This window comes from Bacillus sp. FSL R9-9492, from assembly GCF_038007365.1.
Taxonomy (GTDB): Bacteria; Bacillota; Bacilli; order Bacillales; family Bacillaceae_G; genus Bacillus_A; species Bacillus_A mycoides.
In genome coordinates this window covers 4,625,892-4,683,562 of record NZ_JBBOXC010000001.1, presented here as the reverse complement: position 1 = coordinate 4,683,562, position 57,671 = coordinate 4,625,892, and the positions used below count along the sequence as shown (strand labels likewise).

General features: G+C 36.6%; 59 protein-coding genes and 2 other annotated features (2 of these 61 cut by a window edge). Of the genes, 48 read left to right on the top strand and 11 right to left on the bottom strand.

Annotated features, from left to right (window positions below; all coding sequences use genetic code 11):
- On the top strand, positions 1–504 hold the 3' portion of the coding sequence (locus MKY70_RS24020; protein WP_341025870.1) for a hypothetical protein. Its footprint begins 234 nt before the window's first position; only the last 504 of its 738 coding nucleotides appear in the window; its start codon lies beyond the left edge, outside the window; the stop codon is at positions 502–504.
- Between the two features lie 41 nt (positions 505–545).
- Here the strand turns inward: MKY70_RS24020 and MKY70_RS24015 are convergent, their stop codons facing one another.
- Positions 546–1,004: a universal stress protein gene (locus MKY70_RS24015; protein ID WP_002164984.1), complete on the bottom strand. Its 459-nt coding sequence runs from the start codon at positions 1,002–1,004 to the stop codon at positions 546–548.
- Between the two features lie 471 nt (positions 1,005–1,475).
- Here MKY70_RS24015 and MKY70_RS24010 point away from each other — a divergent pair, with 471 nt between their 5' ends.
- From MKY70_RS24010 to ltrA, 4 genes are all read left to right on the top strand, one after another.
- Positions 1,476–2,633, top strand: coding sequence for an RNA-guided endonuclease InsQ/TnpB family protein (locus MKY70_RS24010; protein WP_341025868.1), 1,158 nt, complete (start codon positions 1,476–1,478; stop codon positions 2,631–2,633).
- 151 nt (positions 2,634–2,784) lie between these two features.
- Complete coding sequence (locus MKY70_RS24005; RefSeq protein WP_445662078.1) at positions 2,785–3,549, top strand: SDR family oxidoreductase; 765 nt, start codon at positions 2,785–2,787, stop codon at positions 3,547–3,549.
- Positions 3,550–3,762: 213 nt separating this feature from the next.
- Positions 3,763–4,896, top strand: coding sequence for an alanine dehydrogenase (gene ald, locus MKY70_RS24000; protein WP_341025863.1), 1,134 nt, complete (start codon positions 3,763–3,765; stop codon positions 4,894–4,896).
- 568 nt (positions 4,897–5,464) lie between these two features.
- Positions 5,465–6,763 (top strand): group II intron reverse transcriptase/maturase, encoded by a 1,299-nt coding sequence (gene ltrA / locus MKY70_RS23995; RefSeq protein ID WP_088031616.1) that lies wholly within the window; start codon positions 5,465–5,467, stop codon positions 6,761–6,763.
- Positions 6,764–6,915: 152 nt separating this feature from the next.
- Here ltrA and MKY70_RS23990 read toward each other — a convergent pair whose 3' ends face one another.
- Positions 6,916–7,341: a hypothetical protein gene (locus MKY70_RS23990; protein WP_012261815.1), complete on the bottom strand. Its 426-nt coding sequence runs from the start codon at positions 7,339–7,341 to the stop codon at positions 6,916–6,918.
- Positions 7,338–7,601, bottom strand: coding sequence for a helix-turn-helix transcriptional regulator (locus MKY70_RS23985; RefSeq protein WP_002003636.1), 264 nt, complete (start codon positions 7,599–7,601; stop codon positions 7,338–7,340). The genes MKY70_RS23990 and MKY70_RS23985 overlap by 4 nt, the downstream gene beginning before the upstream one ends.
- Before the next feature lie 110 nt (positions 7,602–7,711).
- On the opposite strand from MKY70_RS23985, the gene MKY70_RS23980 reads away from it, so the two are divergent.
- The 7 genes from MKY70_RS23980 (at position 7,712) to MKY70_RS23950 (ending at position 11,548) form a co-directional block, all read left to right on the top strand.
- Positions 7,712–8,140 (top strand): hypothetical protein, encoded by a 429-nt coding sequence (locus MKY70_RS23980; RefSeq protein ID WP_137076057.1) that lies wholly within the window; start codon positions 7,712–7,714, stop codon positions 8,138–8,140.
- 44 nt (positions 8,141–8,184) lie between these two features.
- The gene (locus MKY70_RS23975) at positions 8,185–8,517 is read left to right on the top strand and encodes a cupin domain-containing protein (protein ID WP_002129379.1); all 333 of its coding nucleotides are present in this window, start codon (positions 8,185–8,187) and stop codon (positions 8,515–8,517) included.
- The gene (locus MKY70_RS23970; protein ID WP_341025859.1) at positions 8,514–9,308 is read left to right on the top strand and encodes a GNAT family N-acetyltransferase; all 795 of its coding nucleotides are present in this window, start codon (positions 8,514–8,516) and stop codon (positions 9,306–9,308) included. Before MKY70_RS23975 ends, MKY70_RS23970 begins: the two co-directional genes overlap by 4 nt.
- A gap of 3 nt (positions 9,309–9,311) precedes the next feature.
- Complete coding sequence (locus tag MKY70_RS23965; protein WP_002067488.1) at positions 9,312–9,656, top strand: DUF6176 family protein; 345 nt, start codon at positions 9,312–9,314, stop codon at positions 9,654–9,656.
- A 124-nt stretch (positions 9,657–9,780) separates the two neighbouring features.
- Positions 9,781–10,290, top strand: a complete 510-nt coding sequence (locus tag MKY70_RS23960) for an RNA polymerase sigma factor (RefSeq protein ID WP_341025857.1) — start codon at positions 9,781–9,783, stop codon at positions 10,288–10,290.
- The gene (locus MKY70_RS23955) at positions 10,271–11,278 is read left to right on the top strand and encodes an anti sigma factor C-terminal domain-containing protein (protein ID WP_341025855.1); all 1,008 of its coding nucleotides are present in this window, start codon (positions 10,271–10,273) and stop codon (positions 11,276–11,278) included. The genes MKY70_RS23960 and MKY70_RS23955 overlap by 20 nt, the downstream gene beginning before the upstream one ends.
- A 63-nt stretch (positions 11,279–11,341) precedes the next feature.
- Entirely contained in the window at positions 11,342–11,548 is a 207-nt protein-coding gene (locus MKY70_RS23950) for a hypothetical protein (RefSeq protein WP_002088956.1), read from the top strand.
- 45 nt (positions 11,549–11,593) lie between these two features.
- On the opposite strand, the gene pepQ is transcribed toward MKY70_RS23950, so the two are convergent.
- Positions 11,594–12,691: a Xaa-Pro dipeptidase gene (gene pepQ / locus MKY70_RS23945; RefSeq protein ID WP_002088955.1), complete on the bottom strand. Its 1,098-nt coding sequence runs from the start codon at positions 12,689–12,691 to the stop codon at positions 11,594–11,596.
- A 149-nt stretch (positions 12,692–12,840) separates the two neighbouring features.
- On the opposite strand from pepQ, the gene MKY70_RS23940 reads away from it, so the two are divergent.
- Complete coding sequence (locus MKY70_RS23940; protein ID WP_289405171.1) at positions 12,841–13,524, top strand: metal-dependent hydrolase; 684 nt, start codon at positions 12,841–12,843, stop codon at positions 13,522–13,524.
- A 40-nt stretch (positions 13,525–13,564) separates the two neighbouring features.
- Here MKY70_RS23940 and MKY70_RS23935 read toward each other — a convergent pair whose 3' ends face one another.
- Positions 13,565–13,726 (bottom strand): hypothetical protein, encoded by a 162-nt coding sequence (locus tag MKY70_RS23935; RefSeq protein ID WP_289404732.1) that lies wholly within the window; start codon positions 13,724–13,726, stop codon positions 13,565–13,567.
- Positions 13,727–13,970: 244 nt separating this feature from the next.
- Here MKY70_RS23935 and MKY70_RS23930 point away from each other — a divergent pair, with 244 nt between their 5' ends.
- Both MKY70_RS23930 and MKY70_RS23925 read left to right on the top strand, forming a co-directional pair.
- The gene (locus MKY70_RS23930; protein WP_002034295.1) at positions 13,971–15,284 is read left to right on the top strand and encodes a DRTGG domain-containing protein; all 1,314 of its coding nucleotides are present in this window, start codon (positions 13,971–13,973) and stop codon (positions 15,282–15,284) included.
- Between the two features lie 366 nt (positions 15,285–15,650).
- Complete coding sequence (locus tag MKY70_RS23925) at positions 15,651–15,914, top strand: DUF3949 domain-containing protein (RefSeq protein WP_002015513.1); 264 nt, start codon at positions 15,651–15,653, stop codon at positions 15,912–15,914.
- A gap of 7 nt (positions 15,915–15,921) precedes the next feature.
- On the opposite strand, the gene MKY70_RS23920 is transcribed toward MKY70_RS23925, so the two are convergent.
- Positions 15,922–16,227: a YtpI family protein gene (locus MKY70_RS23920; protein ID WP_002088950.1), complete on the bottom strand. Its 306-nt coding sequence runs from the start codon at positions 16,225–16,227 to the stop codon at positions 15,922–15,924.
- Positions 16,228–16,542: 315 nt separating this feature from the next.
- Here MKY70_RS23920 and MKY70_RS23915 point away from each other — a divergent pair, with 315 nt between their 5' ends.
- On the top strand, positions 16,543–17,475 hold the full coding sequence (locus MKY70_RS23915; RefSeq protein WP_341025852.1) for a DHH family phosphoesterase: 933 nt from the start codon (positions 16,543–16,545) through the stop codon (positions 17,473–17,475).
- 52 nt (positions 17,476–17,527) lie between these two features.
- On the opposite strand, the gene ytrI is transcribed toward MKY70_RS23915, so the two are convergent.
- Both ytrI and MKY70_RS23905 read right to left on the bottom strand, forming a co-directional pair.
- Positions 17,528–18,031 (bottom strand): sporulation membrane protein YtrI, encoded by a 504-nt coding sequence (ytrI, locus tag MKY70_RS23910; RefSeq protein WP_002088948.1) that lies wholly within the window; start codon positions 18,029–18,031, stop codon positions 17,528–17,530.
- Positions 18,028–18,441: a YtrH family sporulation protein gene (locus MKY70_RS23905; protein ID WP_002034291.1), complete on the bottom strand. Its 414-nt coding sequence runs from the start codon at positions 18,439–18,441 to the stop codon at positions 18,028–18,030. The genes ytrI and MKY70_RS23905 overlap by 4 nt, the downstream gene beginning before the upstream one ends.
- A gap of 42 nt (positions 18,442–18,483) precedes the next feature.
- Between MKY70_RS23905 and dnaE the strand changes: the two genes are divergently transcribed.
- The 8 genes from dnaE to MKY70_RS23865 all read left to right on the top strand — a co-directional run bounded on the left by dnaE (position 18,484) and on the right by MKY70_RS23865 (position 29,353).
- On the top strand, positions 18,484–21,816 hold the full coding sequence (gene dnaE / locus MKY70_RS23900; RefSeq protein WP_088034047.1) for a DNA polymerase III subunit alpha: 3,333 nt from the start codon (positions 18,484–18,486) through the stop codon (positions 21,814–21,816).
- A 133-nt stretch (positions 21,817–21,949) separates the two neighbouring features.
- Positions 21,950–23,158, top strand: coding sequence for an NAD(P)-dependent malic enzyme (locus MKY70_RS23895; RefSeq protein WP_161793975.1), 1,209 nt, complete (start codon positions 21,950–21,952; stop codon positions 23,156–23,158).
- Positions 23,159–23,172: 14 nt separating this feature from the next.
- Positions 23,173–23,817 (top strand): FadR/GntR family transcriptional regulator, encoded by a 645-nt coding sequence (locus MKY70_RS23890; RefSeq protein WP_002143351.1) that lies wholly within the window; start codon positions 23,173–23,175, stop codon positions 23,815–23,817.
- A gap of 185 nt (positions 23,818–24,002) precedes the next feature.
- Positions 24,003–24,872: an acetyl-CoA carboxylase, carboxyltransferase subunit beta gene (gene accD / locus MKY70_RS23885; protein ID WP_002015500.1), complete on the top strand. Its 870-nt coding sequence runs from the start codon at positions 24,003–24,005 to the stop codon at positions 24,870–24,872.
- Positions 24,860–25,834 carry an acetyl-CoA carboxylase carboxyl transferase subunit alpha gene (accA, locus tag MKY70_RS23880; protein ID WP_000818787.1) on the top strand — a complete coding sequence of 325 codons (975 nt, stop codon included), beginning with the start codon at positions 24,860–24,862 and terminating at the stop codon, positions 25,832–25,834. Before accD ends, accA begins: the two co-directional genes overlap by 13 nt.
- Before the next feature lie 128 nt (positions 25,835–25,962).
- Positions 25,963–26,922 carry a 6-phosphofructokinase gene (pfkA, locus tag MKY70_RS23875; protein ID WP_002034288.1) on the top strand — a complete coding sequence of 320 codons (960 nt, stop codon included), beginning with the start codon at positions 25,963–25,965 and terminating at the stop codon, positions 26,920–26,922.
- A 53-nt stretch (positions 26,923–26,975) separates the two neighbouring features.
- Complete coding sequence (gene pyk / locus MKY70_RS23870; protein WP_002015497.1) at positions 26,976–28,733, top strand: pyruvate kinase; 1,758 nt, start codon at positions 26,976–26,978, stop codon at positions 28,731–28,733.
- 230 nt (positions 28,734–28,963) lie between these two features.
- Positions 28,964–29,353, top strand: coding sequence for an FxsA family protein (locus tag MKY70_RS23865; protein ID WP_002088939.1), 390 nt, complete (start codon positions 28,964–28,966; stop codon positions 29,351–29,353).
- Positions 29,354–29,827: 474 nt separating this feature from the next.
- Here the strand turns inward: MKY70_RS23865 and ytvI are convergent, their stop codons facing one another.
- Positions 29,828–30,946: a sporulation integral membrane protein YtvI gene (gene ytvI, locus MKY70_RS23860; RefSeq protein ID WP_002143350.1), complete on the bottom strand. Its 1,119-nt coding sequence runs from the start codon at positions 30,944–30,946 to the stop codon at positions 29,828–29,830.
- 562 nt (positions 30,947–31,508) lie between these two features.
- Between ytvI and MKY70_RS23855 the strand changes: the two genes are divergently transcribed.
- The 5 genes from MKY70_RS23855 to MKY70_RS23835 all read left to right on the top strand — a co-directional run bounded on the left by MKY70_RS23855 (position 31,509) and on the right by MKY70_RS23835 (position 36,606).
- Positions 31,509–31,970 (top strand): DUF441 domain-containing protein, encoded by a 462-nt coding sequence (locus MKY70_RS23855; RefSeq protein ID WP_000625507.1) that lies wholly within the window; start codon positions 31,509–31,511, stop codon positions 31,968–31,970.
- 386 nt (positions 31,971–32,356) lie between these two features.
- Complete coding sequence (citZ, locus tag MKY70_RS23850; protein WP_002015492.1) at positions 32,357–33,505, top strand: citrate synthase; 1,149 nt, start codon at positions 32,357–32,359, stop codon at positions 33,503–33,505.
- Positions 33,506–33,665: 160 nt separating this feature from the next.
- The gene (gene icd, locus MKY70_RS23845) at positions 33,666–34,958 is read left to right on the top strand and encodes an NADP-dependent isocitrate dehydrogenase (RefSeq protein ID WP_002088934.1); all 1,293 of its coding nucleotides are present in this window, start codon (positions 33,666–33,668) and stop codon (positions 34,956–34,958) included.
- A 19-nt stretch (positions 34,959–34,977) separates the two neighbouring features.
- Positions 34,978–35,916 carry a malate dehydrogenase gene (gene mdh / locus MKY70_RS23840; RefSeq protein WP_002034284.1) on the top strand — a complete coding sequence of 313 codons (939 nt, stop codon included), beginning with the start codon at positions 34,978–34,980 and terminating at the stop codon, positions 35,914–35,916.
- 216 nt (positions 35,917–36,132) lie between these two features.
- Complete coding sequence (locus MKY70_RS23835; protein WP_002143344.1) at positions 36,133–36,606, top strand: MaoC family dehydratase; 474 nt, start codon at positions 36,133–36,135, stop codon at positions 36,604–36,606.
- A gap of 54 nt (positions 36,607–36,660) precedes the next feature.
- Here MKY70_RS23835 and MKY70_RS23830 read toward each other — a convergent pair whose 3' ends face one another.
- Complete coding sequence (locus MKY70_RS23830; protein WP_002015487.1) at positions 36,661–36,792, bottom strand: hypothetical protein; 132 nt, start codon at positions 36,790–36,792, stop codon at positions 36,661–36,663.
- Between the two features lie 91 nt (positions 36,793–36,883).
- Here MKY70_RS23830 and MKY70_RS23825 point away from each other — a divergent pair, with 91 nt between their 5' ends.
- From MKY70_RS23825 to MKY70_RS23735, 19 genes are all read left to right on the top strand, one after another.
- Complete coding sequence (locus MKY70_RS23825) at positions 36,884–37,120, top strand: hypothetical protein (protein WP_061673942.1); 237 nt, start codon at positions 36,884–36,886, stop codon at positions 37,118–37,120.
- A 164-nt stretch (positions 37,121–37,284) separates the two neighbouring features.
- Positions 37,285–38,004 (top strand): two-component system response regulator PhoP, encoded by a 720-nt coding sequence (phoP, locus tag MKY70_RS23820; protein WP_002015484.1) that lies wholly within the window; start codon positions 37,285–37,287, stop codon positions 38,002–38,004.
- Complete coding sequence (gene phoR / locus MKY70_RS23815) at positions 37,997–39,760, top strand: sensory box histidine kinase PhoR (protein ID WP_088034056.1); 1,764 nt, start codon at positions 37,997–37,999, stop codon at positions 39,758–39,760. Before phoP ends, phoR begins: the two co-directional genes overlap by 8 nt.
- Positions 39,761–40,044: 284 nt before the next feature.
- Positions 40,045–42,678, top strand: a complete 2,634-nt coding sequence (polA, locus tag MKY70_RS23810) for a DNA polymerase I (RefSeq protein ID WP_341025845.1) — start codon at positions 40,045–40,047, stop codon at positions 42,676–42,678.
- A gap of 12 nt (positions 42,679–42,690) precedes the next feature.
- Complete coding sequence (gene mutM, locus MKY70_RS23805) at positions 42,691–43,521, top strand: DNA-formamidopyrimidine glycosylase (protein WP_002034280.1); 831 nt, start codon at positions 42,691–42,693, stop codon at positions 43,519–43,521.
- A 72-nt stretch (positions 43,522–43,593) separates the two neighbouring features.
- Positions 43,594–44,226, top strand: a complete 633-nt coding sequence (gene ytaF, locus MKY70_RS23800; RefSeq protein WP_002034279.1) for a sporulation membrane protein YtaF — start codon at positions 43,594–43,596, stop codon at positions 44,224–44,226.
- Positions 44,227–44,279: 53 nt separating this feature from the next.
- A complete protein-coding gene (coaE, locus tag MKY70_RS23795) occupies positions 44,280–44,882 on the top strand; it encodes a dephospho-CoA kinase (RefSeq protein ID WP_341025844.1) in 603 nt (200 codons plus the stop codon).
- Between the two features lie 109 nt (positions 44,883–44,991).
- Complete coding sequence (locus tag MKY70_RS23790; RefSeq protein ID WP_002129350.1) at positions 44,992–46,020, top strand: glyceraldehyde-3-phosphate dehydrogenase; 1,029 nt, start codon at positions 44,992–44,994, stop codon at positions 46,018–46,020.
- Positions 46,021–46,405: 385 nt separating this feature from the next.
- Positions 46,406–46,789 (top strand): adenosylmethionine decarboxylase, encoded by a 384-nt coding sequence (gene speD, locus MKY70_RS23785; protein WP_002003660.1) that lies wholly within the window; start codon positions 46,406–46,408, stop codon positions 46,787–46,789.
- A 196-nt stretch (positions 46,790–46,985) separates the two neighbouring features.
- A complete protein-coding gene (gene nrdR, locus MKY70_RS23780) occupies positions 46,986–47,447 on the top strand; it encodes a transcriptional regulator NrdR (protein ID WP_001203686.1) in 462 nt (153 codons plus the stop codon).
- A 145-nt stretch (positions 47,448–47,592) separates the two neighbouring features.
- Positions 47,593–48,999: a replication initiation and membrane attachment family protein gene (locus tag MKY70_RS23775; RefSeq protein WP_341025842.1), complete on the top strand. Its 1,407-nt coding sequence runs from the start codon at positions 47,593–47,595 to the stop codon at positions 48,997–48,999.
- Positions 49,000–49,032: 33 nt separating this feature from the next.
- Positions 49,033–49,971 carry a primosomal protein DnaI gene (dnaI, locus tag MKY70_RS23770; protein WP_002015473.1) on the top strand — a complete coding sequence of 313 codons (939 nt, stop codon included), beginning with the start codon at positions 49,033–49,035 and terminating at the stop codon, positions 49,969–49,971.
- Between the two features lie 389 nt (positions 49,972–50,360).
- Positions 50,361–51,242, top strand: a complete 882-nt coding sequence (gene ytxC / locus MKY70_RS23765) for a putative sporulation protein YtxC (protein ID WP_002088921.1) — start codon at positions 50,361–50,363, stop codon at positions 51,240–51,242.
- A 31-nt stretch (positions 51,243–51,273) separates the two neighbouring features.
- Positions 51,274–51,501, top strand: a binding site (T-box leader).
- A 48-nt stretch (positions 51,502–51,549) separates the two neighbouring features.
- Positions 51,550–53,487 carry a threonine--tRNA ligase gene (thrS, locus tag MKY70_RS23760; RefSeq protein ID WP_002190845.1) on the top strand — a complete coding sequence of 646 codons (1,938 nt, stop codon included), beginning with the start codon at positions 51,550–51,552 and terminating at the stop codon, positions 53,485–53,487.
- Between the two features lie 206 nt (positions 53,488–53,693).
- Positions 53,694–53,814: a sequence feature (ribosomal protein L20 leader region), on the top strand.
- 63 nt (positions 53,815–53,877) lie between these two features.
- Complete coding sequence (gene infC, locus MKY70_RS23755; protein ID WP_002015470.1) at positions 53,878–54,381, top strand: translation initiation factor IF-3; 504 nt, start codon at positions 53,878–53,880, stop codon at positions 54,379–54,381.
- A gap of 21 nt (positions 54,382–54,402) precedes the next feature.
- The gene (gene rpmI / locus MKY70_RS23750) at positions 54,403–54,603 is read left to right on the top strand and encodes a 50S ribosomal protein L35 (protein WP_001125945.1); all 201 of its coding nucleotides are present in this window, start codon (positions 54,403–54,405) and stop codon (positions 54,601–54,603) included.
- Between the two features lie 38 nt (positions 54,604–54,641).
- Complete coding sequence (gene rplT, locus MKY70_RS23745) at positions 54,642–54,998, top strand: 50S ribosomal protein L20 (RefSeq protein ID WP_001138364.1); 357 nt, start codon at positions 54,642–54,644, stop codon at positions 54,996–54,998.
- 516 nt (positions 54,999–55,514) lie between these two features.
- Positions 55,515–56,006: a dUTP diphosphatase gene (locus MKY70_RS23740; RefSeq protein WP_002015469.1), complete on the top strand. Its 492-nt coding sequence runs from the start codon at positions 55,515–55,517 to the stop codon at positions 56,004–56,006.
- Between the two features lie 69 nt (positions 56,007–56,075).
- Positions 56,076–57,161: a M42 family metallopeptidase gene (locus tag MKY70_RS23735; RefSeq protein ID WP_002088917.1), complete on the top strand. Its 1,086-nt coding sequence runs from the start codon at positions 56,076–56,078 to the stop codon at positions 57,159–57,161.
- Positions 57,162–57,202: 41 nt separating this feature from the next.
- Here the strand turns inward: MKY70_RS23735 and MKY70_RS23730 are convergent, their stop codons facing one another.
- Positions 57,203–57,671 carry the 3' portion of a TetR/AcrR family transcriptional regulator gene (locus MKY70_RS23730; protein WP_002015467.1) on the bottom strand. 149 nt of this gene lie beyond the right edge of the window, so 469 of the gene's 618 nt are visible here — the last part of the coding sequence; its start codon lies beyond the right edge, outside the window; its stop codon occupies positions 57,203–57,205.

Sequence of the window (57,671 nt, the reverse complement as noted above, 5' to 3'; positions counted from 1 at the left end):
ATGACAACGTATTGTTTTTCTTTAGTGATTGCTGCTGCATTTTTTAGTGAGCATATTCCACTAGAAAGATTGGATATTGAATTTTGGGCAATTGTATTTGCATGTTATTTTTTTATGCATTTTCTTCCTTATATGAAAGAAAGGCGAGGAGTAGAGGAAGATCCGATTGAAGAAGAAGTGAGAGAACAAGAGAGTAAGAGAATAGAAGAAGACATAAAGAAACTTGGCGAACAAAAGTGGTATTTAAAATCAAAAATTATATATGTTCTTTGCTTCATTACGCCGCCAATCGGTTATGTGTATGTTTTCTTACTTCGTAAAAAAATGACAGAAGATGCAAAGCAAACGTACTTAACTGTTGCGACGATAATGATGGCGCTATGGTCTTTGAAATTCCTTCCGCCGTATGTGTTGGCAGTTGCAGTTGTTGTTGTTGTTGTTGTTGTTGTTGTTGTTGTTGTTGTTGTGGCTTGTCTCGTATTTATAGTGAAGTATGTGAAATGAAAAACACCAAGCCTATGTGGACTTGGTGTTTTATTTATAAATTAAAGATCACCTTGCTCCTCGTCACCACGAACAACAAGGACATCGCATTTCGCATAGCGAATAATATGTTCAGAGACGCTACCAATTAGGAAACGTTCTACAGCATTTAAACCAGTTGCACCACACATAATTAAATCCACTTTATTGTTTGGAGCGATTTCTTTTGAAATTTTAGATTTAGGATTACCAAATTCTAATACAGTTTCCACTTTTTCAAGACCAGCTTCAAGCGCAGTTTTTTTGTAGTCTTCTAATAAGTCTTCTGCAAATAGATTTGCACGTTCAGCAATTGCGCGGCTATAAGCCTCTACTGCTGAGTATGCTTTCACATCAACGATATGAGCAATTGTTAATGTTGCATTGTTTCGTTTTGCGACTTGAATTGCTTTTTTAAAGGCCTTTTCTGCTTCTTTAGAACCGTCCACTGCAATTAAAATATTTGTATATGTATTATTCATAGTAAATTCCTCCCAATCATTTTTATTACTGTTTACAATTTTATTATAAAACAAATTTTGGTAATGTGCTTGTCGGAAACGTTACAGAATTTTGAAAACTTTACTTTAATTCATTTTAGTTGTAATTGAAGCGAGAACTTGTTACATATGGAGTATAGCAATTTAAAAGAAGGAAACAACAGTAAGTAAAAATATAGGTAAACGTCGACATGCGTAGTGAAATATAGGATTGATGACTGTATGGAGAGAAATATTTCAAATATCATCATCGCACACAAAGATAGTTTTTGGTTACGACTGGTTTAAGGAATTTCTTCATAAGATGGAAGTCAAAGTTATCATTGTTACGAATGAAAAGTTGTCTTCACAAGAAGAAATTGTTCAAAATTTGATATCTATCATTCATGTATGTAGTTGTAGAATATATGGATTGAGGAAATATAAAGAGAAAATGTCGGAGGATGAAGAGCTATGAAAAAAGCCTATCTAATAGAGATTAAACCGACAAATGAACAAGTAACCAAGATCCATCAAACGATTGGAGTGTGCAGATATGTTTACAACCTATATCTATCTAAAAATAAAGAGATATATGAATCTGAGGGGAAATTTCTTAGTGGCTATGAATTTTCTAAATGGCTAAATAATATTCATACAAAAGAGTGCGACCAGTGGATTAAAGAGGTGTCGAGCAAAGCGGTAAAACAAGCGATTACGAATGGAGATAAAGCTTTTAAGCGATTTTTTAAAGGTTTATCTAAGTTTCCGCGATATAAAAAAAAGAAGAAGCAAGATGTGAAGTGCTATTTTCCTAAAAATAACAAAACAGATTGGACAGTAGAAAGGCATAGAGTAAAAATACCTACAATTGGTTGGATAAGGTTAAAAGAATATGGATATATCCCTAAAAATGCAACTGTAAAAAGTGGCACAGTATATCAAAGAGCAGGAAGATATTTTGTATCTGTACTTTGTGAAAGAGAAGAAGTAAGGGTAAAACCAATGCTGAATAAAATAGGTTTAGGGATTGATTTAGGGCTGAAGGATTTCGCTGTACGTAGCGATGGAAAAACTCACAAAAATATAAATAAAACAGTACAAGTAAAAAAGAAAGAAAAACGGTTAAAACGTGAACAACGCTCTTTATCACGCAAATTTGAAAATATAAGAAAGAGAGGTGAACAACCTGTTGCTAATAAAAGAGCGAATATAGATAAAAACATTCTTAGGGTGCAAAAACTACATGCCAGGCTAGCAAATATTCGATTAGCGTATGTAAAGTCTATTGTAAATGATGTGGTGAAAACCAAGCCAAGATTTATTACAGTAGAAGATTTGAATGTGAAAGGTATGATAAAGAATAAACATCTATCTAAAGCAATTGCGAAGCAGTGCTTTTATACATTTAAAACATGGTTGTTAACGAAATGTGAGGAGTATGGAATCGAACTACGTCAAGTAGATAAATTCTATCCCTCGTCAAAGTTATGCTCATGTTGTGGTCAAAAAAAAGTAGACTTAAAGCTATCTGACCGAGTATATAAATGTGACTGTGGTAATGTAATGGATAGAGATTTGAACGCGTCAATCAACCTTTTACAAGCAAAAGTATATACAATACTAACGTAAATAGATTGTATATCTGTACGGTGGGCTACATCGGAATTTACGCCTGTGGAGTGTCACATCAAACTGTAGTAGCGAGTTAGTGGCGAGACAGGACACGTAGAAGCAGGAATACTCTAAGAGTGTACATTTGTCTATATTTTTAGTAGCAGGCATGTTTGTGAGACACGCGCTCATTACAGCCGGTACGAAAGGTTTAGGAAAGCAAGTAACAGAAAAGTTATTGGCTAAAGGATATTCAGTAACAGTAACGTATCATAGCGATATAGCTGCTATGGAAACAATGAAAGAAACATATAAAAATATGGAAGAACGTCTACAGTTCGTGCAAGCGGATGTCACGAAAAAGGAAGATTTACATAAAATAGTAGAAGAAGCGATGAGCTGTTTTGGCAAAATTGACTTTTTGATTAATAATGCTGGTCCTTACGTATTTGAAAGGAAAAAATTAGTCGATTACGAAGAAGACGAATGGAATGAAATGATCCAGGGTAATTTAACAGCGGTGTTTCATTTATTAAAACTTGTCGTACCGATTATGAGAAACCAGCGATTTGGCCGTATTATTAACTATGGATTTCAAGGGGCAGATAGCGCACCTGGATGGATTTATCGTTCGGCCTTTGCGGCTGCGAAAGTAGGACTTGTCTCGTTAACGAAAACAGTAGCTTACGAAGAGGCGGAATATGGTATTACTGCGAATATGGTTTGCCCTGGTGATATAATTGGTGAAATGAAAGAAGCAACGATTGAAGAAGCGCGAAATCTGAAAGGTAGTAACACACCAATTGGTAGATCTGGAACAGGCGAAGATATTGCAAGAACCATTTCGTTTTTATGTGAAGAAGATTCCGATATGATTACTGGCACGATTATTGAAGTAACAGGTGCTGTTGATGTTATTCATAGACATCGATAGAATTAAATAAAGTGAAGTTTCAAACAATTGGACAGTTTATCCTTTATACTGAGAGGTACGGATAATACTGTCCTTTAATGTAAGGTTAAATCTATCGGAAAACTTGTATTATTTTTTGTCAAATATTGAGATATTATGTTAGAATATAAGAGTATAGAAAGCGCTTTAAAAAATGATTCAGGGGTCATTTCATAACTCAAGGGGGAACTAATAATGCGTATCGGTATTCCAACAGAAATTAAAAACAATGAAAACCGCGTGGCAATGACGCCAGCGGGAGCTGTACATTTAGTACAAAATGGTCATGAAGTTTTTGTTCAAAAAGGATCAGGTGTAGGATCAGGCTTTACAGATGAAGAATACGTACAAGCTGGTGCGAAACTTGTTGAAACTGCTGAAGAAGCATGGAATCAAGATATGGTTATGAAGGTAAAAGAGCCAGTTGAAAGTGAATACGGTTATTTCCGCGAAGGTTTAATTTTATTCACATACTTACACTTAGCTCCAGAGCCAGAATTAACGAAAGCATTAATTGATAACAAAGTGGTATCAATTGCATACGAAACAGTACAATTAGACAATCGTTCTTTACCATTACTTGCACCTATGAGTGAAGTAGCTGGTCGTATGTCTGCGCAAATCGGTGCACAGTTCCTTGAGAAAAACAAAGGCGGTAAAGGTATTTTACTTGCAGGCGTTCCAGGGGTGAAACGCGGCAAAGTAACAATTATCGGCGGTGGTCAAGCTGGTACAAACGCAGCGAAGATTGCAGTAGGTTTAGGTGCAGATGTAACAATCATCGACTTAAGTGCAGAACGTCTTCGTCAATTAGATGACATTTTCGGAAACCAAGTAAAAACTTTAATGTCTAACCCGTATAACATTGCAGAAGCTGTAAGAGAATCTGATCTTGTAATCGGTGCAGTATTAATCCCAGGTGCAAAAGCGCCAAAACTTGTAACAGAAGAAATGATTCAATCGATGGAACCAGGATCTGTCGTTGTAGATATCGCGATTGACCAAGGTGGTATTTTCGAAACAACTGACCGTATTACAACTCACGACAACCCAACTTACGAAAAATATGGTGTTGTTCATTATGCAGTTGCAAATATGCCAGGTGCGGTTCCACGTACATCAACGCTTGCATTAACAAACGTAACAGTACCATATGCAGTACAAATTGCTAACAAAGGCTACAAAGAAGCTTGCCTAGGCAACGCTGCATTATTAAAAGGTATTAACACATTAGATGGCTACGTAACATTCGAAGCAGTTGCAGAAGCGCACAGCTTACAATACGCTGATGCGAAAGAGCTTCTTGAAAAAGCTCCTGCTTTATCATAATAGAAATACATGTAAGCCCCTCCTTTTGTAAGGAGGGGCTTTTTATTTAGCGTGCCCAGCTAAGCTGGGCACTGCTTGCTGGTGAAAGTCCAGCCTAGGTAAGAGCCAAGTCGCCTAGTAGCTGACAGGCAGCTGGTGGAGAAATCCTAAGGTTGAAGCCCTGTGACAAAGTAACTTCTACTAGAAGTGCGAGCGAATCAACAGACCGTAACATAAAGTGAACCTTGCCGCCTCGTTAAAAGCAACCTAGCAATAGGACAAAGGGAAGTCGAGCCTGGTGAATATGGGCGAAGACCATGGAAGATGTAAAGAACTTGGAAATACGACATCGAAGAATCCCTCGGGGTACGGAGGGCGGTATGTTGAGAAAGTAGTGTCTGGAACTGGGGAGACCCTCCTTTGCCCTTTCTTTCAGAAAGGAGAGAGGAAACCTATAAGCATATACGAAATGGTGGACTGTAAAGAGGGAGTCGGAGGAGGTCATAGTACTGAATATCATAACGACAACACAACGTTATGTAGGGAAGGACCTCTACTTTGTTCATAAGTTGGAAGGAGGTAAGAGTGAGTGAATGCTGGAAAACTAGCTAACTACACTGATGTAAAAGCTCAAGAACTTTGGAAGACTTTATATCTTTGTGCCAAAGAAAGTTCAAGTCGTAGGTTTCACGCGTTGTATGACAAAATATATCGTCCTGACATATTGGCTGAAGCATGGAGAAGGGTAAAACGAAATCAAGGAAGCGGTGGAATTGATGGACAGACGATTGAAGAAATCGTGTATCAATATGGAGAACGAAACTTTCTCAATGAATTATATATAGAATTGAAAAGTAAATCATACCATCCACAAGCTGTAAGAAGAATGTATATTCCAAAAGGTGATGGAAAACAAAGACCGCTTGGAATTCCCACGATCAAGGATAGGGTTGTACAAATGGCAACGAAATTGGTGATAGAACCTATCTTCGAAGCCGATTTTCAAGACTGTTCGTATGGGTTTCGCCCGAAACGAAACGCACATCAAGCGATATCGAAGATACGGAAAGCGAGTAAAACATCTCATTGGATTGTAGATGTAGACATACAAGGATACTTTGACAATATTAATCATGACAAATTAATGAGGCTTGTAGAAAGAAGAATCAGTGACCGAAGAGTGTTAAAACTCATTAGAAAATGGTTGAAAGCGGGAATCATGGAACATGCGCAATTTCATGAAACGACATTAGGTACACCACAAGGTGGCGTGATATCTCCATTACTTTCTAATATATATTTAAACTATATGGATACCATTTGGGAAAAGAAGTGTAAACATTTGGGGGAACTAATTCGATATGCGGATGACTTTGTCATCGTATGTCAAACAAAACAACAAGCATTAGAGAGTATTCGGATACTACAATCCATTATGAATAAGTTAGAACTTACAATCCATACAGAAAAGTCGAAGCTAGTGAATACGTGGGATGGAAACGAGGGATTTGATTTTCTAGGATTTCACCACCGAAAATACCCTAAACATGTGAAAGGCGGGAAGAAAGTGCATGTGATGGCACATATTCCGAGCCAGAAAGCCATGAGGAAAATGCGGGAACGCATTAAAAGATACACAGAGCCGAGGAACAAACTGTATTTACAATTGGAAGAGATGGTGAAAGGTTTAAATAGAATTCTGCAAGGATTCAAGAATTATTATAGCTTATCTTCAATTGGACAGAAGTGGCTCTGTAAAATAGACTGGTACGTCCTAGAACGACTTAACCTTTTTTGGAATAAGAAAAGAAATGTTCGAAAGAAACATGGTCGTATCAAGGACTTGATGAAGAAAACAACATATGCACTCGTGAAAGTAGGAGGATAGAACAAAACTGAACGCCAAAGAAGGAAGAACATCGGAAAGCCGTATGAGGGAAAACCTCACGTACGGTTTGATGAGGGGAAGCTGAAACAGAAAAGGGATGGCAAAGCCATCCCTAAAGAAAATTTAATCTGTTTCAGCTTTCTACTCTACGGCTAATTGTCTAGTTTCTTTACAATTCTTAATCCGAACATCATTGTAAAGAAAAGAATACCAAACAAATAATACAAGGCATACTCAACTCGTATCATCGAATTTTTGTCAGTGATATATAAAATAAATAGTATCGCAGAACCGATTAAATGAGAGAGGCCGAAAATTTGCGCCATAAGTTTTAAACTCATCTTCTCGATTCTTTCATCCATCTCAGGTAATGGATATTTCTCGGAATCGTGCTTCTTTTTCTTAAAGAATATTCGTTTCACTATGAATAGTATTAAGGCTAAGAGTATGTATACGCCAGTGAATAGAAGGACAGAACTAATCTTTTCTTCATCATTACTATTGAAATAAAGAAAAGTTGAACCTAACAATAAAATGGTAAGATGCGAAATGAACTCTTGATTAAAAGTATTTTTCATTCTTTTTCCTCCCCGGTTTTATCTAATTGAAATAAATCTTCTACTTTACAGTTGAAAAACTCACATAATTTCAATGCTAATTCTAAACTCGGGTTGTATTTATTCTTCTCGATAGCGATGAGGGATTGTCTAGTGATTTGAACAGAGGAAGCTAATTGCTCTTGGGTGATGTCTCTAACGACGCGGAATTGTTTTACTTTATTTTTAATCAAATATACAAAGTCTCCTTTTTGTAAATTTGTTACATTTATAATATCCATTTTTAGGTAAAAGGTAAATGAAACTTTACGAGAAATATTGCTTGTTATGATGTTGTTTTTTGTGATAATTTGGAATTAAATGAAAAATGAAAGTCGATAGAGGAGATTCAATGGGGAGTAAAAATAGGAAGAAAAAGCAAGCTAAAAGACAAAAGTATATAAAGAAAAAACAGGAACAGAACATACCTCTTTCAAAAAAAGTAGTCATTATGATAGAAAAAACATTTCGATATATTTGTATGGCTCTGTATGTGATTTTGTGTATGTATTCATTTGGACTGTTTTACAGTTTTGAGATAACTCCTAATATTATTGAGAGTAGTCTAGTTTTTATCCTTGTTGTAATAGAATTAGTCTTATTCGTTATATTCTTTCATAAAGTATGGCCTAGTTATGAAAGTAAGAGAGATAGGAAAAGAAAAAAGAGAAAAAAATCTTCATCCGATTCAAGCTCATCAAGCGGATTTGGTGATTACAGTAGCAACGATTGTAGCAGCTCAAGTGATAGTGGAGGAGATTGCGGAGGTGGTGGAGACTAAGTTAGTTTTTCAGAAGAACGACTAATGAAAGGGTGGGACGAAAGATGGAAACTGTAAATTTATTAGAATTAACAAAGGACATTCAAGAACAACATAAAAACTTCGTCGTTTCAAATGTAAATAATCATTGTTTACGAATCGCCGTATTTACTGGTGAATATGATTGGCACTATCATTCTAATTCGGATGAATTATTTATTGTGCTAGAGGGAGAACTACTTATCGATTTTGAAGATGGAGAGACGGCGGTTTTAAAGCCAAATGATTCTATCTTAATTCCAGCATGCACGATCCATAGAACGAGAGCATTCAAGAGAACGGTAAATCTTTGTTTTGAAAATATAGAGGCGGATACGATTAAAGTGGAGCAATTATGAAAAAATTATCTGTAGCCCAGTATAGAAAAATCCTTCCGATTTTAGAAGGTCATACAAGGACAACAACCTTTGCTCATGCGGTATGTGATCAAATGATAGATGGTGAAGTTTTTGCAAACGAGAAATTAACAGCAGGACTAATTCGTACAGCTAATGGTATCTATTATTTATTTGGTGATACGGATGATCAAAATTATAACGAATATTTATTTGCATATTTAAAAATGGCTATTGAAAAAACAGAGAAGAGATTTACATTGTTCACTTCGAGTGACGAGTGGGAAATGATGTTAGAAGAGCGTTTTAGTAATGCATTTCGGAACATCCCACGAATGACATTTCAATTTCAAAGAGAAGTTTTTGAAGATAGAAAAATAGAATTAAACAAAAATACATATGAAATTAAACGTATTGATAAAAGTGATATAGAACGAAGTAATGAATTTACAGAGGATTATTACAAAGAATATTGGGGATCAAAAGAAGTGTTTTTAAATAACGGCTTTGGTTTTTGTATAGAACAAGATGGGATGATTGTAGCCGAATGCGTCTCAATATTTAGCGGGAATGGTTTTGCTGAAATTGATATTGCAACACATGAAGCACATCAAGGGAAAGGGTTAGCTCAAGCTGTCGCAACACGTTTCATTGAACAGTGTATACAAAATCATATTACACCATGCTGGGATTGTAATGTAGATAATATTCCCTCGCAAAAATTAGCTAGTAAATTAAGCTTCCATAATCCAGTAGAATATGTTTTGTTTGTCCGCAAGAAAATGGGGGAATAAAAGATGAACGTAGAATTAACAAGATTCAAAGTCAAGCCAGGTAAAAGTCATCGCGTAGATGAATGGATGCAGCTTCTTAATGATAATATGAAAGAAGTGCTTTTGACATTAAACGACGAAAAGATGTATGTAGAGACAATTTTCCGGGAAATAAGAGATGGAGAAGAGTACTTATATTGGTATTCTGTGCAAGGAGAAGGCGGGGCTCTTGTCGAAAATTCTCATCATGAAATTGATAAAAAGCACTTAGCGTTTTGGTATGAATGTATTGATGAAGAAACACCGTCTGTTGATATGGAAACAGAAGTTGTTATGATTCAAGATGTTGTGAAGGAAGTAATGAAATAATAGAATAGTATGTTGGAGAGAAGCACATCAAAATAGATGTGCTTTTTATTTTGAAAAAAATTTTAAAGAAAAGCTGTATACATTTTACGCTCTCAAACGTTGAGTATATAGAAAGGAGAGCAGAATGAGCCATGATACGTTTGAAACATTATTAATAGAGAAATCAAAAGCTGTGTTTGGATACTTAATTAAGATTGGAGCAGATAGAAAAGAAGCGGAAGATATTGTGCAAGATACGTTGTATAAGGCTTTATTGCTTATGGAGGAAATACCGTTAGAGCATTTAACGCCGTGGCTATTTAGAGTTGCGATCAATCAGCACCGAGATTTACACCGAAAAGAAAAAAGACTAAATCCAATTGCGATTGAATCGGTCGTTCTTATTGGTCAAAAGTCATTAGATGAAGTGCTTTTAACAAGTGAACTGCAAGGAGAAGTACAAGAAATACTGGAGACGATGACGGAGGATTATCGTCATATTTTACTGTTGAAATATGAATATGAACTATCTTATAAAGAAATTGCCATTTTATTAAGTATGAAAGAAGAAACAGTGAAAACAAGTTTGTACCATGCAAGAAATCAATTTAAAAAATTGTATAGGAGGAGAAACGATGAGTCGGAAGGACTTTGATTTGAATATGGATGATAAGCAGATGAAGACTTTGATGAAGAGAGCGAAGAGGAAACAGCTTTTTAGAAATTTTGTCATCTCAATCTTTGCATCTACATTAGTGATTGTTGGATCTTTCACTTTAATAGTATATTTAAAACAAAAAAACTTTAATGAGATGGAAAGAAGAGTATTTGCAGAGCAAACTGTAAAGGGTCCTAACATAAAATTTTATTCTCACAGAAAATTAAATATGGGTTTAATGAGCGATTCTATTATGTATAGTTCATATAAAAATATTTCGGGTCAACCAGTTAAGTGGATAGATGAAATATATGAATATGATGTGTGGGGATATATGTCCCGAAGTCATAATGGAAATACGTATTTGGATGAAGGACCGCCTAATCAAGAAGGATCTGACACGAGGAAAGACTATAATATACAAACAATGCAACGTGAAATGCGATTTTACTTACCGTTTATGAGGTATGTAAATTATGTGAATGATTTAAACCAAATCGGGGATCTGAAAAATAAAGTCGCAGAAGTGGCTTTGTCGTTTGATAAGGCGTATACGATGGATGAAATTATGGGAATACTACCTAAAAATGTGCAACCAGTTTGGTTTTGGGTTGATACATACAATGAAAAGAAACCGGATAAACATGTTGGTTTAGCAGACTCAAAAACAGGTAATGTGTTAAATGCAGTAAAGTCTACTCATGTCTATGGGTTCACTGGAAGCTATGCTAAAAAGGAAGAAGACATGAAAATGGATTTTGAGAGGAATTCAAAAGGATTTGTAGGAGCAATGAAAACATTAGCAGAAGATGAACGACATATGGATGATGCAAAAGATTCGTATAAAGAAATAAAAAACACGAAACCAAAAGACCTACCAATATACGGTGTAGTTGTAACAGGGAAAACAGAGGATTTACAAGGTTTACAAGGAGCAACATATATTAAGGCGGCTGTAAGAGGCGTAACAGTTGAGAAATATTGATTACAATTAATTAATGTGAATAATCAGAAAATTTATGTTATAATATGGGAAAAGGAGGTTTATATGAGGCAAATACATGGAGCAATTTATATTTACATAACAATGTTTTTCGTGGCGATATCCTATGGATTAGGGCACGTGTATTCGCATCCTATACTAACTTTTTTAAGCGGAGCATGTATGGCGTTTGCGCTTCTTGTCCACCTTTTCTCAGTTTGGATCGTGAAATTTCAAATAAATATTAGTGAGATAGAAGAAGGCACTTTTTAAAGGGCCTTCTTTAATAAAAAGGTAGCGATCACGCTACCTTTTTTATTATTTCACAAATTGTAATTCTTTCGGGAATTTCGTTAAGATTTCTGATCCGTCTTTTGTGATGTAAATATCATCTTCAATACGAACGCCGCCTACGTTTGGTACGTAAATACCTGGCTCGATTGTGAAGACCATACCTTCTTTTAATAGAGACTCATTGCCTTCTTTTACATCTGGATATTCGTGTACGCTAATTCCAAGTCCGTGACCAAGTCGGTGTGGGAAGAAGTCGCCGTAACCTGCATCTGCGATAACAGAGCGAGCAGCGTTGTCAATTGCACCAAATGTAACGCCTGGTTTACATGCTTCAACTGCTTGTAGTTGTCCAGCAAGTACAGTGTTGTAAATGCGAGTTTGTTCTTCAGAAATATCACCAAATGCTACTGTACGCGTAATATCAGAGCAATAACCTTCAATGATTACACCTAAATCAAATAGTACGAAATCGCCGCGTTTCATTTTGTTTGCACCTGGAATACCGTGTGGAAGAGCAGAGTTTGCACCTGCTAATACCATCGTATCGAATGACATTTTATGGATGCCTTTTGTTTTTAATTCATGCTCAATAATTGCTAATACTTCTAGCTCACTACGATTTTCTTTAATTGCATTTACACCAACTTCAACAGCATAATCTGCCATTTTAGCTGCTTCACGTAAAATAGAAAGTTCTTTTTCGTCTTTAATTAAGCGAAGCTCGCGAACTTTCTCTTCAGCTGATTTGAAAGCTGCATTTGGGAATAATTTTGTTAATTCTTCGTAACGCTCTACGTTTAAATGTTCTTTTTCAATTGCAACTGCATTTGCATCAATACCACGATCTTTAATTGCTTTTGCAATCATATCCCATGGTCTGTCCGTATCAGTAAATCCGATAATCTCATGTGCCCAGCCAGCGTTACGTGCTTGGCCTTCTTCCATTTTAGGACAAATTAAAATAGGCTCTTTTTCTTGGAATACAAACATACCAAGTAGTCTTTCATGTGGTTCACAGTGGAAGTTTGTCATGTAGAAGACGTTCGGTGTAGAAGTTAAGAACGCAGCTTCTACGTTTTTTTCTTTTAGCCATTGCATTAAATTTTCTAATCTAGCATTCATCGATTGGCACCCCCGAGATATTTAATTACAAATATAACTTTACATCGGAGGAAAGCGTTATGACAAGTAAATCGATGTTAGAAAAGACAGGGAATTGAGAAATCATGTAGAATAAAAAGTGAGAATGTGAATAGGGGAGGAATGTAATGATGAAAGTATCGTATCACGGGCATTCAGTTGTAAAGATTGAAACGAATGGAAAAGTTATTTTAATTGACCCGTTTTTAACGGGAAATCCGAAAACAGATTTAAAGGCTGAAGATGTAAAAGTTGATGCGATTATTTTATCGCACGGACACGGTGATCATGTTGGGGATACAGTAGCGTTAGCAAAGAACAATAATGCGGTCGTTGTGGCACCGTTTGAATTAGCGACATTTTTAGGATGGCAAGGTGTAAATACACATCCAATGCATATTGGTGGTTCACATGAATTTGACTTTGGAAAGGTGAAATTTACTCAAGCATTCCACGGCTCTAGTTATATTGATGAAGAAAATAAGACGATTACATATACAGGTATGCCAGCTGGTATTTTGTTTACAGCAGAAGAGAAAACGGTATACCACGCAGGAGATACTGCTTTATTCTCTGATATGAAGTTAATTGGAGAACTTAATAATATTGATGTAGCATTTTTACCAATTGGTGATAATTTCACAATGGGGCCAGAAGATGCTGTGTTAGCAGCAAAATGGATAGGTGCGAAAACAGTTGTACCGATGCATTACAATACGTTCCCAGTTATTGAACAAGATCCATATCAATTTGTAGAAAAGCTACAAAATTGTACAGGGAAAGTATTAGAAGCTGGAGAAAGTATTACACTATAAAAAAGAAACCCTTCATTTGAAATGACAAGTGAAGGGTTTTTTACGTGTGTAGTACAGCTTTTAAAGTTTGCGCTTGTTTTGGTGATTCTTTTCTTTTTGGAAGTGACCGTTCGGGTGTTTCATTCAACTCCATTGCAACTTTTTTTCCATCTACGAAAGCTAAAAACACAGCACCTACAACCTCTAAAATTTTTTTCATCATGTATTCGCTCCTTTGTTTCATTTCTTGTCTTAATTGTATATGGAATCGAGTGGACAAACTATCGAACGAGATGACAACAGCATTACATTGTTGTAATAGAATGACTGGTGTAATGTAAGGAGCATTTTGTTATAAAAAAAATAGTACAGACATACAAAGAGAGAGTGTAACAGTTTTGGAAATATAGTATACTGAAAATACAACACATGAAGAATTTAGGGAAAAGAAAGTATGGTGAAACCATTTGGCTACCAAACATAATCAAATTTTAGAACATATTAATAGCCTGCCAGTAGGGCATAAAATTTCTGTGCGGCAAATTGCGAAAGATTTAAGTGTAAGTGAAGGGACCGCTTACCGTGCAATTAAAGATGCAGAAAATAAAGGGTATGTTAGTACAATTGAACGTGTCGGAACAATTCGAATTGAGCAAAAGAAGAAAGAGAATATCGAAAAACTGACATATGCAGAAGTCGTTAACATTGTCGATGGCCAAGTACTTGGGGGCAGAGAAGGACTACATAAAACGTTAAATAAATTCGTTATTGGGGCTATGAAATTAGAAGCGATGATGCGCTATACAGAAGCGGGGAACTTACTTATTATCGGTAACCGTACGAACGCACATCAATTAGCATTAGAAACAGGGGCTGCTGTATTAATTACAGGTGGATTTGATACAGAAGAGCATGTGAAAAAGTTAGCAGATGAATTGAAATTGCCAATTATTTCGAGTAGTTATGATACATTTACGGTCGCAACGTTAATTAACCGTGCAATTTATGATCAACTTATTAAGAAAGAAATTGTACTAGTTGAAGATATTTTAACACCAATTGAAGAAACACTATATTTAAAGCCTAGTGACATAGTGCAGAAATGGCATGAGTACAATGAAGAGACGATGCATGGACGTTATCCAATTGTGGATGAAAATAAAAAGGTGTTAGGTATCGTAACTTCGAAAGATATGATTGGTGTTGCGAAAGAAACACCGATTGATAAAGTTATGACGAAACACCCTATTACGGTAAATGGAAAAATGTCCGTCGCAGCTGCAGCACGTATGATGGTGTGGGAAGGTATTGAATTACTTCCTGTTGTGGAGGATGGAAATAAATTGCAAGGTATCATTAGTCGTCAAGATGTACTTCAGGCCTTGCAGATGATTCAGCGTCAACCACAAGTTGGTGAAACGATTGATGACATTGTAACGAATCAATTTATGACGCCGAAAGAAGCAAAAAATGAGCATTTATATCAATTTTCAGTGACACCACAAATGACGAATTCAATCGGGACGTTATCTTACGGTGTATTCACAACAATTGTGACAGAAGCAACAAACCGCGTCATTCGTGCGCAGAAGAAGAGCGATTCAATTGTTGAGAACTTAACAATTTATTTCGTAAAACCGGTTCAAATTGATAATGTTGTATCGGTTCATCCGAAAGTATTAGAAATTGGCCGTAAATTTGGTAAGGTTGATGTAGAAGTGCATCATGAAGGTAATGTTGTTGGGAAAGCATTACTTATGGTGCAATTGATCGATAAATAAAAAGATGGAACAAATCGCTTTGGTTTGTTCCATCTTTTTTGTTTTATCCCGCATTAACGGGCAGTAGTAAGACTCCCACCTCAAAATTCGGCGAATGCGAGGAAGTTAGGTGGGAGATAACTGCCCGTAAAAGCCCGATTGGTGAAGGCTAATAATCAGTGGGGGATGGACAAAACCCCCACTGATTAAAGTTTCACTTTATTGGGTTTGGAAGCTGTTGCTAAAGATGTGGAAGAGTTTTAGCGGGAAATATATATAAGGAGAGATGATTGTATAATTAGAAAAAACAGAATATTGATTTGTTTAGAGTGTATACTATGATATAATTAGATTGTAAGATAATGGATGTCGGAAGGGGGATGCAATATGTCATCAGAATTACTCTTTTTTGGTGGTATCGCACTCTTTTATTTCCTTGTGATGATACCAATTCAATACTTATACTTACAAGGATTAAATGAAAAAAAGAAACGAACAGGATTATCTCAGCAAGAACTATACAAACAGATGTCTTTTGAAGAAGAACAATTACATTTTCACGTGCAAGGTAATCCCTTTAATATACCATCTGCGTTTGTTGCATATATGATTTTGAAAGTGAAGGGACGTAAAAAAGCATCACAGTGTTGATGCTTTTTTACGTTGTTTTATAAGATTCGGCTTCTTTGACTGCTAATGGTAGAAAGTGTTTATATTGGCGGAATCCATTAAATGTACTCGCGCTGCCAAGTAAAATAAACAAAACACCAACGATAATGCGTGCAGTTGAAAGTTCTAAAAAGAATTGGTTTATCCCAAAGAATAGGACGAATAAGCCGAGTGCCATTGCGGATTTTCCAGAGAGCCAACCTTTCTCCATTGGACGGTTTGTACGAAAGAATTTTGTTTTATAGAAGAGGTACAACACAAATGAGATGATAATACAAAAGACGAATACTGGCATAATACACGCTCCCATCGATTGGTATAAAAATAATAATTTAGAAAAAAGAAAAATCTAAACTTTCTAACTTTTATTATAAAGCAATTGTTCGCATGTATGAAATGTTTTCCGTTATAATGGGGGATAAAGTGAAACTTTAATTAGTGTGGGGAGATCCCACGTACTAATTAAAAGCCCTCACCAATCGGGCTTTTACGTGCATCCAGGCTCCAAATTAATTTTGCCCCATTGTTTTTAATACTTTTGAGGTAGGAGTCTTACTACACATTAATGCGGGATAAAATGAAGAAGTTGAATAAAAAGGAGATTATACATATGCATGAGCAAATTTTAGGAGCAATTAAAGAGTTTGATACAATTATTATTCATCGTCATGTACGTCCAGATCCAGATGCGTTAGGTTCTCAATGCGGACTTGGTACAATTCTGCAAGAATCGTTTCCAGAGAAAAATATTTATATGGTTGGGTATAACGAGCCTTCTTTATCGTTTTTACGAGTAATGGATGATATTGAAGATAGTGTATATGAAAATGCACTTGTTATCGTATGTGATACTGCGAACCAAGAACGTGTTGACGATCAACGCTATGCAAAAGGGAAGATGTTAATTAAAATTGATCATCATCCGAATGAAGATCCGTACGGAGATATTACGTGGGTAGATACGACATCAAGTTCTACAAGTGAAATGATTTATGAGTTTTACAGTTATGGAAAAGATAAAGGATTACAGATAACGAAAGAAGCAGCTCGTCTTATTTTAGCGGGTATTGTTGGGGATACAGGTCGTTTCTTATTCCCGAATACAACAGCGAAAACACTTCGTTACGTAAGTGAGCTTGTTGACATGGATGTAAAATTCACAGATTTATACAATGAAATGTATAAGACAAAAGAAAAAATCGCTCGTTTAAATGGTTATATTTTACAAAACTTCACAATGGTAGAAGAAGGCGCAGCGTACATTAAATTAACGAAAGAGGTACTAGAAGAGTTTGATGTACTTTCTACTGAAGCATCTGGTGTTGTCGGAGCACTTGGTAATATTGATGGATTAAAGGCATGGGTTCTATTTTTAGAGGAAGATGATGTTATTCGTGTTCGTCTTCGTTCAAAAGGACCAGTTATTAATAAGTTAGCAATGCAATATAATGGCGGAGGACATCCGATGGCTTCTGGTGCAAAAGCATCTTCTTGGGAAGAAGCAGATCGCCTGTTTGCTGATTTACGTGAGCTGTGTAGATAAAAATTGTAGGTTGAACGAAAGAGAAGGAGAGGCACTGAAGCCCTCCTTTTTTTTATTTTTCTTTCTCTATATCAATACTAATTTCAAGTACGGTATCAAAAGAGACTGTGTCTACTTTAAAGCGGTATATACGATCGTAATGTTTGTACGTTTTATTTTCGATGACTTTTTTGAGCAGGTCTTTATTTTTTGCGATGCTTTGAATGTTTTTCGTTAAAAGATGCTGGAGATCATTATGGATAGAAGTGGTCATGTTTTCAAGTGTAAGATTGTCTAAATCATATTTTTTTCGATTTATAATTTTTATTTTGATTTCTTGAATTGTTAAGAGCCGTTTATTTTCTGTGTTCAATTTCTCTTGGTCTTCGAGAAGGACGTGGAGTTTTGCTTCTTGTTTTTCGATAATTTCTTTTTGTTCTGCTATTTTACTAGTTTGTTCTTCTTGAAAAACACCGTATATGTACAAAAAAACAAACCAGCTCAACACGCCTCCAACAGCAGCGCCAGCTAAAACTAAATACCACCTTTTGGCTGTATTGGCACTGGGTACTCTCATACATGTTCCTGTGTAAGCCATTTAATAATAATAAGACCAGTTTGCATACCGCCAGTTGCAAAAAAAATAAGGAGAATTTGTTTTACGATATCTTTCATATCTCCGCCAAAGAAGCTTCTTTCAAAGCTATAAAAGGTATCGAACGTTCCGCCAATTGCTGCAACGAGTGCCCAAATTCTTAAATTTTGGGCGAATTGATTAATATAAGTTAGAGCTGGTTTTCCGATGAGAAATGCACCAAATCCGCCAATTAATGAACCACCAAGTATAACTCCAAAGGCAATAAAATAACTAATAATAAGCAGAGAGAAAAAAGTATGTTCTCTTACATCCATCGTCATTCCCCTTTCTTCTTCATATATATGGACAAAGTATGAGAAGTATGTTTTGATTTCCGCTTTCCTCATCACCTATAATAAAAGTAGTCACATAGGTAAAGAGAGGGTACAACAGTGAAGTTTGTGCATTTACAATGTCAAACCGTTTTTAGTTTATTAAAAAGTGCTTGTAAAATTGATGAGCTTGTCATTCGGGCGAAAGAGCTTGGATTTTCATCGCTGGCCATTACAGATGAAAATGTTATGTATGGAGTTATTCCGTTTTATAAAGCATGCAAGAAAAATGGTATACAGCCTATTATCGGCTTAACAGCTTCTATTTTTAGTGAAGAAGAAGAAAGGTCTTATCCACTTGTCTTACTTGCTGAGAATGAAATAGGCTATCAAAATTTATTAAAGATCTCTAGCAGCATTATGACGAAGTCAAAAGAAGGTATCCCGAAGAAGTGGCTTGCTCATTATGCGAAAGGGTTAATTGCAATTTCACCAGGGAAAGACGGAGAGATTGAACAGCTATTATTAGAAGACAAAGAGAGTCAGGCTGAAGAAGTAGCTCGTACGTATCAAAATATGTTCAGCAATTTTTATATAAGTTTGCAGCATCATGCAATTCAAGATGAACTGCTTTTACAAGAAAAACTGCCTGAATTTATTAATAAGGTAAACGTTCCAGTCGTTGCAACAAATGATGTTCGCTATATTAATCAAAGTGACGCACTTGTTCATGAATGTTTATTATCTGTTGAAGGCGGAACGAAAATGACTGATCCAGATAGACCGAGAATGAAAACGGATCAGTATTATTTAAAGTCATCGGATGAAATGGGAGCACTATTTTCTCATGCTGAGGAAGCGGTTCAAAATACAATAACAATCGCGGAACGTTGCCAAGTAGAAATTCCTTTCCATGTAAATCAATTACCGAAATTTCCTGTTCCATCTAACGAGACGAATGATACGTATTTGCGCCGTGTTTGTGAAGAAGGCTTGCAGAAACGCTATGGTACGCCGAAAGAAGCGCATATAGGACGTTTGGATCATGAATTAAATGTTATTTCTCGTATGGGATTTAGCGATTATTTCCTCATCGTGTGGGACTTTATGAAATATGCACATGAAAATCATATTTTAACTGGGCCAGGCCGTGGATCGGCAGCTGGTTCACTCGTTTCTTACGTATTGGAAATTACAGATATTGATCCGATTGAATATGAATTATTATTTGAAAGGTTTTTAAACCCTGAACGTGTGACACTTCCAGATATTGATATTGATTTTCCAGATATAAGACGTGATGAGATGATTCGATATGTGAAAGATAAATATGGTCAGCTTCGTGTTGCTCAAATTGTAACGTTCGGAACTCTTGCAGCGAAAGCCGCAATTAGAGACATTGCTCGTGTAATGGGACTCCTGCCAAGAGATATTGACATATTTTCAAAACTTATCCCATCAAAGCTTGGTATAACGTTAAGAGATGCATATGAGGAATCGCAATCGCTCCGTGAGTTTATACAAGGGAATCTGTTACATGAGCGTGTGTTTGAAATTGCAAAACGTGTAGAGGGATTACCGCGTCATACGTCTATTCATGCAGCTGGCGTTATTATGAGCCAAGAACCGTTAACGGGAAGTGTAGCGATTCAAGAAGGGCATAACGATGTTTATGTTACGCAATATCCAGCTGATGCATTAGAAGAACTTGGATTGCTCAAGATGGACTTTTTAGGCTTACGTAATTTAACGTTACTTGAAAATATTATAAAATTTATTGTTGAAAAAACTGGGAAACAAATTGATATAAGAAATTTACCTCTGCAAGATGAAAAGACGTTTCAATTGTTAGGAAGAGGGGATACAACAGGTGTATTCCAGCTTGAATCAGGTGGTATGCGAAATGTACTTCGTGGGTTAAAACCGAATGAATTTGAAGACATAGTCGCTGTTAACTCGTTATACAGACCAGGGCCGATGGAACAAATTCCAACCTTTATTGAATCGAAGCATGGGAAAAGACAAATTGAATATTTACATCCGGATTTAAAGCCGATTTTAGAAAGAACATACGGCGTAATTGTATACCAAGAACAAATTATGCAAATCGCATCGAAGTTAGCTGGATTTTCGCTTGGAGAAGCGGATTTGCTACGTCGTGCAGTGAGTAAAAAGAATCGTGATATTTTAGATCAAGAACGTAAGCATTTTGTTCAAGGTTGTTTGGAAAACGGATACGATGAGACATCTTCAGAACAAATTTATGATTTAATTGTAAGATTTGCGAATTACGGTTTTAACCGAAGTCACGCTGTAGCTTACAGTATGATCGGATATCAGCTTGCATATTTAAAAGCAAATTATACGCTGGAATTTATGACTGCGTTATTATCAAGTGCAATTGGAAATGAAGATAAGATTGTGCAGTATGTACGAGAAACGAAGCGGAAAGGTTTTCACGTTTTACCGCCGTCTCTTCAGAGAAGTGGTTATAACTTCCAAATAGAAGGGAATGCGATTCGATATAGTTTACTTTCGATTCGGAATATCGGGATGGCTACCGTGACGGCATTACTCGAAGAACGAGAGGAAAAAATGTTCGAAGATTTATTTGAGTTTTGTCTTCGTATGCCATCAAAATTTGTAACAGAGCGAAATTTAGAAGCGTTTGTCTGGTCTGGTTGTTTTGACGGTTTTGGTGTTTCGAGGACGACGTTATGGAGAAGTCTTAAAGGAGCGTTGGAGTATGCAAATCTTGCACGTGATTTTGATTTAGGGGATGCTGTTCCGAAATCAAAATACGTACAAGGAGAAGAGCTATCCTTTATTGAACAGTTAAATAAAGAGAAGGAAGCACTCGGTTTTTATTTATCTAGCTATCCGACAGCGCAGTATGCGGAGCTAGGAAAAGAATTAGAAATTCCATCTCTTGCTCAGGCGATGCGACATAAGAAAAAAGTACAAAGAGCGATCGTATATATAACAAGTGTGAAAGTTATTCGTACGAAAAAGTTGCAAAAGATGGCGTTTATTACATTCTGTGATCAAAATGATGAAATGGAAGCCGTTATTTTTCCAGAAACGTATATACATTTTTCGGACAGGTTACAAGAAGGTGCAATCGTTTTAGTTGATGGTACGATCGAGCAAAGAAATCATAAGTTGCAATGGATCGTGAATGGACTATATCCGCTAGAAGAAATGGATGTTTATGAAGGAATGAAAGAAGCATCTGTTTACGTGAAATTGCCGTCTCAATATGAAAAAAAGCTTGTAAATCAAGTTACAAAAATATTGTTTGATTATTCAGGTTTTACGAAAGTACTAATTTATTATGAAAAGGAACATAAAATGGTACAATTATCTCGAAGTTTATCGATTCATCCAAGTGAAGAATGTCTAGGAGCACTTCGTGAAATTGTCGGTGACGAAAATGTCGTTGTGAAAATATAATGGACAATTTCCCTACACTTCGATTATTATAGTAGTAGTGTTCGTGGTCAGACCACTTGGAGAAATTGATATCAGCAAGCATAATTTGAGGAGAGTGGATAGTTTGTCAACACTTCGTGAAGAAGCACTTCACATGCATAAAGTGCATCAAGGAAAATTAGAAACTGTATCAAAAGTAAAAGTAGAAAATGCAAAAGATTTAAGTCTTGCATATTCTCCAGGGGTTGCAGAGCCTTGTAAAGAAATTTATGACGATAAAAGTAAGGTATATGAATATACAATGAAGGGAAATATGGTAGCAGTTGTGACAGATGGAACGGCTGTACTTGGTCTTGGTAACATTGGACCTGAAGCATCTCTTCCAGTAATGGAAGGTAAAGCTGTATTATTCAAGAGCTTTGCTGGTGTAGATGCATTCCCGATTGCCTTAAATACAAACGATGTAGATAAAATTGTTGAAACTGTAAAATTAATGGAGCCAACTTTTGGCGGTGTAAACTTAGAAGATATCGCAGCGCCAAACTGCTTCGTTATTGAAGAACGTTTGAAAAAAGAGACAAACATTCCAATATTCCATGATGATCAACACGGAACAGCTATCGTAACAGTAGCAGGCCTTGTGAACGCGCTGAAGTTAGTTGGAAAGAAAATGTCTGACATTAAAGTTGTCGCAAATGGTGCAGGTGCAGCAGGTATTGCAATCATTAAACTTTTATACCGCTATGGTGTACGTGACGTTATTATGTGTGACCGTAAAGGTGCAATCTATGAAGGTCGTCCTGTCGGTATGAATCCGGTGAAAGATGAAGTTGCAAAATATACAAATAAGAGTCGTATAGAAGGTTCTTTAGCTGACGTTTTACAAGGTGCGGACGTATTCATTGGTGTATCTGCAGCAGGTGCATTAACTGAAGAGATGGTTCGTACAATGAATGACGATGCAATTATTTTTGCAATGGCGAATCCGGTTCCAGAAATTATGCCAGAATTGGCAAAAGCAGCGGGCGCAGCTGTTGTTGGAACAGGTCGTTCTGACTTCCCGAACCAAGTAAATAATGTACTAGCGTTCCCAGGGATTTTCCGCGGTGCACTTGATGTACATGCGACACAAATTAATGAAGAAATGAAGATGGCAGCTGTACAGGCCATTGCAGAGCTTGTATCAGAGGATGAGTTGAATGCAGATCATATCATTCCAGCACCATTTGACGCGCGTGTAGCGCCTCAAGTAGCGGCTTACGTTGCGAAAGCAGCAATGGAGACAGGAGTAGCTCGCCGTCAAGTAGATCCAAATGAAGTCGCTGAGAAAACAAAACAATTAGCGCTGATTGGTAAAGAATAAGCGAGGAATTTCCATTGACATCATCAAATACAAAAGTATATCTCGAAATTGTAAAAAAAATCCGTTCCATTATGGAAGAGGATTGTTTAGTAGCAGGGGATCGTTTGCCATCTGAGCGTGAGTTAAGTTCACGCTTAAATGTTGGACGTTCCTCTGTAAGAGAAGCATTACGTGCGTTAGAGCTGGTAGGATTAATTGAAACGAGACGTGGTGAGGGAACGTTTATTCGAAACTTTTACGATAACGGTCTTGTACAATTAATTGCTCCGTTCTTGCTGCAAGATGAGAAAACAATTCGTGATTTATTACAAACAAAACGATTGCTTGAGAAAGATATGATTCGACTTGTATGTAATTTACCGAAAGAAACGTTTTCTGAAGTACTAAGTAAATTACACAAAGTGCTTGAAGAAAATGAAAGCTCAATTCCGGTGCTTCATCAAACGTTCTTTAAAACACTTATTGAACAATTCGATAATTATTTACTCTATCGCATTTGGATGATCGTAAATGATTACGTTGCAACTCTTTCTTGTGAAGTTTCAGGAGATTCTATCGAAATGTATAGAAAGCTTTATGCTACTTTGGAAGTGAAACAAGAAAATGATGCATTAAAAATTTACGATGAATTAGTAGAGAATATACAGTTTCACTCGTAATGTATAAAATTTGTCGAAATGACCATGACACGTTATGACAAACATTCTACCGCATAGCGGTTAAAGTTAAACGTAAAGAGAGAGGTTATTAGACAGATTGAGAAGATAAGGCTAACATCAAACATTGGTGTTAGCCCCATTTTCTTCTTACGCTAACCTTAGCTCTCAATGAAGGGGGTCAAATTGTGCTAAGAGATTTATTCGTGAAAAAGAAAAAGTACGCTGCAATACCTTCAGAACAAGTACGAAAAGATGTACCAGATGGCGTTATGACAAAATGTCCGAAATGCAAAAAAATCATGTATACGAAAGAGCTTCTTAAAAATTTAAAAGTATGCGTGAATTGTGGATATCATCATCCGATGAATGCATGGGAACGCCTTGATAGTATATTGGACGAAGGTTCATTTCGTGAGTATGACAAAGAGATGGTTTCACTAAATCCACTTGAGTTTCCGGGATATGAAGAGAAACTAGAAAACGATCGTAAGAAGACTAAATTGAATGAAGCGGTTGTAACTGGTGAAGGAACAATTGATGACATGCTTGTTGTTGTTGCAGTAATGGATTCTCGTTTTCGAATGGGCAGCATGGGCTCTGTTGTAGGAGAGAAAATTGCCCGTGCGGTTGAAAAGGCATACGACTTACAAGTTCCATTTATTATCTTTACTGCTTCGGGTGGTGCTCGTATGCAAGAAGGGATATTAAGTTTAATGCAAATGGCAAAAACAAGCGTAGCTTTGAAAAAGCATAGTAATGCAGGAGGGTTATTTATTTCTGTTATGACTCACCCAACGACGGGCGGGGTTTCAGCGAGTTTCGCTTCACTTGGTGATTACAATCTTGCAGAGCCAGGTGCACTTATCGGATTTGCTGGTAGACGCGTAATTGAACAAACAGTGCGTGAGAAACTACCGGAAGATTTCCAAACGGCAGAATTTTTACTAGAGCACGGTCAATTAGATGCGGTGGTGCATCGTGATGATATGAGAGAATCACTCCGTAAGATTTTAGAAGTTCATCAAGGGGGGGAAATGGCTGTATGGCAGAGCTAGAATTTGAAAAACCAGTTGTTGAGCTAAGAAATAAGATTCGTGAACTGAAAGACTATACGAAAAACAGCCAGATGGACTTCAGTGAGGAGATTCGTATTTTGGAAGACAAGCTAGAAAAACTAGAGGAAGATATATACGGCAATATGAAAGTATGGGACCGTGTTCAAATTGCTCGTCATGCAGAACGACCGACAACGCTCGATTATATTGAGCACTTATTTACTAATTTTTTTGAATGTCATGGAGATCGCCTATTTGGCGACGATGCAGCGATTGTCGGCGGCATTGCGAAATATAAGGGGATGCCCGTAACTGTAATTGGGCACCAACGCGGAAAAGATACGAAAGAAAATATTCGTCGTAATTTTGGGATGCCTCATCCAGAAGGATATCGAAAAGCACTGCGTCTAATGAAACAAGCGGAAAAGTTTAATCGTCCCATTATTTGTTTCATCGATACGAAGGGAGCTTATCCTGGTAAAGCAGCTGAAGAACGTGGACAAAGTGAGGCAATTGCCCGTAATTTATTTGAAATGGCGGGTTTAACTGTACCTGTTATTTGTATCGTTATCGGTGAAGGTGGTAGCGGTGGTGCGTTAGGTCTTGGAGTAGGAGATTACATTCATATGCTGGAAAATTCCACTTATTCTGTTATTACACCAGAGGGTGCGGCGGCGATTCTTTGGAAAGATGCTGGTAAAGCAAAAGAAGCTGCAGAAGCGATGAAAATTACAGCATTAGATTTGAAAGAATTAGGTGTAATTGACGAAATTATTCCAGAGGCAAAAGGCGGAGCACATCGTAATGTTTTGAAACAATCAGAAAATATAGATTTAATGCTTAAGAAAACTTTTGAACAATTAAGCGGAATTTCGAAAGATGAATTAATCGAAAAACGTTATGAAAAATATATGAAAATTGGGCAAGTTTCGTTTTCAAACGCTTCCATTGGGATAAAATAAGAAAAGCGTGCGTTCCTCTTCGCGAATGCACGTTTTTATTATGAAAAGACACATCTTCTCCATTGTGTTTTTGTATTTTTTCGTGTTATTTTATTATAAGGCAAATAATCTTTATGAGGTGAGTACAAATGAAACGTATTGGTGTATTAACAAGTGGTGGAGATTCACCTGGTATGAATGCTGCCATTCGTGCAGTTGTTCGTAAAGCGATTTTCCATGATATTGAAGTATATGGTATTTACCATGGATACGCTGGTTTAATTTCTGGTCATATTGAAAAATTAGAACTTGGTTCTGTTGGCGATATTATCCACCGTGGTGGTACAAAATTATATACAGCAAGATGTCCTGAGTTTAAAGACCCAGAAGTACGACTAAAAGGAATCGAGCAATTAAAGAAACATGGTATTGAAGGACTTGTCGTTATTGGTGGAGATGGTTCGTACCAAGGCGCAAAAAAATTAACTGAGCAAGGATTCCCATGTGTAGGTGTACCAGGTACAATCGACAATGATATCCCTGGAACAGACTTCACAATTGGTTTTGATACAGCTTTAAACACTGTTATTGATGCAATTGATAAAATCCGTGATACAGCTACATCTCATGAACGTACATATGTTATCGAAGTAATGGGACGTCACGCTGGAGATATCGCATTATGGGCTGGTTTAGCTGATGGTGCAGAAACTATCTTAATTCCAGAAGAAAAGTATGACATGGAAGATGTTATCGCTCGTCTGAAACGCGGTAGTGAACGTGGTAAAAAGCACAGTATTATCGTTGTAGCTGAAGGTGTTGGAAGTGCAATTGACATCGGTAAGCACATTGAAGAAGCAACAAGCTTTGATACTCGTGTAACTGTATTAGGTCACGTACAACGTGGTGGATCACCAAGTGCACAAGACCGTGTATTAGCTAGTCGTCTTGGCGCAAGAGCAGTTGAATTGTTAATTGCTGGTAATGGCGGACGTTGTGTTGGTATTCAAAATAATAAACTTGTTGATCATGACATTATCGAAGCGTTAGCTCAAAAGCATACAATCGATAAAGATATGTATCAATTATCTAAAGAATTATCTATCTAATCGGCTTAATGCCTTGTATTTGGGAACGGTTTCATAATTTTCGGAGGTGCAATATGCGTAAAACTAAAATTGTATGTACTATAGGTCCTGCTAGTGAAAGTATTGAGAAATTAGAGCAATTAATGGAAGCGGGTATGAACGTTGCTCGTTTAAACTTCTCTCATGGTAGCCATGAAGAGCATGGAGCTCGTATTAAAAATATTCGTGAAGCTTCAAAGAAAACTGGTAAAACAGTTGGTATCTTACTTGATACAAAAGGTCCAGAAATCCGTACACATGACTTCGTAGACGGACAAGCTGAGCTTGTAACAGGTGCAGAAGTAATTCTTTCTACTGAACAAGTATTAGGAACTGCAGAGAAGTTCTCTGTATCTTATGCTGGTCTTTATGATGATGTTGATCCAGGCTCTCGTATTCTAATCGATGACGGTCTTATCGAACTAGAAGTAATCGAGAAAGCTGACGGAAACATCCGTACAAAAGTATTAAACAGCGGAACTGTAAAAAATAAAAAAGGTGTTAACGTACCAAATGTAAGCATTAAGCTTCCAGGTATCACTGAAAAAGACGTGCAAGATATCGTTTTCGGTATCGAGCAAAAAGTTGATTTCATCGCAGCATCTTTCGTACGTAAAGCATCTGATGTATTAGAAATTCGTGAATTATTAGAAGGGCATAACGCTCAATACATCCAAATCGTACCAAAAATCGAAAACCAAGAAGGTATCGACAACATCGATTCAATCTTAGAAGTTTCTGACGGTTTAATGGTTGCTCGTGGTGATATGGGTGTAGAAATTCCACCAGAAGAAGTACCATTAGTACAAAAACGTCTAATCAAAAAATGTAACGTATTAGGCAAACCAGTTATTACTGCAACACAAATGTTAGATTCTATGCAACGTAACCCACGTCCAACTCGTGCGGAAGCAAGTGACGTAGCAAACGCAATCTTCGATGGAACAGATGCAATCATGCTTTCAGGTGAAACTGCTGCGGGTCAATACCCTGTAGAAGCTGTAACGATGATGGCTAACATTGCGGTACGTGTTGAAAAATCATTACAATATGAAGATATGTTCAAAAAACGTATTAAAGAGTTCACGCCAACAATTACAGATGCAATTAGCCAATCTGTTGCGCACACAGCACTTGCTCTTGATGTAGCTGCAATCGTAGCTCCAACAGAAAGTGGACATACTGCGAAAATGATCTCTAAATACCGTCCGAAATCTCCAATCGTAGCTGTAACATCTGACGAGCAAGTAGGACGTCGTCTTGCACTTGTTTGGGGTGTTCAAGCATTTATGTCTGAGAAACGTGCAGCTTCTACTGACGAAATGTTAGATACAGCAATTCAAACAGGTATGGATGCGGGTCTAATCGGACTTGGAGATACTGTAGTAATCACTGCTGGTGTTCCAGTTGCTGAAACTGGTACAACAAACTTAATGAAAATCCACGTTGTTGGTGAAAAAGTTGCTAAAGGGCAAGGAATCGGTCGTAAATCTGCAAAAGGTAAAGTAGTTGTAGCGAAAACAGCTGCTGAAGCTGTAGCGAACGTAAACAAAGGTGATATCCTTGTTACAACAAGCACAGATAAAGATATGATTCCTGCAATTGAAAAAGCTGCTGCTCTAGTTGTAGAAGAAGGCGGTCTAACAAGCCATGCAGCTGTTGTAGGTGTATCAATCGGTATTCCTGTTATCGTTGGTGTAAACGGCGTAACAACAACTTTAAAAAATGGCCAAGAAGTAACAGTTGATGCAGCACGCGGAATTGTTTATAATGGACATGCGGAAGTGCTATAAGAAGTAATACGGAGAGAAGGATCGGAGTCCTTCTCTTTTTTTTACACAAAAAAGGATAGAGATAGCTTTAAATACCTGAAATCGCTTTGAAAAACGTTTATTATAACGTTTAGTGGGAGAGGGTTGTTTGTCCCTTGTGAAGCTTGTATGAGCATTTTAAGGGGATTATAAAGGTTTTGTAAGGGTAATACTTTCAAACCTTTTAAATGAAATATGAAGGAGTGTGAGCTATGAAGTGGTTACTGTTCTTACTTATTTTAGTGCCGGCGATTGAGATTACGGTGTTAATAGGGTCGAGTCATGTAATAGGTTTATGGTCTACGTTCGCTATGATTGTATTTACGGGTATTGTGGGTGTGTATTTGGCGAAACGACAAGGGTTTAAAGTACTTAGAGAGATTCAATTTAGGCTAAACAGAGGAGAAATGCCGGGTGATGCGGTTCTAGATGGTATTTTTATATTCGTAGGAGGTATTCTTTTAGTACTGCCTGGATATGTGACGGATATAATAGGTTTTATCTTTGTTGTTCCTATAACGAGGGCTTTATTGAAGCCGGCTGTTATGAAGTGGATTGATTGGAAATTTAGAAAGAGAACTACTATTATTGTTCAGAAATAACGCGTAGATTATAGCGATCTACGCGTTATTTTTTTATTTGCCACTTATAGTCAATTGTTAGCTTCCTGATCGGGTTGGATTTTTGTTAGTTATTAAACGATAGGATGCAGAGGGTTCTTGTGAATGAAAAGTGTTACGTTAGGATGATGTTTTTTGCTTGTAGTAAGATTCGACTAGTGAGCAGAAGTTAGACAGGAAAAGAAAAATTACTGATTAAAGGGTTCATCTGCCTTGTTTTGTATATTTATTCATTTACATAAAAAGTAATAAATGCAAGTAATAATTATAAAGTATATAGAATAAAAATGTATTTTTGTCCTAAAATATGCGTTTTTATGCAAAAAAATAAGAGGATTATCCTTTTTTAGGAAATTCTCTTGTAGATGTAGGTAGTACAAAAAAGTACAGTGAATAATCAGTGGGAAATTCCCACTGATTACAGTTGATTTTTTATTGTGTATGAATTAGGAAATATTATTTTGATGGTGAACCCTTAATGAATTTCCATAAGTCGTGGAATACATGAGCTTTGTGTAATGTATTAAGTAGTACTAATATGACTGGACCGATGATTAATCCTAAAAAACCAAAGAGCTTAAAGCCGACAAATAGAGCGATGAGTGTCGCTAATGGATCTAGTCCAATATTAGATGAAAGTACTTTTGGCTCCATGATTTGTCTTTGGACAATCACGACGATGTATAGGATGAGAAGACCGATGGCGAATGCAGTATCGCCTGTGAAAAATACGTATATAACCCAAGGAACGAAGACGGCTCCAGTTCCTAAATACGGGAGTAAATCGACAACCCCTGTAATAATCGCGATAGTAATTGCGTATGGCACGCGTAATATTAAAAGGCCGATTAGTACAATGATAGTTGTCATAGATACGAGTGTAAGTTGCGCTTTAACAAAACCAAACAAAGCTTTTCTTAAATCGACAAAAATAGTTTTTCCGTATCCATGCAAACGATTAGGTAGAAGTTTTCTTACTTTATGAGCAAGACGGTGCCAATCGTAACTAATGAAGAAGGTGGCTAATAAGACGAAGACAAGGACAGTTAAAGTTGTTGGTAATGCACTAATGAAATTTGTTAACCCACTTATAATGGCGGTTAAAAGTTCTTTCATTTGTGTCGTTGCTTCGGTGCCTAAGTTTTGAATGTTTTGTGTAATAGTGTATCGCTGTGGTTCTCCGAGATGATTAAATTTAGAGATTAAATCATCATAGAGAGGCATAATATGATTAAGTGCAAATTGTTGGGCGAATGCAACGATATCTGGAAACTTAACTGTAACAATTTGTAGTAAGTACGTTGTGGCAGATATTGCTTCAGTTACAAGGTATGTAACAAGTCCAACGATAGCTCCGAATACGAGAATTAAGCTAACGAGTACCGCTAATGCGCGAGGGAATTGTAGTTTTTGATTAAGGAAATTGACGACAGGATTAATCAAATAAGCGAATGCAAAAGCGATAATAAAAGGGTAGATAAGGCCTGACATGTACAGCAATGCATAGAACCCAACTACCGTTGCTACAATGACAAACATGAGTCGTAATATCATATATAGTAAGTTTCGGTTCAAAGATGTATACCTCCCATTCCAATTTGGATTATCCTAATTCGTTCAACTTATAACTAGTGAGATTCACTGATCAAAGTTTCACTTTACCCCGCATTAACGGGCAGTAAATCTCCTACCCGAAGTGCAGCTGGATCAAAGGAGTTAGATGGAGATAAACTGCCCGTAAATGCCCGATTGGTTCAACTAATAATCAGTGGAAAGTGCCCCACTGATCAAAGTTTCACTTTATGTTATAGTGGAATGATGGATTTTTCCTGCTTTTTCAATATATGAGTGACCGGAAAAGCTTAGTGTTGATGCTTCTACTATATGGTAAAAACTTCATTTTCTCTTCTTTTTATTTTACCTGTTTCTTAATAGAAAAGAAAGGAGAGACGACCGTTTTTAAAAATGTATACATACTTAAATTTTTGATGGTTAGAGTTTCAGTTTGTCATTTTAAAATATGAAAAAAATGAAGTGGTTATTGTTGCATATACATCGATATAGCATGTATAACGATAGGTTTAAAGGTATTTTTGTTTAGAAGCGAGTTCATTATTTTCAGAAAGGAAGTGCAAACATGATTAGTCAGTCAACGTTATTTTTATTCATACTACTTATTATAGGACTTATTGCTAAAAACCAATCGCTTACTGTAGCTATTGGAGTGTTATTCTTATTGAAATTTACGTTTTTAGGAGATAAAGTCTTTCCTTATCTACAAACGAAAGGGATTAACCTTGGTGTAACAGTCATTACAATAGCAGTGCTCGTACCGATTGCGACAGGGGAAATAGGCTTTAAACAACTCGGAGAAGCAGCGAAATCGTATTATGCATGGATTGCTTTAGCCTCAGGTGTGGCGGTCGCTTTGTTAGCGAAAGGCGGCGTACAATTATTGACGACGGACCCACATATTACAACCGCACTTGTTTTTGGGACAATTATAGCTGTAGCTTTATTTAATGGAGTCGCTGTAGGTCCATTAATTGGGGCTGGAATTGCCTACGCAGTTATGAGTATTATACAGATGTTTAAATAAGGAATTTTATAGTAATATAAAATTTTTGAATTCTTTCTGTTCACAAAAGTCAGATAATTGTTTATAATAGGATTAGAAACTTTGAAAAGTTACATAACAGCAGAGACTTTACACCAGATAAAATAAAAACAACATAAAACAATTTTATAATGATATTGTTTTATGTTGTTTTTATCATAAACTCTTCGGAATTTATTTTCCTCACTAACTTGTTGTTCTGAGCGTGAGGATTCGGGGAGACATTCACGCTCATGCTTTCCATGTAAGTAATGGACAATAAGAGGGGAACATCGCAATAAATTTGCATGAACGTGCATTTTGCTTGCCTAAAGAGTGAACGAGCGTTCATAATTTATAAGGGGAGCAAATAGATATAAGGAGCAAGGTTGGGAGAATTTTCAGGAAAAGGAGAGAATGTCATGACTGTTATTCGAGGTTTAGAAGGGGTAGTAGCAACAACATCATCTGTGAGCTCTATTATTGATGATACATTAACTTATGTTGGGTATAATATTGATGATTTAGCTGAGAATGCTACGTTCGAAGAAGTAGTGTACTTATTATGGCACCGCAAGCTTCCTAATGAAAAAGAACTAGCGGAATTTAGTGGAACAGTATCTGAATACTATAAAGTACCAGGTGAGATTTTAACATATTTGAAACAAGTAGATTTAAAAATCGCGCACCCGATGTCGGTTTTACGAACTGCGATTTCCATGCTATCATTATATGATGAGAGCGCTGAAATAATGGATGGAAAGTCTAATTATTTGAAAGCGGTTAAATTACAGGCTCAAGTCGGAACTTTAATTGCGGCTTATGCAAGAATTCGTAAAGGGTTAGATGTTGTTGAGCCAAGAAAAGATCTATCATTAGCTGCAAACTTCTTGTACATGTTAAATGATCGTGAGCCAAATGAAGTTGAAATTGAGGCTTTTGATAAGGCACTTGTACTTCATGCCGATCATGAGTTAAACGCTTCTACATTTACTGCACGTGTTTGCGTAGCTACACTTTCAGATGTGTATTCTGGTATTACAGCAGCAATCGGTGCATTAAAAGGTCCTCTTCACGGCGGGGCAAATGAAAATGTAATGAAGATGTTAACTGAAATTGGCGAAGAAGAAAATGTAGAATCATATATTCATAATGCTCTTCAAAATAAAGTGAAAATTATGGGATTTGGTCATCGCGTATATGAGCATGGTGATCCACGCGCGAAACACTTACGCGAAATGTCTAAGAGATTATGCGTGCTTTTAGGAGAAGACAAATGGTATAATATGTCTATCAAAATTGAAGACATTGTAACAAAAGAAAAAGGTCTTCCACCAAATGTTGATTTCTATTCAGCTTCTGTATACCATTGTTTAGGAATTGACCATGACTTATTTACACCTATCTTTGCAATTAGCCGTATGTCAGGCTGGTTAGCTCATATTCTAGAACAATATGAAAACAACCGTTTAATCCGTCCGCGTGCTGATTATGATGGACCGACACATCAAGTGTACGTTCCGCTAGCGCAACGATAAGCGAAAAACACTATTTTGATAGTGAAAATACGCTTTCAAAAGTCTGATTTTTTTGGGAAGATGTAATGATTAGAATATTTAAATTTGACTAACGGTTTGAACTGAGGGGTTATTCCCTCAGTTTCATACATATGAAATTTCAAACATGGGGGTTATCACATTGACGACAGGTGAAAAAATTACTGTAACTAATGGTGTTATGAATGTACCAAACAATCCGATTATTCCATTTATCGAAGGAGATGGAATTGGTCCTGATATTTGGGCTGCAGCATCTCGCGTAATAGAAGCAGCAGTTGAAAAAGCTTATGATGGTGAGAAGAAAATCGTTTGGAAAGAAGTGCTTGCAGGGGAAAAAGCATTCAACCAAACAGGCGAGTGGTTACCAGAAGAGACTTTAAATTTAATTCGTGAATATTTAATCGCAATTAAAGGTCCACTTACAACTCCAGTTGGTGGTGGTATTCGTTCTCTAAACGTTGCGCTTCGTCAAGAATTAGATTTATATGTATGTCTACGTCCAGTTCGTTACTTTGAAGGTGTTCCTTCACCTGTAAAACGTCCGGAAGATACTGATATGGTTATTTTCCGTGAAAATACAGAAGACATTTACGCTGGAATTGAATATGCACAAGGTTCTCCAGAAGCAGAAAAAGTTCTTGCTTTCTTAAAAGAAGCAATGGGTGTTAATAAAATCCGCTTCCCAGAAACATCAGGGATTGGTATTAAACCAATTTCAGAGGAAGGGACAAAGCGTCTTGTTCGCGCTGCAATTCAATATGCAATTAACGAAAAACGCTCTTCTGTTACATTAGTTCATAAAGGAAACATTATGAAATTTACAGAAGGTGCTTTCAAAAACTGGGGTTACGAAGTAGCTGAACAAGAATTCGGCGACAAAGTATTTACTTGGGCTGAATATGATCGCATTGTTGAAAAAGATGGAAAAGATGCAGCGAATAAAGCGATGGCAGACGCAGAAGTGGCTGGGAAAATCATCGTAAAAGATTCTATTGCAGACATCTTCTTACAACAAATTTTAACTCGTCCACGTGAGTTTGATGTTGTTGCAACAATGAACTTAAACGGAGACTACATCTCTGATGCACTTGCTGCACAAGTAGGTGGAATTGGTATTGCACCTGGTGCAAACATTAACTATGTGACTGGACATGCTATCTTTGAAGCTACACATGGTACAGCTCCAAAATATGCAGGTTTAGATAAAGTAAACCCATCTTCAGTTCTTCTTTCTGGTGTATTATTATTAGAGCACTTAGGATGGAACGAAGCTGCGAATTTAGTAACTGATTCAGTTGAGAAAACAATTGAATCAAAAGTAGTAACTTATGATTTCGCACGCTTAATGGAAGGTGCAACAGAAGTGAAATGTTCTGAGTTCGCTAATGAACTTATTAAAAACATGGATGTAGCGATAATCAAAAACGCATAATTAAAGCGGGGGGTAAATTATGACAATCAAACGCAAGAAAGTTTCAGTCATCGGTGCAGGATTTACAGGAGCAACAACAGCATTCTTATTAGCACAAAAAGAACTTGCAGATGTTGTATTAGTGGACATTCCACAGCTGGAAAATCCAACAAAAGGGAAAGCGTTAGATATGTTAGAAGCGAGCCCAGTACAAGGTTTTGATGCTAACATTATTGGTACATCTGATTACGCAGATACTGCTGATTCTGACGTTGTCGTTATTACAGCAGGTATTGCGCGTAAGCCTGGTATGAGCCGTGATGACTTAGTAGCAACAAACTCTAAAATTATGAAAAGTATTACGCGCGACATTGCAAAACATTCACCAAATGCGATTATTCTTGTATTAACAAATCCAGTTGATGCAATGACATATTCTGTATTTAAAGAAGCGGGATTCCCGAAAGAGCGTGTTATCGGTCAATCGGGCGTATTAGATACAGCTCGTTTCCGTACATTTATTTCACAAGAGTTAAACCTTTCTGTGAAAGACATTACAGGATTTGTTCTTGGTGGACATGGTGACGATATGGTACCTCTTGTACGCTATTCCTATGCAGGTGGCATTCCGTTAGAAACATTAATTCCAAAAGAGCGTTTAGAAGCAATCGTAGAACGTACACGTAAAGGTGGCGGTGAGATTGTAGGCTTATTAGGAAACGGTAGTGCATATTATGCGCCAGCAGCTTCTTTAGTTGAAATGACAGAAGCGATCTTGAAAGATCAACGCCGTGTATTACCAGCTATTGCGTACCTTGAAGGTGAATATGGTTATAGTGACCTTTACTTAGGGGTACCAGTAATTCTAGGTGGTAACGGAATTGAAAAAATTATTGAATTAGAACTTCTTGCAGATGAGAAAGAAGCGTTAGATCGCTCTGTAGAATCTGTACGTAACGTTATGAAAGTTCTTGTTTAATAATTAAATATAAGTGGAAAAAGATTCGGGGCCCCGAATCTTTTTCTACTATATATTGAAATGTTTTTTTGAAATAATATGAAAACGCTATCATTTGGTGTATCCTATAATGAAACTATAGACTTATACTATACATTGCCCTCATCACAGTAAATTTCGGATAAGGTATCGCTTTTAGTAGGATAATAAGGTGAAAAAATCGGAGGGGGTTGTAACATGTTAAAGAAAAAAGTTCAAATTGGTCGTAGAATGGATGAAATTACAGTAGGAGAGAAATTATCTATCACTGAAAAAATTGAGGATAAAGATTTGTTATTGTACTTAGGGTTAACGAATGATGCCAATCCATTATATATTCAGCATGATTACGCATCCCAAACTCCGTATGAAAAGCCGATTGTCCCAAGCATTATGCTAACGGGGCTGATTACAACGGCGGTTACGAAATATTTACCAGGTCCAGGTAGTCATATTACTAGGAAGGACCTTACGTTCGTGAAACATGTTCACCATTATGAAACGTTACAAATCCACTTTGAAGTTGTGGCTGTTTCAGAGGAGGAACATACAATTGATATGATTGTATTTGCTCATGATGAAAAAGGAGAAACTGTTGTAAAAGGTTCATTAACAGTAACACCACCTTTTAAATCTGTTTCCATTATGGAAAAAGCATTAGATAATTTTTAAAATATGAAAATATGAATAGCGCTAGCATACCTTTTATAAGGGGCTAGCGCTATTTTAGTTGAAAAATCCTTCTTTGAACCCTTCAGCAAATTCTGAACAACCTGTTTTAATCGTATCCCAGCTAGGTACGTTAAAAGTAAGGAAACATGTTACTACTAAAGTTAAAATAGGTAGTAATATTCGCATAATAGCCCCCTTTTATCGAATTTATTTATATATTTAAATTAACAATATGATTATTGGTAATTGAAGTCAATTAAGGGGGAGGTTTTTTTAGATGAAGTGGAAAAGAGAAGACGTTATCTTTGAAACGATAAGAGAAGCTGAAGTATGGGCCGATTCAATCGCAAATGAAATGTACGGGAAAGTATTTGATGGATATGAAACACCAGATTATAAAATAGCGTATGCTCTTTCGTTTTTCCTAGCGCAAAATCGAGAGTTTATAGTTCATACGGAAAAAGAGTTTAAAAAAGATAGATTCATCTATAAAGTTTGGATAGCGACCGGATAGAGGGAATGAAGTTACGATTGCTTTTATTTTCCGAAACTCTAGTACAAACGAGCTCCATGAATAGACAATTATATTGAGGGAGACCTTGTTTTCTAGTATGATGAGAATAACGGGGAAAATACTAGGATGAAGAAGGTTTCAAGTCTATAACTTGGAGGAAAAGAATGAACAATCGTATTTTAGTAGTTGATGATGAGGAATTTATCTTAACTTTAATTGAATTTAATTTACAACAAGCTGGGTTTGAAGTTATTACAGCAATGGATGGAGAAATGGCGCTTCAAAAAGCGACTACAGAACGCCCAGATTTAATTATATTAGATTTAATGCTTCCAAAAATGGATGGTATGGAAGTTTGTAAAGAATTACGATTGCAGCGTATTATGACGCCGATTTTAATGTTAACAGCAAAAGATGATGAATTTGATAAGGTGCTAGGTCTTGAGCTTGGGGCTGATGATTATATGACGAAGCCATTTAGTCCAAGGGAAGTTGTTGCTCGTGTGAAGGCGATTTTGCGCCGTACGAAATTACAGCAGGAAGAACAAGTTTCAGAATCGCCAGATGAAGAGAGCATCAAAATTGCAGAGCTTAAAATTTTACCGGAGTTTTATGAAGCGTACTTCCAAGGAAGGAAACTGGAATTAACACCGAAAGAATTTGAGTTACTTGTTTATCTTGCGAAAAATAAAAGTCGTGTATTAACTCGTGACCAATTATTAAGTGCTGTATGGAATTATGATTTTGCCGGTGATACAAGAATTGTTGATGTCCATATTAGCCATTTGCGCGATAAAATTGAACAAAATACGAAAAAACCGACGTACATTAAAACGATACGTGGTTTAGGTTATAAATTAGAGGAGCCAAAAGTGGATGAATAAGTTTCGTTCCAGGCTTCTTTTTACATTTGTTTCTCTTATCATTTTTATTTTAGTTGGACTAGGTGTATTATTAGAAACTGTATTTGAAAACTACTATATAGATCATGCTAAAGAGAGAATGATAAAAGAGACACAGTACGTTGCGGTATTAGCAGAAGAGCAAGGGTTTGATGCTGTTTTAAAAAAGCCTTATGTATTTGAAAAGTTAGAAGAAAAAATACCAGCTTCTATTATATTTGTTGATGAAAAAAAGAAAGTTCAATATAGCGGAGGGCAACCATCTGCATTTAATCAAGAGATGATTAAAGAACTTTCTTCTGAAGCAGCAAAACAACGAAGTAAAGTGATTACGCAAGAAACAGATCAAAAGAATGAATTTTATCATGCGGTGTTCGTTCAAGATCTAGCAGGAAAACAAGGATATATTTTGGTGAAAAGTACAATTGAGCCATTGAAAGACGTACATCAAAAAACGTGGGGATTATTAATTATAGGATTTGTTATCGCTTGTCTCGTAGTCGTATTTTTAGGTATGAAAATTACGGGGCAATATATTAGGCCGATTGAATCGGTTACGAAAGTTGCCATTGAATTAGCGAAGGGAAATTATAAAGCACGCGCTTATGAAAGTCATTCGGATGAAACAGGGATGCTGAGTAAAGCGATTAATATTTTAGCTCGTAATTTACAAGAGATGACTCTTGAGCAGGAAATGCAGCAGGATCGTCTGCATACGTTAATTGAAAATATGGGAAGTGGAATGATTTTAATTGATAGCCGCGGTTATATAAACCTTGTAAACCGTTCTTATAAGGAAACTTTCCACGTAACAGATGAAGAATATTTAGATCGCTTATATTATGAATCATTTCACCATACAGAAATTATTGAGCTTGTGGAAGAAATCTTTATGACAGAAGTGAAAGTGCGTAAACAAATGTTATTGCCGCTTGGAATTGAGCGAAAGCATTTTGAAGTATATGGAGCGCCGATTATCGGGACGAACCATGAATGGAAAGGTATTGTTCTTGTGTTCCATGACATAACAGAGTTAAAGAAATTAGAACAAATGAGAAAAGACTTTTTAGCGAATGTTTCTCATGAACTAAAGACGCCAATTACTTCTATTAAAGGTTTTTCAGAAACGCTCTTGGATGGGGCTATGGATAATAAAAAATTCTGCGAACATTTCTTACATATTATTTTAAAAGAAAGTGAACGCATGCAAGGATTAATTGAAGATTTATTAGACTTGTCAAAGATCGAGCAACAAGGGTTTAAACTAAATATGGGGACCGTTGATATGAAGGAACTTCTTGAAGATATTCATATGGTGCTTGATAATAAAGCGGGAGAAAAAGAAATCTCTTTACAAGTGAATGCATTGAAACGAGTTTCCGTTATTGGAGATCCAGGCCGCTTGAAACAAATCTTTATTAATTTAATTAATAACGCGATTGTATATACACCGGCTGGAGGCGTTGTTTCTGTTGAATTGGCAGAAGATAAATATAATGCTTATATAAAAGTATCTGATACTGGAATTGGTATTAGTAAAGAGGAAATCCCACGTATTTTTGAACGCTTTTACCGAGTGGATAAAGCAAGAAGTAGAAATACGGGTGGAACGGGTCTTGGTTTATCAATTGTAAAACATTTAGTTGAAGCGCATCAAGGTACGATTACAGTGGATAGTGAGGTTGGGGAAGGAACAACATTTACAGTTGTTTTACCAAAATCAGCTACTGAAAAATAGGATGAAGGATATTTACAATATATTAACAATGGCTTAATTAAATATTAATAAAGCTCTGTTAATATAATATATGAAAACCCCTTCATCCAAGGAGTAATTTTGGACGAGAGTAGTTATGCTATTCTCGTCACTTCCCTTTATGCCAATGTAAGTCTGTTTATATATGATAGAAAAAAACCGTTATTTTTCTTCTCTCTATTAGTCATGTTAATATAGAGAGAGGACAGGAACGGTTTTTTTCTGTGGAAAAAATCGTTTCAAATATGTATGGGGAGGTTTGTAGTTTGGAAAAAAAAGTCGTATTAGTAGATGGTAATAATATCGCGTATCGTGCTTTCTTTGCACTACCGCTTTTAAATAACGACAAAGGTATACATACGAACGCAATTTATGGTTTTACAATGATGTTAATGAGGATACTAGAGGAAGAAAAACCGACGCATATGCTTGTGGCGTTTGATGCGGGGAAAACAACATTCCGTCATAAAACGTATAGTGATTACAAGGGAGGGCGTCAAAAGACTCCACCTGAGTTATCAGAGCAATTCCCGTTTATTCGTGAGGTGCTTGATGCATTCAATGTACCGCGTTATGAGCTGGAAAATTATGAAGCGGATGACATTATGGGAACATTAGCGAAAGAAGCGAGTGAGCAAGGGTTTCATGTTAAAGTTATTTCAGGAGATAAAGATTTACTGCAACTTGTTTCAGATAATACACTCGTATGTATTCCTCGCAAAGGGATTACGGAAGTAGATGAATATACGAAAGAAGCTTTATTTGAGAAATATAGCTTATCACCAAAGCAAATTATCGATATGAAAGGTTTAATGGGAGACCAATCGGATAACATTCCAGGTGTACCAGGTGTTGGTGAGAAGACAGCCATTAAATTATTAACGCAATTTGAAACGGTAGAAGCAGTATATGAAAACTTAGATCAAGTGAGTGGAAAGAAATTAAAAGAAAAGTTAGAAGCGAATAAAGAACAAGCTCTTATGAGTAAAGAACTTGCGACTATTATTACAGACGCACCGATTACTGTGCATGTAGATGATATGGAATATAAAGGGTATGAACCAAGCGATTTGATTCCAATGTTCGAGAATTTAGGATTTACATCCCTTTTAAATAAGTTAGGTGTTACGCCGGAGGAAACGACTCCAGCTGAATTAGATGATATTACATTTGATATTGTAGAAGAAGTTGCAGAAGAAATGCTTCAGCAAGATAGTGCGCTTATTGTTGAAGTGCAAGAAGATAATTATCATAAAGCCGATATTCAAGGTTTTGGTATTCAAAATGAAAATGGTTGTTACTTCATTCCGGCCGATGTTGCTCTTAAATCGGATGCTTTTAAAGAGTGGCTTGCAAATGGAGAAATGAGAAAACATACATTTGATGCGAAGCGTGCTATCGTTGCTCTCAAGTGGAAAGGTGTAGATATTCAAGGGATTGACTTTGATTTATTAATTGCCGCTTATTTACTTGATCCAGCCGATACAGATAAAGATTTCCGTACTGTAGCGAAAATGAAAGAAACGCATGCCGTAAAATCTGACGAAGAAGTTTACGGGAAAGGTGCGAAGCGTGCTGTTCCGGAGCTAGAGGTAGTAGCGGAGCATGTAGCTCGTAAAGTGCATGTATTATATGATGTAAAGCAAACGTTCTTAGAAGAATTAAAAAAGAACGAGCAATATGAATTATTTACGGAATTAGAATTACCACTTGCACGTGTATTAGCTGATATGGAAGTGAAAGGTGTAAAAGTTGATACGGAGCGTCTTCGTAATATGGGAGAAGAACTTGCAGGTAGATTAAAGGAAATGGAACAGGAAATTTATAAGCTTGCGGGAACAGAATTTAATATTAATTCACCGAAGCAACTTGGGGTTATTCTGTTTGAGAATTTAAACTTACCAGTTATTAAAAAGACGAAAACAGGTTATTCTACGTCGGCGGATGTGTTAGATAAACTTATGGATCGTCATGAAATTATTCCAAATATTTTACATTACCGTCAATTAGGAAAGCTAAATTCAACTTACATTGAAGGTTTATTGAAAGTTGTACATGAAGATTCATCTAAAATCCATACTCGTTTTAATCAAGTGTTAACGCAAACAGGTCGATTAAGTTCAACAGATCCGAACTTACAAAATATCCCGATTCGCTTAGAAGAAGGAAGAAAGATTCGTCAGGCATTCGTTCCATCAGAAGAAGGATGGATCATGTACGCGGCTGATTATTCACAAATCGAACTTCGTGTGCTTGCTCACATTGCAAATGATCCAGGGTTAGTTGAAGCGTTCCAACATGACATGGATATTCATACGAAAACAGCTATGGATGTATTTGGTGTTGGGAAAGATGAAGTAACATCTAACATGAGACGACAAGCAAAAGCTGTTAACTTCGGAATTGTGTATGGTATTAGTGATTATGGTCTTTCGCAAAACTTAGGAATTACAAGAAAAGCAGCAGCGGAATTTATTGAAAAGTATTTAGAAAGTTTCCCTGGTGTACAAGAATACATGGATGAAATCGTAAAAGATGCGAAACAAAAAGGATATGTGGTTACATTATTAAATCGTCGCCGTTATATTCCGGAAATTACGAGTCGTAATTTCAATTTACGTAGCTTTGCTGAGCGTACAGCTATGAATACACCAATTCAAGGTAGTGCGGCTGATATTATTAAAAAAGCGATGATTATTATGGCGGATCGCTTAGAAGAAGAAGGTCTACAAGCTCGCTTACTTCTGCAAGTACACGATGAATTGATATTTGAAGCACCAAAAGAAGAAATTGAAAAATTAGAGAAGCTTGTACCTGAAGTAATGGAGCATGCAATTGAACTAGCCGTTCCATTGAAAGTTGATTATTCTTACGGTCCAACTTGGTACGATGCGAAATAAGGACGTGATGAAATGCCGGAATTACCAGAGGTTGAAAACGTTAGACGGACGCTTGAAAATCTTGTAACAGGAAAAACGATTGAAGATGTCGTTATTACTTATCCCAAAATAGTAAAACGACCGGATGATGCAGAAATTTTTAAAGAAATGCTAAGAGGCGAGACAATTGAAAATATAAAGCGAAGAGGTAAGTTTTTGCTTTTGTATGTAACGAACTATGTAATTGTTTCACATTTGCGCATGGAAGGTAAGTTTTTACTTCATCAAGAGGATGAGCCGATTGATAAACATACGCACGTCCGTTTCTTATTTACAGATGGAACTGAATTACATTATAAAGATGTGAGAAAGTTTGGTACGATGCATCTCTTTAAGAAAGGTGAAGAGTTGAATCAAATGCCTCTTGCTGACTTAGGCCCGGAGCCATTTGATGCTGAATTGACACCGCAGTATTTACAAGAAAGATTGCAAAAAACAAATCGTAAAATAAAAGTCGTATTATTAGATCAGCGTCTTTTAGTAGGGCTTGGAAATATATATGTAGATGAAGTGTTATTCCGTTCTCAAATTCACCCAGAACGAGAAGCTGCATCTTTAACAAAAGAAGAAGTAGAAAGAATTTACGAGGCGATTGTTACAACTCTGGGCGAAGCTGTTAAGCGAGGCGGAAGTACAATTAGAACGTATATTAATTCACAAGGACAAATTGGTTCGTTCCAAGAACTTCTAAATGTATATGGGAAAAAAGGAGAACCGTGTGTTACTTGCGGTACGATATTAGAGAAAACAGTTGTTGGCGGAAGAGGAACGCATTACTGCCCGATTTGTCAGCCGAGAATATAGAAAAGAGATAACATCGGATAGGCATTTGTCATATACATACAGCAGGGCTATGTATAAGGGAGGAGCTTACCGATGTACCTTTATTTATCTCTTATTTTATTAGCTTTTACATTAAGCTTAGATAGCTGTAGTGTAGGGCTAACATATGGTTTAAGAAGCGTAAGAATTCCACTAAGATCAATTATAATTATCGGGATCTGTTCAGCAGCTGTAATGCTCGTTTCCATGGGAATTGGACATATGATCGCGAAAATATTTTCACCTGTTATCGCAACGCGTATCGGTGGGCTTGTTCTTATTGGAATTGGAATTTGGGTATTATACCAATTTTTTCGAAGTGATAAAAAAGAAGAACCAAAGCAAGAGGAGAAGGTTTGGAAATTAGAAATTGCTTCACTCGGGCTAGTGATTCAAATTTTGCGGAAGCCGACAGTTGCGGATTTTGATAAATCAGGAACTATCTCTGCAGGAGAAGCGTTACTTCTCGGTATCGCTCTTTCTATAGATTCGTTTGGTGCTGGAATTGGTGCATCTTTATTAGGTTATGCACCCGCGATGATGGCGGTATTAGTCGCGGTTATGAGTTCTTTATTTTTATTTATTGGAATGAAGCTCGGTACGATTTTATCAAATATGAAATGGTTACAAAAATTTACATTCCTGCCTGGGGTATTACTCATTATTATTGGAATTTGGAAAATGTAAGTATGGGCGTGGAACATTAGTTTCGCGCCTTTAATATTGTGAGGAGGATTATTATGACAGTAGTAATTGGATTAACAGGAGGCATTGCAAGCGGAAAAAGTACGGTATCAGAAATGTTTCGTGAAATGAGTATACCGGTTATTGATGCAGATATTATTGCGCGAGAAGTTGTAGAACGAGGAAAACCGGCATATAACAAAATTGTAGAGGTGTTCGGAACGGAAGTGTTACAAAAAGATGGAGAGCTTGATCGACCAAAGCTTGGGAGTGTCGTTTTTTATAATGAAGAAAAACGATTGCAGTTAAACGAAATTGTTCATCCTGCAGTGCGTGAAGAAATGAATGCACAAAAGGAGATGTACATAAAAGAAGATATGCAAGCGGTTGTGTTAGATATCCCTCTTTTGTTTGAAAGTAAATTAACAAATCTCGTTGATCGTGTTTTAGTTGTAGCAGTCACACCGAATACGCAATTGGAACGTTTAATGAAACGAAATAACTTTTCAGAAGAAGCAGCAACGGCTCGTATTCAATCTCAAATGCCATTAGAAGAAAAAGTAAAGAAGGCAGATGAAGTAATTTATAATGATGGCACAATTACTGGAACGAAAACACAATTAGCCTCTATTTTGAAAGAATGGAACATTATTGATTAAAAAATTGTGAAATTAATGAAAATGCTTAGTGACATATCTCCTTTTTGTGTTATACTATTATTGGGATTGGAGATAAATAGTATAACGCATTCAAGGGGGATAACATATTATGACTCGTGTGGCAATTAATGGATTTGGACGTATCGGGAGAATGGTATTTCGTCAAGCAATAAAAGAAAGCGCATTCAAAATTGTAGCAATAAATGCAAGCTATCCATCAGAAACGTTAGCGCATTTAATTAAATATGATACAGTTCATGGAAAGTTTGACGGAACAGTGGAAGCATTTGAAGATCACTTACTAGTTGATGGGAAAATGATTCGCCTTTTAAACAACCGCGATCCAAAGGAGTTGCCTTGGAAAGATCTAGGTGTTGAAGTTGTAATTGAAGCAACTGGTAAATTTAACTCGAAAGAAAAAGCAATTCTTCATGTTGAAGCTGGAGCGAAAAAAGTTATTTTAACAGCACCTGGTAAAAATGAAGATGTAACAATCGTAGTTGGTGTGAACGAAGACCAATTAGATATTACAAAGCATACTGTTATTTCAAATGCATCTTGTACAACAAACTGTTTAGCGCCTGTTGTAAAGGTGTTAGATGAGCAGTTCGGAATTGAAAACGGTTTAATGACAACTGTTCATGCTTATACAAATGACCAAAAAAATATTGATAACCCACATAAAGATTTAAGAAGAGCGCGTGCTTGCGGACAGTCTATCATTCCAACAACGACGGGTGCTGCAAAAGCGCTAGCAAAAGTTCTTCCACACTTAAACGGAAAACTTCATGGTATGGCACTTCGTGTACCAACACCAAACGTGTCTCTTGTTGATTTAGTAGTAGACGTAAAACGTGATGTAACAGTTGAAGATATTAATGAAGCATTCAAAACTGTTGCAAACGGTGCATTAAAAGGAATTGTAGAATTCAGCGAAGAGCCTTTAGTGTCTATCGATTTTAATACAAATACACACTCAGCTATTATTGATGGTTTGTCTACAATGGTAATGGGTGATCGTAAAGTGAAAGTACTTGCTTGGTATGATAACGAGTGGGGCTACTCTCGTCGTGTTGTAGATCTTGTAACGTTAGTTGTTGATGAATTAGCGAAACAAAAAAATGTGCAACATATTTAAGTGAACGAGAGAGGGCAAGTGAAAATTTGCCCTCTTTTTTATTTTTTTCTGAAAAGGAAAAAAATTATATAAGTATATTTTTAAATAGTGGACATACCACGAAACGTTGGGATTACTGTATTCGTGAATCATTAATTTTTTTTAGGGAAAAGTAAAGAGGAAAATATGACAGAAAATCGAAAAAACTGTTGTTGCAAAATGAAAATAAACAAAGTATACTAACACTCGTAAACTTAAGAGCTGAGGTACGTAGTCACTACTTAAAGGGTTAGGACCTCTCTGGACTAACTTTCCCCCGTGGTAGTGGAGCAAGCCAAATTGCAAATTAGTTTTCAATTCGAACAGTTAGAATAAATTTACAAGGGGGAACTGTAGAATGGATACTATGGATACGATGGGTCGTCACGTGATTGCTGAACTTTGGGATTGCGATTTCGACAAGCTTAATGACATGCCATATATTGAACAATTATTTGTGGATGCAGCACTAAGAGCTGGTGCTGAAGTACGTGAGGTTGCTTTTCATAAATTTGCACCACAAGGTGTAAGTGGAGTAGTAATTATCTCGGAATCACATTTAACAATTCATAGCTTTCCGGAGCACGGTTACGCAAGTATTGATGTTTATACTTGTGGGGATCGTATTGATCCAAATGTTGCTGCAGAATATATTGCAGAAGGTTTAAACGCGAAAACGCGTGAGAGCATCGAGCTTCCTCGAGGCACTGGTAGCTTCGAAATTAAGCAGAGAGAAACAAAAGCTCTTTAAAAAAGAACATAATTGATTTAAAATGTAAAGAGGTGTATAATGCACCTCTTTTTTAGTTTATATAAAATAGGATCACGATATGTAATAACTTAGAGTGGTCATTATAGAAGAATGAGTTATATAATATTGTATATATATTTTCACATGTAGGTGAGTAGCGAAAGAATAAAGATTATAGTGTAAAGGAGTGAATGAATTGCGTTGTCCATCCTGTTTTCATAATGGAACAAGAGTGTTAGATTCGCGTCCGGTAGACGAGGGGCGCTCTATTCGAAGAAGAAGAGAGTGTGAAAGTTGTTTAAGTCGCTTTACGACATTTGAAAGAGTAGAAGAATCACCTCTTATTGTTGTTAAAAAAGAAGGAACACGAGAAGAGTTTAATAAAGAGAAAATTTTACGCGGTTTAATTAAAGCGTGTGAAAAAAGACCTGTATCTTTAAGGCAGTTAGAGGAAGTAACACAAAGTGTGGAGCGTGAACTTCGTAACTTAGGTATATCAGAAGTAAAAAGTGATATGATTGGTGAAATTGTTATGGAAGAACTTCGTGATATTGATGATGTTGCTTACGTACGTTTTGCTTCTGTGTATCGTCAATTTAAAGATTTAAATGTATTTATTGAAGAATTAAAAGATATACTGCAAAAAGAGAGAGAGTAGAAGGAATCTCTTTATATACTGTAAGTAAACGAGATAAGAGAGCTAGAAGCGGAAGCTAATAGCTCTTTTTCGCTAATAAATTATATAATAAAGATAGAACGAGTGAAATGTAGGCTAGATTGGATGAGAGAAAGGAAAAGCAAGAATGGAAAAACAGTCATGGATGGAGCTATTGCCGATTGATCGTTATAAAGTAAGTGCGAAAGGGTTGTTACATAATTACGACCGGAAAGTATTAACGATGTTGTATCAGCCGTTAATAGGTAGTAGAGCTTTTAGCTTATACATGACACTATGGGGAGAGTTAGAGCAAGATCGTGTGTTTGGAAAAGAGAATACACATCACTCCCTTATGGTGACTATGCAAATGCAACTTCCTGAAATATATGGGGAACGAGTAAAGTTAGAAGCGATTGGTCTTTTAAATGTATATATTAAGAAAGAAAAAGATATTCGGATGTTTATATATGAATTGCAATCACCTTTATCTCCGAAGCAGTTTTTTGATGATATTGTTTTAAGTATCTTTTTATATAATCGCTTGAGTCGGACAAAATACAACCAAGTAAAGCAATATTTCTTAGAAGAAGAATTCGATTTTGCTTCTTATGAAAATGTTACGCGCTCCTTCAACGATATATTTGATTCGTTTAACCCAGGTCAGTTTGAATATGCGCAAGAAGAACTGCGTATCCCGAAAACGACAATTATGCCAAGTAACGAGAATGGGGATGCTCCGAAAGTTTGGAACGATTTCTTTGATTTCTCTTTATTTGTAGACGGACTATCAGCCCTTGTTCCTAAAAAGGCGATTACAGATCAAGTGAGAGAATGTGTTATTACACTCGCTTATGTGTACGGTGTGGATGTGTTATCGATGCAAAATATCGTTCTTGGCGCAGTGACAGAAGTGCAAACAATTGATATCGAAAGGCTTCGGAAGGGAGCACGCGATTGGTATCAATTCGAAAATGGTCAAGCGTTACCTGTATTAAGTGAAAGAGTGCAACCTCATGCTGCTCGTACAATGAAAGAGAAAGAGCCATCTACGCAAGAAGAGATGCTAATGAAACAGTTAGAGGAAATCTCGCCAAAACAACTATTGAAAGAGATTTCAGGCGGTGCAGAGGCGACGAAAGCGGACTTGCAAATCGTTGAGGATGTAATGATAAATCAAAAGTTAACGCCAGGGGTTGTGAATGTACTTATTTATTACGTTATGCTACGCTCAGATATGAAGCTTGCTAAAACGTATGTCGAGAAGATTGCTGGACATTGGGCGCGAAAAAAGGTCGGTACAGTAGGCGAGGCGATGGCGCTAGCGAAAGAAGAGAATCGTCAATATCAAGAGTGGGCTGAGACTAAGAAAAAAGGTCGTACAGCGAAGAAAACAGTGCGAAAAGAAATGGTACCAGATTGGCTTAAAGAAGAGTCGAAAGAAGAAGAGAAAGAACCTGTAAAAAATGACGTAAGTGCGAAAAAAGATGCAAGTACGTTAGAAGATGAACGGAAACGATTAGAAGAAGTATTGAAAAAATATAAGCGTGATTAATAAAAGAAAATGAACGCTCTTTGAGGTGAGAAAATGGAGCATATTCAAAATTCATTTACGAAATTAATGGAAAATAAAAACTTTAAAAATAGATATGAAGTCTTAAAGGCAGAAGTGATGGCGCACCCTCGTGTGAAAGAATTTATAGACGAACATAAAGGTGAAGTAACGACTTCTATGATTGAACGAAGTCTTGTGAAGTTATATGAATATATTGGACAAAGTGTAGGGTGTGCGGATTGTCCAGATTTAGGGTCATGTAAAAATATGCTACAAGGATATGAGCCGAAGCTCGTCATTCAAGGTAAGATGATTGATATTCAATACGATCGTTGTATTAGAAAAGTAGCATATGATGAGAGAAAAAAATATGAAAAACTCGTTCAAAGTGTATATATGCCAGTTGACATTTTGCAGGCAACTATGGAAAATTTAGACCCTTCAGATTTAGATGCACGTATTGATGCAATAGGTGCAACGAATGAATTTTTAAACACATACGAACCAGGTAAAAAAGCACAAGGTTTATATTTGTACGGTAAATTTGGTGTAGGGAAAACGTATCTTTTAGGGGCAATTGCAAATGAGCTTGCGCGAAAGAAAATTAGTTCGATGCTCGTATACTTCCCTGAATTTTTACGTGAAATCAAAAGTTCGATTCAAGATAATTCGATTAGCGGAAAGATTGATGCTGTCAAACGTGTACAAGTATTAATGTTAGATGATATCGGGGCAGAAGCGATGTCAAGTTTTGTACGTGATGATGTACTCGGTGCAATCTTGCAATTCCGTATGTTGGAAAACTTACCGACGTTCTTTACATCTAACTTTGATTTCAAACAGTTGGAACATCATTTAACGTATACACAGCGCGGTGAAGCAGAAGAGATGAAAGCGGCCCGTATTATGGAACGAATTAAATATTTAGCGAAGCCAATCCCAATTGGCGGGAAGAATCGTCGTAATAAGTAAAGAGCGAGCTGAGAAGCTTGCTCTTTTTTATCCCGCTATTGGCGGGCAGTAAGATTCCCACCTCAAAATTCGGCTGTAAAGCAAAGAAGTTAGGTGGGAGCCCTGCTGCCCGTAAAAGCCCGATTGGTGCGGGCTAATAATCAGTGGACGATGGACAAAACCTCCACTGATTAAAGTTTCACTTTATTTTAATCATTTTTTCAGAGTAGCTTGTATCATTTTTTTCTCCCTCCCTTAATATATATAAAATTAGCAAGCCATATCGAGTGGATGTTCTAACAATGGGAGATAGGTTTCTACTAAGAGTGAACTTCCATAGATCGGACTCTTATAGGATTTGTAACGTATAGATGCAATCCTTTAGAGCGGGGATAAAAGGGGGGACAAAAGTGATTGAAATTTGCTTCGAAGAAAAAAATGATGCTGTGTACGTATACAGACAACTAACGAAAAGAACAGAATCCTTATATAAGGAAACAAGTGTATATTTAAACGAACAAAAGGTTGTTATTCATATACCATTATGTGAATCAAATTATATTGAAAAGATTTTATTGCCAGTATTACTATATTTCATTATGAATGTGAAACAAAATGAATGGATTCATACCATTTTAAAGGAAAAGTTTTTTTATGAAGAACAAGAAGAGTGTCATCAAATATTGCATATGGCACATGAGATTTTAAAGGAAAGAAGAAAAGGAGTAGCTAGTGATTTAACACGTCAAAAATTTGAATCTTATATTGCGTCGTCTTTGAATGATTGGCTTTGTGATCCGCTCTCATTCTCGTTTTCATCATACGTTCGTTTTCGTCTTCGTACATATAGGGAAATGGTAACTAAGCTTGCTGAAGTTGCAATTGATGAGTATAAGATGGAGCAGGAATACCAAATATTCATTGAGACACTTCGCCAACAAGTAAGTAGCCGGAAATCACGTTTGTCCTGTGTACATCTTATTTTTGATGAAAGTTTTATTTTCTATGATGATAAAGGTAGGCGTTTAAAACAGGAGAAATTGGTTCAATATATAGATGAAGAATTATTAAAGAAACAGGATGTATATATCGATACGAAAGTAATTGCACCACTTCTTTCTATTTCGCCGAAAAAGATTTATTTATATACGAAAGAACAAGATCATAATATGATTATTACTTTGCGAAATGTATTTCAGGAACGAGTGCAACTACATGGATTACATGAATTTGAGCGCAATGTGAAAAATTTAAAAAATAAAGGTAACGCCCTTGATTTTCTAAGTTTTTGAGCATATAATTACCTACATAAATGAAATATATTGAAATGTTATGATGAGGACATGGGTAGTTTTCTACGATTTTCAGAGAGGGAAGCCTTAGGGTGTGAGCTTCCTAGTACGGGATAATTACTTACCACCTCTAAACTTTAGCAGTGAACGTTTTTCTAGTAATTGCTAACGGACAACACCGTTATGTTGAACTTGAGCAATTAACAATAAGGTTAATTGGAACAAGGGTGGAACCACGAATTCAACACTCGTCCCTTTTTATGGGATGAGTGTTTTTTATTTTGAAAAAAAAGAGGAGTGACCAGTGATGGCAGATGTAGTTAAAATTACTTTCCCTGATGGAGCTGTGAAGGAGTTTCCAAAAGGAGTAACAACTGAAGAAATCGCAGCTTCTATTAGCCCAGGCTTAAAGAAAAAAGCTGTGGCTGGAAAATTAAACGATGAGATGATCGATCTTGTTACACCAATCGAAGAAGATGGTGCAGTTTCTATTATTACATTAGATTCTGAAGATGGCTTATATATTTTACGCCACTCAACAGCTCACCTTTTAGCACAAGCGTTAAAACGTTTATATAAAGATGTTAAGCTTGAGCTTGGCATTGGTCCAGTAATCGAAAATGGCTTCTACTACGATATTGATATGGAAGAAGCAATTACAGTTGAGGACTTCAAGAAAATCGAAAAAGAAATGCAAAAAATCGTGAACGAAAACTTAGAAATCGTTCGTCATGAAGTACCACGTGCAGAAGCGCTTCGTCGCTTTGAAGAAATCGGCGATGAGTTAAAATTAGATTTAATTAACGATCTTCCAGAAGATGCAGTTATTTCAATTTATGAGCAAGGCGAATTCTTCGACCTATGCCGTGGTGTTCATCTTCCATCTACAGGGAAAATTAAAGTATTTAAATTATTAAGTGTTGCAGGTGCTTACTGGCGCGGCGACAGCAATAATAAAATGTTACAACGTATTTACGGTACTGCATTCGTTAAGAAAGCAGAATTAGATGAGCACTTACGTATGCTTGAAGAAGCGAAAGAGCGCGATCACCGTAAATTAGGTAAAGAGTTAAAACTATTTACTAATAGCCAAAAAGTAGGACAAGGTTTACCACTTTGGTTACCAAAAGGTGCAACAATTCGCCGTATTATCGAGCGTTACATCGTTGATAAAGAAGCAAGCTTAGGCTATGATCACGTATACACTCCAGTATTAGGAAGTAGAGAGCTTTATGAAACTTCTGGTCACTGGAACCATTACCGTGATGGCATGTTCCCATCAATGGAAATGGATAATGAAGAGTTAGTTCTTCGTCCAATGAACTGCCCTCACCATATGATGGTTTATAAAAATGATATTCACAGCTACCGTGAATTACCAATCCGTATTGCGGAACTTGGAACAATGCACCGCTATGAAATGTCTGGAGCATTATCTGGATTACAACGTGTACGCGGAATGACTTTAAATGATGCGCACATTTTCGTTCGTCCAGATCAAATTAAAGAAGAATTAAAACGTGTTGTAAACTTAACGTTAGAAGTGTACAAAGATTTCGGTTTAGAAAACTATTCATTCCGTCTATCTTATCGTGACCCAGCAGATACTAAAAAGTATTATGCTGATGATGAGATGTGGGAAAAAGCACAAGGTATGTTAAAAGAAGCTATGGATGAAATGGGTCTTGATTACTATGAAGCTGAAGGTGAAGCGGCATTCTATGGTCCGAAACTTGACGTTCAAGTTCGTACTGCTCTTGGAAAAGACGAAACACTTTCAACTGTACAATTAGACTTCTTACTTCCAGAACGCTTTGAATTAACTTACGTTGGTGAAGACGGTAAACAACATCGTCCAGTTGTAATTCACCGTGGTGTTGTATCAACTATGGAACGTTTCGTAGCCTTCTTAATTGAAGAATACAAAGGCGCATTCCCAACTTGGTTAGCTCCAGTTCAGGCGCAAGTAATTCCAGTTTCTCCGCAAGTACATTTAGACTATGCGAAGAAAGTACAAGATGAATTACGACGTGCTGGTATCCGTGTTGAATTAGACACTCGTGAAGAGAAAATTGGTTACAAAATCCGTGAAGCACAAATGCAAAAGATTCCGTACATGCTTGTAGTAGGTGACAATGAAGTTACTGAAAATGGCGTTAACGTACGTAAATATGGTGAACAAAAATCAGAAACAATCGCATTAGATGCGTTTGTTGACATGATTAAGGTAGAAGGAAAACGATAAGAAAGAGCCGCGGTATACCGCGGCTTTTTTATGTATTATAAAAAAGAAAATCTAGAAAAAATAACCAAACAATACTTATCATAAAAAAGTATTGCAAGTATGCTGGTTGTTTGTTACAATATTTCTTGTTGTTAGTAAAACAGATCGCGTCTTCTTGACAGACGTCATGTCCTATGATAAAATCATCAAGGATAATAGAATATGGTTTTGACAAGTAGAAGCACCCGCTTCTCACCTGATGGACGCATTCGCAGTTAGCAGGTAAATGTATTTCTTACTAAAGATATTACAAGTGTGGGTGCCGTGTGCCCGCACTTTTTTTGTTCGGGTTCTACAATTGCAAAACGTATTCTAAGAAAACCTTGGAGGTGGCTTACTATTAGCAAGGATATGATGATTAACGAGCAAATTCGTGCACGTGAAGTACGCTTAGTTGGCGCAAACGGCGATCAACTTGGAATCAAGTCTCGTAATGACGCTTTAGACTTAGCTGCAGGTCTTAATCTTGATTTAGTATTGGTTGCTCCAAATGCGAAACCACCAGTATGCCGCATTATGGACTACGGTAAATTCCGCTTTGAGCAACAGAAGAAAGAAAAAGAACAGCGCAAAAATCAAAAAGTAATTAGCATGAAAGAAGTTCGTTTAAGTCCAACAATTGATGAACATGACTTTAACACAAAACTTCGTAATGCTGTCAAGTTTTTAGAGAAAGGCGACAAGGTTAAAGCGTCAATTCGCTTTAAAGGACGTGCCATTACTCATAAAGAAATCGGTCAACGTGTTTTAGATCGCTTCTCAGAAGCTTGTGCTGAAGTTAGTACAATTGAATCTAAGCCTAAAATGGAAGGACGTAGTATGTTCTTAGTTTTAGCACCGAAAAACGATAAGTAATAGATAGAGGAGGAAATACCTATGCCTAAACAAAAAACTCATCGCGGCGCTGCAAAGCGTTTCAAAAAGACTGGATCTGGTAAACTGAAGCGTTCTCACGCTTACACAAGCCATTTATTCGCTAACAAATCTACAAAAGCTAAACGTAAACTACGTAAAGCTGGTGTAGTTAGCGCTGGTGACTTCAAACGCATTCGTCAAATGCTTGACAACTTAAAATAAGTTCGGCTGATATATAGAACAAACTAGGAGGTAATATTATGCCAAGAGTAAAAGGTGGTACAGTTACTCGTCAACGTCGTAAAAAAGTTATAAAATTAGCAAAAGGTTACTACGGTTCTAAGAGTACATTATTTAAGGTTGCTAACCAACAGGTTATGAAATCTCTAATGTATGCATTCCGTGACCGTCGTCAAAAGAAACGTGACTTCCGTAAATTATGGATTACACGTATCAACGCAGCAGCTCGTATGAATGGTCTTTCTTACAGCCGCTTAATGCACGGTTTAAAAAATGCTGGCATCGAAGTTAACCGCAAGATGCTTGCTGACTTAGCTGTTCATGACGAAAAAGCTTTCGCTGAATTAGCAACAGTTGCAAAAAACAACATTAACTAATTGTTTAAAACCTTAGAAGATTTTCTTCTAAGGTTTTTTTATTTGCATTTATTGTAAAATCCTCCACTTATTATCGTTATTTCTTGCTCAAGTATATTAAGATGTGCTTGTAAGAATTTTTGTAACGATAATGAGGAGACTTTTACATGAAAGTAGGAAAGATTAACGGATGTGTCGTTATCGATATGACAAAATCAATATAAAAGCCATAGCGATATAAAAGAATATATATATAAAGTCAGGAGAATCCTCCTGACTTTTTTTATTTGAACTCATTCGTGAAGAAGTGTATCTTTCCTAGCAGAAACGACACTGCTATAATGGAAAGATGATATGGAACTTTCATCAAGTGAACAATCTATGAGTGATGATTGAAACGTATTTGCAAATTAAGGACAAGCTATCTTTATAAAGATGTAGGTAGCTGACTTGTTAATAAGAAACGAAAAATAATAATGAACTTTGAGATGAAACAACATTGTTGCGGAAAATGCGATGTTGGAGGAGGACAATAGAATGGACTTACTACAACTATTTAAATTACAAAAAGAATTAGATGACCGTATTGTGAAAGAACATGACTTACAACCGAAAAAATTGTTAAAAGAAAAAATGTTAGCTCTTCTTGTAGAAATTGGAGAACTTGCAAATGAAACACGTTGTTTTAAATATTGGAGCAATAAACCAGCTTCAGAACGTGAAGTAATATTAGAAGAATACGTAGATGGTTTACATTTTATTTTATCAATCGGAATCGATTTAGGAATTGATAAAAACTTCTTATTCTATAAATGTGCGCAAACGAATAAAACACAAGTGGAAATTTTCTTAGACACATATGCGAAAGTAATTCGTTTTACAGATCAACCTTCTATTACGAACTATATTGAACTATTTACAAGCTATCTTCGCCTTGGGCAAGCGCTTGAATTTGAACAAGATGAAATTGAAAAAGCATATTTAGATAAAAATGAAGTAAATCATCAGCGTCAAACACAAGGATACTAATTTAATTTTTGAATATTTCAATTTCCTTTTGTATAATAAAGTGACTGAAGAAAAAGGAGGGTGTTGGCAATGATAAAATTAGACGAGACATTGACAATGCTAAAAGAATTAACAGACGCACGCGGTATTGCGGGTAACGAGCGCGAACCACGTGAAGTAATGAAGAAATATATTGAGCCGTTTGCAGATGAACTTTCTACTGACAATTTAGGAAGTTTAGTTGCGAAAAAAGTTGGGGAAGAAAACGGCCCGAAAATTATGGTTGCAGGTCATTTAGATGAAGTCGGCTTTATGATTACGCAAATTGATGACAAAGGCTTCCTTCGTTTCCAAACGGTGGGTGGCTGGTGGTCGCAAGTTATGCTTGCACAGCGCGTAACGATTGTAACGCGTAAAGGAGATGTAACAGGTGTAATTGGTTCAAAACCACCGCACATTTTACCTCCAGAAGCTCGTAAAAAGCCAGTTGAAATTAAAGACATGTTCATCGATATTGGTGCTTCTAGCCAAGAAGAAGCGATGGAGTGGGGCATCCGACCAGGAGATCAAGTTGTACCGTACTTCGAATTCCAAGTGATGAAGAATGAAAAGATGTTACTTGCAAAAGCATGGGATAACCGAATTGGTTGTGCAATTGCAATTGACGTATTAAAACAATTAAAAGATGAAAAGCATCCAAACGTTGTATACGGCGTTGGGACTGTACAAGAAGAAGTTGGTCTTCGTGGTGCGAAAACATCTGCAAACTATATTAAGCCAGATATCGCATTCGCAGTAGATGTAGGTATTGCTGGTGATACACCAGGTGTAACGGCAAAAGAAGCACAAAGTAAAATGGGTGATGGTCCGCAGATCATTCTATATGATGCTTCTGTTATTGGTCATACAGGTTTACGTGATTTCGTTGTTGATGTTGCGGATGAATTACAAATTCCATATCAGTATGATTCTGTAGCGGGCGGGGGAACGGACGCAGGAGCAATTCACATTTCTGTAAATGGTATCCCATCTATGGCAATTACGATTGCGACACGCTACATTCATTCTCATGCAGCAATGTTACATCGTGATGATTATGAAAACGCAGTGAAGTTAATTGTAGAAGTTATTAAACGTCTTGATAAAGAGGCTGTACATAACATTACATTTAATTAATAGAAAAAAGCGAAGGATAACCTCCTTCGCTTTTTCCATTTTTAAAACGGTCTTTCTAATCCTGCTGCAGTATGAGCTCCTAAAATAATTAAGCGAGTTAATTGCATTGCCATGAAATGTGGGGTATAAATCATGCCTCTTTTTAACCATGACATAATCATTCCGATATGAGCGCCTGTAACATAACTAATAAGAATATCACGAGGGACCATAAGGTCTTCATCATCTGGCTGGGAAATAGATAGGCTTAATGTTAAATGTGTTTGAATTGTTTTCATCATTTTATAAGAATAGTTTCCAGCTGCCTTATCGCCGAGCATAACGTTATAGAAATTAGTATTGTCTGCGATATGCTCAAACAAAGCTAAAAAAGTTGGATGCGGTGAATCAAAAGTGAGCTGAAAATCTTCTTTATTTCGATTTTGTGGTTTAATTACTGCAGCTAGTTTTTCTAACATTTCTTCTATGCTTTTTTCTAATAAATCATATTTATCATGGTAATGGCTATAA

Excerpts from the sequence above, each read along its gene's own strand:
- MKY70_RS24015 (WP_002164984.1), bottom strand. The coding sequence starts at position 1,004 with ATGAATAATACATATACAAATATTTTAATTGCAGTGGACGGTTCTAAA.
- MKY70_RS24010 (WP_341025868.1), top strand. The coding sequence starts at position 1,476 with ATGAAAAAAGCCTATCTAATAGAGATTAAACCGACAAATGAACAAGTA.
- MKY70_RS24005 (WP_445662078.1), top strand. The coding sequence starts at position 2,785 with ATGTTTGTGAGACACGCGCTCATTACAGCCGGTACGAAAGGTTTAGGA.
- ald (WP_341025863.1), top strand. The coding sequence starts at position 3,763 with ATGCGTATCGGTATTCCAACAGAAATTAAAAACAATGAAAACCGCGTG.
- MKY70_RS23990 (WP_012261815.1), bottom strand. The coding sequence starts at position 7,341 with ATGAAAAATACTTTTAATCAAGAGTTCATTTCGCATCTTACCATTTTA.
- MKY70_RS23985 (WP_002003636.1), bottom strand. The coding sequence starts at position 7,601 with ATGGATATTATAAATGTAACAAATTTACAAAAAGGAGACTTTGTATAT.
- MKY70_RS23980 (WP_137076057.1), top strand. The coding sequence starts at position 7,712 with ATGGGGAGTAAAAATAGGAAGAAAAAGCAAGCTAAAAGACAAAAGTAT.
- MKY70_RS23975 (WP_002129379.1), top strand. The coding sequence starts at position 8,185 with ATGGAAACTGTAAATTTATTAGAATTAACAAAGGACATTCAAGAACAA.
- MKY70_RS23970 (WP_341025859.1), top strand. The coding sequence starts at position 8,514 with ATGAAAAAATTATCTGTAGCCCAGTATAGAAAAATCCTTCCGATTTTA.
- MKY70_RS23965 (WP_002067488.1), top strand. The coding sequence starts at position 9,312 with ATGAACGTAGAATTAACAAGATTCAAAGTCAAGCCAGGTAAAAGTCAT.
- MKY70_RS23960 (WP_341025857.1), top strand. The coding sequence starts at position 9,781 with ATGAGCCATGATACGTTTGAAACATTATTAATAGAGAAATCAAAAGCT.
- MKY70_RS23955 (WP_341025855.1), top strand. The coding sequence starts at position 10,271 with ATGAGTCGGAAGGACTTTGATTTGAATATGGATGATAAGCAGATGAAG.
- MKY70_RS23950 (WP_002088956.1), top strand. The coding sequence starts at position 11,342 with ATGAGGCAAATACATGGAGCAATTTATATTTACATAACAATGTTTTTC.
- pepQ (WP_002088955.1), bottom strand. The coding sequence starts at position 12,691 with ATGAATGCTAGATTAGAAAATTTAATGCAATGGCTAAAAGAAAAAAAC.
- MKY70_RS23940 (WP_289405171.1), top strand. The coding sequence starts at position 12,841 with ATGAAAGTATCGTATCACGGGCATTCAGTTGTAAAGATTGAAACGAAT.
- MKY70_RS23935 (WP_289404732.1), bottom strand. The coding sequence starts at position 13,726 with ATGATGAAAAAAATTTTAGAGGTTGTAGGTGCTGTGTTTTTAGCTTTC.
- MKY70_RS23925 (WP_002015513.1), top strand. The coding sequence starts at position 15,651 with ATGTCATCAGAATTACTCTTTTTTGGTGGTATCGCACTCTTTTATTTC.
- MKY70_RS23920 (WP_002088950.1), bottom strand. The coding sequence starts at position 16,227 with ATGCCAGTATTCGTCTTTTGTATTATCATCTCATTTGTGTTGTACCTC.
- MKY70_RS23915 (WP_341025852.1), top strand. The coding sequence starts at position 16,543 with ATGCATGAGCAAATTTTAGGAGCAATTAAAGAGTTTGATACAATTATT.
- ytrI (WP_002088948.1), bottom strand. The coding sequence starts at position 18,031 with ATGAGAGTACCCAGTGCCAATACAGCCAAAAGGTGGTATTTAGTTTTA.
- MKY70_RS23895 (WP_161793975.1), top strand. The coding sequence starts at position 21,950 with ATGCATAAAGTGCATCAAGGAAAATTAGAAACTGTATCAAAAGTAAAA.
- accA (WP_000818787.1), top strand. The coding sequence starts at position 24,860 with ATGGCAGAGCTAGAATTTGAAAAACCAGTTGTTGAGCTAAGAAATAAG.
- pfkA (WP_002034288.1), top strand. The coding sequence starts at position 25,963 with ATGAAACGTATTGGTGTATTAACAAGTGGTGGAGATTCACCTGGTATG.
- pyk (WP_002015497.1), top strand. The coding sequence starts at position 26,976 with ATGCGTAAAACTAAAATTGTATGTACTATAGGTCCTGCTAGTGAAAGT.
- MKY70_RS23865 (WP_002088939.1), top strand. The coding sequence starts at position 28,964 with ATGAAGTGGTTACTGTTCTTACTTATTTTAGTGCCGGCGATTGAGATT.
- MKY70_RS23855 (WP_000625507.1), top strand. The coding sequence starts at position 31,509 with ATGATTAGTCAGTCAACGTTATTTTTATTCATACTACTTATTATAGGA.
- mdh (WP_002034284.1), top strand. The coding sequence starts at position 34,978 with ATGACAATCAAACGCAAGAAAGTTTCAGTCATCGGTGCAGGATTTACA.
- MKY70_RS23835 (WP_002143344.1), top strand. The coding sequence starts at position 36,133 with ATGTTAAAGAAAAAAGTTCAAATTGGTCGTAGAATGGATGAAATTACA.
- MKY70_RS23830 (WP_002015487.1), bottom strand. The coding sequence starts at position 36,792 with ATGCGAATATTACTACCTATTTTAACTTTAGTAGTAACATGTTTCCTT.
- MKY70_RS23825 (WP_061673942.1), top strand. The coding sequence starts at position 36,884 with ATGAAGTGGAAAAGAGAAGACGTTATCTTTGAAACGATAAGAGAAGCT.
- phoP (WP_002015484.1), top strand. The coding sequence starts at position 37,285 with ATGAACAATCGTATTTTAGTAGTTGATGATGAGGAATTTATCTTAACT.
- phoR (WP_088034056.1), top strand. The coding sequence starts at position 37,997 with ATGAATAAGTTTCGTTCCAGGCTTCTTTTTACATTTGTTTCTCTTATC.
- mutM (WP_002034280.1), top strand. The coding sequence starts at position 42,691 with ATGCCGGAATTACCAGAGGTTGAAAACGTTAGACGGACGCTTGAAAAT.
- ytaF (WP_002034279.1), top strand. The coding sequence starts at position 43,594 with ATGTACCTTTATTTATCTCTTATTTTATTAGCTTTTACATTAAGCTTA.
- coaE (WP_341025844.1), top strand. The coding sequence starts at position 44,280 with ATGACAGTAGTAATTGGATTAACAGGAGGCATTGCAAGCGGAAAAAGT.
- MKY70_RS23790 (WP_002129350.1), top strand. The coding sequence starts at position 44,992 with ATGACTCGTGTGGCAATTAATGGATTTGGACGTATCGGGAGAATGGTA.
- speD (WP_002003660.1), top strand. The coding sequence starts at position 46,406 with ATGGATACGATGGGTCGTCACGTGATTGCTGAACTTTGGGATTGCGAT.
- MKY70_RS23775 (WP_341025842.1), top strand. The coding sequence starts at position 47,593 with ATGGAAAAACAGTCATGGATGGAGCTATTGCCGATTGATCGTTATAAA.
- dnaI (WP_002015473.1), top strand. The coding sequence starts at position 49,033 with ATGGAGCATATTCAAAATTCATTTACGAAATTAATGGAAAATAAAAAC.
- thrS (WP_002190845.1), top strand. The coding sequence starts at position 51,550 with ATGGCAGATGTAGTTAAAATTACTTTCCCTGATGGAGCTGTGAAGGAG.
- infC (WP_002015470.1), top strand. The coding sequence starts at position 53,878 with ATGATGATTAACGAGCAAATTCGTGCACGTGAAGTACGCTTAGTTGGC.
- rpmI (WP_001125945.1), top strand. The coding sequence starts at position 54,403 with ATGCCTAAACAAAAAACTCATCGCGGCGCTGCAAAGCGTTTCAAAAAG.
- rplT (WP_001138364.1), top strand. The coding sequence starts at position 54,642 with ATGCCAAGAGTAAAAGGTGGTACAGTTACTCGTCAACGTCGTAAAAAA.
- MKY70_RS23740 (WP_002015469.1), top strand. The coding sequence starts at position 55,515 with ATGGACTTACTACAACTATTTAAATTACAAAAAGAATTAGATGACCGT.
- MKY70_RS23735 (WP_002088917.1), top strand. The coding sequence starts at position 56,076 with ATGATAAAATTAGACGAGACATTGACAATGCTAAAAGAATTAACAGAC.